The 56,350-nt window shown below is 61.2% G+C and carries 55 protein-coding genes and 1 pseudogene (2 of these 56 cut by a window edge); 33 read left to right on the forward strand and 23 right to left on the reverse strand.

Going from position 1 to position 56,350, the window contains the following annotated elements; all coding sequences use genetic code 11:
• From BLU85_RS01900 to BLU85_RS01945, 10 genes and pseudogenes are all read right to left on the reverse strand, one after another.
• Nucleotides 1–813, reverse strand: the 5' portion of a protein-coding gene (locus tag BLU85_RS01900; protein ID WP_256572823.1) for an ABC transporter substrate-binding protein. It extends 126 nt beyond the left edge of the window; the window shows 813 of its 939 coding nt (coding positions 1–813); its start codon is at nt 811–813; its stop codon lies off the left edge, out of view.
• A 15-nt stretch (nt 814–828) separates the two neighbouring features.
• Entirely contained in the window at nt 829–1,512 is a 684-nt protein-coding gene (locus BLU85_RS01905; protein WP_092197057.1) for an ABC transporter permease, read from the reverse strand.
• Nucleotides 1,512–2,141, reverse strand: a complete 630-nt coding sequence (locus BLU85_RS01910) for an ABC transporter permease (protein WP_092197060.1) — start codon at nt 2,139–2,141, stop codon at nt 1,512–1,514. The genes BLU85_RS01905 and BLU85_RS01910 overlap by 1 nt, the downstream gene beginning before the upstream one ends.
• Nucleotides 2,138–3,169: an ABC transporter ATP-binding protein gene (locus BLU85_RS01915; RefSeq protein WP_092197063.1), complete on the reverse strand. Its 1,032-nt coding sequence runs from the start codon at nt 3,167–3,169 to the stop codon at nt 2,138–2,140. The genes BLU85_RS01910 and BLU85_RS01915 overlap by 4 nt, the downstream gene beginning before the upstream one ends.
• Nucleotides 3,170–3,199: 30 nt before the next feature.
• The gene (locus tag BLU85_RS01920; RefSeq protein ID WP_092197066.1) at nt 3,200–4,144 is read right to left on the reverse strand and encodes a fatty acid desaturase; all 945 of its coding nucleotides are present in this window, start codon (nt 4,142–4,144) and stop codon (nt 3,200–3,202) included.
• Nucleotides 4,145–4,273: 129 nt separating this feature from the next.
• Nucleotides 4,274–4,423: a hypothetical protein gene (locus BLU85_RS31055; protein WP_158249658.1), complete on the reverse strand. Its 150-nt coding sequence runs from the start codon at nt 4,421–4,423 to the stop codon at nt 4,274–4,276.
• Nucleotides 4,424–4,615: 192 nt separating this feature from the next.
• Entirely contained in the window at nt 4,616–5,437 is an 822-nt protein-coding gene (locus BLU85_RS01930; RefSeq protein WP_256572816.1) for a DMT family transporter, read from the reverse strand.
• 59 nt (nt 5,438–5,496) lie between these two features.
• Complete coding sequence (locus tag BLU85_RS01935; protein ID WP_256326561.1) at nt 5,497–6,141, reverse strand: dimethylsulfonioproprionate lyase family protein; 645 nt, start codon at nt 6,139–6,141, stop codon at nt 5,497–5,499.
• A 187-nt stretch (nt 6,142–6,328) separates the two neighbouring features.
• Nucleotides 6,329–7,228 carry a glycine betaine ABC transporter substrate-binding protein gene (locus BLU85_RS01940; RefSeq protein ID WP_092197077.1) on the reverse strand — a complete coding sequence of 300 codons (900 nt, stop codon included), beginning with the start codon at nt 7,226–7,228 and terminating at the stop codon, nt 6,329–6,331.
• A gap of 202 nt (nt 7,229–7,430) precedes the next feature.
• Nucleotides 7,431–7,604, reverse strand: a pseudogene (locus tag BLU85_RS01945) (electron transfer flavoprotein subunit alpha/FixB family protein); the annotation flags it as partial.
• Nucleotides 7,605–7,828: 224 nt separating this feature from the next.
• On the opposite strand from BLU85_RS01945, the gene BLU85_RS01950 reads away from it, so the two are divergent.
• Entirely contained in the window at nt 7,829–9,865 is a 2,037-nt protein-coding gene (locus BLU85_RS01950) for an NADH:flavin oxidoreductase (protein WP_092197081.1), read from the forward strand.
• 386 nt (nt 9,866–10,251) lie between these two features.
• Here BLU85_RS01950 and BLU85_RS01955 read toward each other — a convergent pair whose 3' ends face one another.
• From BLU85_RS01955 to BLU85_RS01965, 3 genes are all read right to left on the reverse strand, one after another.
• Complete coding sequence (locus BLU85_RS01955; protein WP_092197084.1) at nt 10,252–10,968, reverse strand: alpha/beta hydrolase; 717 nt, start codon at nt 10,966–10,968, stop codon at nt 10,252–10,254.
• Nucleotides 10,969–11,033: 65 nt separating this feature from the next.
• Nucleotides 11,034–12,146, reverse strand: a complete 1,113-nt coding sequence (locus BLU85_RS01960) for a M14 family metallopeptidase (protein WP_092197087.1) — start codon at nt 12,144–12,146, stop codon at nt 11,034–11,036.
• A 38-nt stretch (nt 12,147–12,184) separates the two neighbouring features.
• Entirely contained in the window at nt 12,185–12,964 is a 780-nt protein-coding gene (locus tag BLU85_RS01965; protein WP_092197090.1) for an ABC transporter substrate-binding protein, read from the reverse strand.
• Nucleotides 12,965–13,893: 929 nt separating this feature from the next.
• Between BLU85_RS01965 and BLU85_RS01970 the strand changes: the two genes are divergently transcribed.
• Complete coding sequence (locus BLU85_RS01970) at nt 13,894–14,178, forward strand: fructose-bisphosphate aldolase (RefSeq protein ID WP_092197093.1); 285 nt, start codon at nt 13,894–13,896, stop codon at nt 14,176–14,178.
• 424 nt (nt 14,179–14,602) lie between these two features.
• Here the strand turns inward: BLU85_RS01970 and BLU85_RS01975 are convergent, their stop codons facing one another.
• Nucleotides 14,603–15,037, reverse strand: coding sequence for a rhodanese-like domain-containing protein (locus tag BLU85_RS01975; RefSeq protein WP_092197096.1), 435 nt, complete (start codon nt 15,035–15,037; stop codon nt 14,603–14,605).
• Nucleotides 15,038–15,140: 103 nt separating this feature from the next.
• On the opposite strand from BLU85_RS01975, the gene ftrA reads away from it, so the two are divergent.
• Nucleotides 15,141–16,100, forward strand: a complete 960-nt coding sequence (gene ftrA / locus BLU85_RS01980) for a transcriptional regulator FtrA (protein ID WP_092197099.1) — start codon at nt 15,141–15,143, stop codon at nt 16,098–16,100.
• 32 nt (nt 16,101–16,132) lie between these two features.
• Here the strand turns inward: ftrA and cobF are convergent, their stop codons facing one another.
• Both cobF and BLU85_RS01990 read right to left on the reverse strand, forming a co-directional pair.
• Entirely contained in the window at nt 16,133–16,891 is a 759-nt protein-coding gene (gene cobF / locus BLU85_RS01985; RefSeq protein WP_092197102.1) for a precorrin-6A synthase (deacetylating), read from the reverse strand.
• The gene (locus BLU85_RS01990) at nt 16,888–17,466 is read right to left on the reverse strand and encodes a histidine phosphatase family protein (protein WP_092197105.1); all 579 of its coding nucleotides are present in this window, start codon (nt 17,464–17,466) and stop codon (nt 16,888–16,890) included. Before BLU85_RS01990 ends, cobF begins: the two co-directional genes overlap by 4 nt.
• Nucleotides 17,467–17,767: 301 nt before the next feature.
• Here BLU85_RS01990 and BLU85_RS01995 point away from each other — a divergent pair, with 301 nt between their 5' ends.
• From BLU85_RS01995 to BLU85_RS02045, 11 genes are all read left to right on the forward strand, one after another.
• Nucleotides 17,768–18,622, forward strand: a complete 855-nt coding sequence (locus BLU85_RS01995; protein WP_092197109.1) for a MurR/RpiR family transcriptional regulator — start codon at nt 17,768–17,770, stop codon at nt 18,620–18,622.
• A gap of 2 nt (nt 18,623–18,624) precedes the next feature.
• On the forward strand, nt 18,625–19,269 hold the full coding sequence (locus BLU85_RS02000; RefSeq protein ID WP_092197112.1) for a cysteine hydrolase family protein: 645 nt from the start codon (nt 18,625–18,627) through the stop codon (nt 19,267–19,269).
• Nucleotides 19,266–20,618: a type I glutamate--ammonia ligase gene (locus BLU85_RS02005; RefSeq protein WP_092197115.1), complete on the forward strand. Its 1,353-nt coding sequence runs from the start codon at nt 19,266–19,268 to the stop codon at nt 20,616–20,618. The genes BLU85_RS02000 and BLU85_RS02005 overlap by 4 nt, the downstream gene beginning before the upstream one ends.
• A complete protein-coding gene (locus BLU85_RS02010; RefSeq protein ID WP_092197118.1) occupies nt 20,602–21,354 on the forward strand; it encodes an N-formylglutamate amidohydrolase in 753 nt (250 codons plus the stop codon). Before BLU85_RS02005 ends, BLU85_RS02010 begins: the two co-directional genes overlap by 17 nt.
• Before the next feature lie 71 nt (nt 21,355–21,425).
• Nucleotides 21,426–22,775 carry an APC family permease gene (locus BLU85_RS02015; protein WP_092197121.1) on the forward strand — a complete coding sequence of 450 codons (1,350 nt, stop codon included), beginning with the start codon at nt 21,426–21,428 and terminating at the stop codon, nt 22,773–22,775.
• Nucleotides 22,776–22,886: 111 nt separating this feature from the next.
• Nucleotides 22,887–23,903 (forward strand): arginine N-succinyltransferase, encoded by a 1,017-nt coding sequence (locus BLU85_RS02020; RefSeq protein ID WP_092197124.1) that lies wholly within the window; start codon nt 22,887–22,889, stop codon nt 23,901–23,903.
• A gap of 61 nt (nt 23,904–23,964) precedes the next feature.
• Nucleotides 23,965–24,999 carry an arginine N-succinyltransferase gene (gene astA, locus BLU85_RS02025; RefSeq protein ID WP_092197127.1) on the forward strand — a complete coding sequence of 345 codons (1,035 nt, stop codon included), beginning with the start codon at nt 23,965–23,967 and terminating at the stop codon, nt 24,997–24,999.
• A 217-nt stretch (nt 25,000–25,216) separates the two neighbouring features.
• Complete coding sequence (locus tag BLU85_RS02030) at nt 25,217–25,990, forward strand: hypothetical protein (protein WP_256572817.1); 774 nt, start codon at nt 25,217–25,219, stop codon at nt 25,988–25,990.
• Nucleotides 25,987–26,628 carry a cupin domain-containing protein gene (locus BLU85_RS02035; RefSeq protein WP_092197130.1) on the forward strand — a complete coding sequence of 214 codons (642 nt, stop codon included), beginning with the start codon at nt 25,987–25,989 and terminating at the stop codon, nt 26,626–26,628. The genes BLU85_RS02030 and BLU85_RS02035 overlap by 4 nt, the downstream gene beginning before the upstream one ends.
• Nucleotides 26,629–26,667: 39 nt before the next feature.
• Nucleotides 26,668–26,850: a hypothetical protein gene (locus BLU85_RS02040; protein WP_092197133.1), complete on the forward strand. Its 183-nt coding sequence runs from the start codon at nt 26,668–26,670 to the stop codon at nt 26,848–26,850.
• A 181-nt stretch (nt 26,851–27,031) separates the two neighbouring features.
• Nucleotides 27,032–27,901, forward strand: a complete 870-nt coding sequence (locus tag BLU85_RS02045) for an isocitrate lyase/PEP mutase family protein (RefSeq protein ID WP_092197136.1) — start codon at nt 27,032–27,034, stop codon at nt 27,899–27,901.
• Between the two features lie 218 nt (nt 27,902–28,119).
• On the opposite strand, the gene BLU85_RS02050 is transcribed toward BLU85_RS02045, so the two are convergent.
• Nucleotides 28,120–29,349 carry an acyl-CoA dehydrogenase gene (locus tag BLU85_RS02050; RefSeq protein ID WP_053120907.1) on the reverse strand — a complete coding sequence of 410 codons (1,230 nt, stop codon included), beginning with the start codon at nt 29,347–29,349 and terminating at the stop codon, nt 28,120–28,122.
• 177 nt (nt 29,350–29,526) lie between these two features.
• Here BLU85_RS02050 and BLU85_RS02055 point away from each other — a divergent pair, with 177 nt between their 5' ends.
• From BLU85_RS02055 to BLU85_RS02065, 3 genes are all read left to right on the forward strand, one after another.
• Nucleotides 29,527–30,456, forward strand: a complete 930-nt coding sequence (locus tag BLU85_RS02055; protein WP_060738293.1) for a LysR family transcriptional regulator — start codon at nt 29,527–29,529, stop codon at nt 30,454–30,456.
• Between the two features lie 187 nt (nt 30,457–30,643).
• A complete protein-coding gene (locus BLU85_RS02060; protein ID WP_072405324.1) occupies nt 30,644–31,045 on the forward strand; it encodes a MerR family transcriptional regulator in 402 nt (133 codons plus the stop codon).
• A gap of 157 nt (nt 31,046–31,202) precedes the next feature.
• Entirely contained in the window at nt 31,203–32,102 is a 900-nt protein-coding gene (locus BLU85_RS02065; RefSeq protein WP_092197140.1) for a hydroxymethylglutaryl-CoA lyase, read from the forward strand.
• Between the two features lie 653 nt (nt 32,103–32,755).
• Here BLU85_RS02065 and BLU85_RS02070 read toward each other — a convergent pair.
• Nucleotides 32,756–34,453, reverse strand: a complete 1,698-nt coding sequence (locus BLU85_RS02070) for an AMP-binding protein (protein WP_092197143.1) — start codon at nt 34,451–34,453, stop codon at nt 32,756–32,758.
• 196 nt (nt 34,454–34,649) lie between these two features.
• Here BLU85_RS02070 and BLU85_RS02075 point away from each other — a divergent pair, with 196 nt between their 5' ends.
• Genes BLU85_RS02075 through BLU85_RS02090 form a run of 4 tightly spaced genes read left to right on the forward strand, consistent with a single transcriptional unit; the run spans nt 34,650 to nt 40,213 of the window.
• Nucleotides 34,650–35,813: an isovaleryl-CoA dehydrogenase gene (locus BLU85_RS02075; protein ID WP_092197146.1), complete on the forward strand. Its 1,164-nt coding sequence runs from the start codon at nt 34,650–34,652 to the stop codon at nt 35,811–35,813.
• 11 nt (nt 35,814–35,824) lie between these two features.
• On the forward strand, nt 35,825–37,432 hold the full coding sequence (locus BLU85_RS02080) for a carboxyl transferase domain-containing protein (protein WP_092197149.1): 1,608 nt from the start codon (nt 35,825–35,827) through the stop codon (nt 37,430–37,432).
• Between the two features lie 13 nt (nt 37,433–37,445).
• Entirely contained in the window at nt 37,446–38,267 is an 822-nt protein-coding gene (locus BLU85_RS02085) for a gamma-carboxygeranoyl-CoA hydratase (protein WP_092197152.1), read from the forward strand.
• Nucleotides 38,264–40,213 carry an acetyl/propionyl/methylcrotonyl-CoA carboxylase subunit alpha gene (locus BLU85_RS02090; RefSeq protein WP_092197154.1) on the forward strand — a complete coding sequence of 650 codons (1,950 nt, stop codon included), beginning with the start codon at nt 38,264–38,266 and terminating at the stop codon, nt 40,211–40,213. Before BLU85_RS02085 ends, BLU85_RS02090 begins: the two co-directional genes overlap by 4 nt.
• Nucleotides 40,214–40,242: 29 nt before the next feature.
• Here the strand turns inward: BLU85_RS02090 and BLU85_RS02095 are convergent, their stop codons facing one another.
• Nucleotides 40,243–40,890 carry a LexA family protein gene (locus BLU85_RS02095; RefSeq protein WP_092197156.1) on the reverse strand — a complete coding sequence of 216 codons (648 nt, stop codon included), beginning with the start codon at nt 40,888–40,890 and terminating at the stop codon, nt 40,243–40,245.
• 130 nt (nt 40,891–41,020) lie between these two features.
• On the opposite strand from BLU85_RS02095, the gene BLU85_RS02100 reads away from it, so the two are divergent.
• A complete protein-coding gene (locus tag BLU85_RS02100) occupies nt 41,021–41,362 on the forward strand; it encodes a DUF6124 family protein (RefSeq protein ID WP_092197159.1) in 342 nt (113 codons plus the stop codon).
• A 495-nt stretch (nt 41,363–41,857) separates the two neighbouring features.
• Nucleotides 41,858–43,009: a M14 family metallopeptidase gene (locus tag BLU85_RS02105; protein WP_092197162.1), complete on the forward strand. Its 1,152-nt coding sequence runs from the start codon at nt 41,858–41,860 to the stop codon at nt 43,007–43,009.
• 201 nt (nt 43,010–43,210) lie between these two features.
• Here BLU85_RS02105 and BLU85_RS02110 read toward each other — a convergent pair whose 3' ends face one another.
• Nucleotides 43,211–43,747, reverse strand: coding sequence for a cytochrome b (locus BLU85_RS02110; protein WP_092197165.1), 537 nt, complete (start codon nt 43,745–43,747; stop codon nt 43,211–43,213).
• Complete coding sequence (locus BLU85_RS02115) at nt 43,744–44,826, reverse strand: catalase family peroxidase (RefSeq protein ID WP_092197168.1); 1,083 nt, start codon at nt 44,824–44,826, stop codon at nt 43,744–43,746. Before BLU85_RS02115 ends, BLU85_RS02110 begins: the two co-directional genes overlap by 4 nt.
• A gap of 167 nt (nt 44,827–44,993) precedes the next feature.
• Between BLU85_RS02115 and BLU85_RS02120 the strand changes: the two genes are divergently transcribed.
• Complete coding sequence (locus BLU85_RS02120; protein WP_092197171.1) at nt 44,994–45,500, forward strand: sigma-70 family RNA polymerase sigma factor; 507 nt, start codon at nt 44,994–44,996, stop codon at nt 45,498–45,500.
• Entirely contained in the window at nt 45,497–46,249 is a 753-nt protein-coding gene (locus BLU85_RS02125) for an anti-sigma factor family protein (RefSeq protein WP_092197174.1), read from the forward strand. The genes BLU85_RS02120 and BLU85_RS02125 overlap by 4 nt, the downstream gene beginning before the upstream one ends.
• Before the next feature lie 134 nt (nt 46,250–46,383).
• Here the strand turns inward: BLU85_RS02125 and BLU85_RS02130 are convergent, their stop codons facing one another.
• The gene (locus BLU85_RS02130) at nt 46,384–47,220 is read right to left on the reverse strand and encodes an IclR family transcriptional regulator (protein WP_092197177.1); all 837 of its coding nucleotides are present in this window, start codon (nt 47,218–47,220) and stop codon (nt 46,384–46,386) included.
• 247 nt (nt 47,221–47,467) lie between these two features.
• Here BLU85_RS02130 and BLU85_RS02135 point away from each other — a divergent pair, with 247 nt between their 5' ends.
• The 8 genes from BLU85_RS02135 (at nt 47,468) to BLU85_RS02170 (ending at nt 55,769) form a co-directional block, all read left to right on the forward strand.
• On the forward strand, nt 47,468–48,493 hold the full coding sequence (locus BLU85_RS02135) for an ABC transporter ATP-binding protein (protein ID WP_092197180.1): 1,026 nt from the start codon (nt 47,468–47,470) through the stop codon (nt 48,491–48,493).
• Nucleotides 48,490–49,359 (forward strand): ABC transporter permease, encoded by an 870-nt coding sequence (locus BLU85_RS02140; protein WP_092197184.1) that lies wholly within the window; start codon nt 48,490–48,492, stop codon nt 49,357–49,359. Before BLU85_RS02135 ends, BLU85_RS02140 begins: the two co-directional genes overlap by 4 nt.
• A gap of 6 nt (nt 49,360–49,365) precedes the next feature.
• Nucleotides 49,366–50,160 carry an ABC transporter permease gene (locus BLU85_RS02145; RefSeq protein WP_092197187.1) on the forward strand — a complete coding sequence of 265 codons (795 nt, stop codon included), beginning with the start codon at nt 49,366–49,368 and terminating at the stop codon, nt 50,158–50,160.
• A 7-nt stretch (nt 50,161–50,167) separates the two neighbouring features.
• A complete protein-coding gene (locus tag BLU85_RS02150) occupies nt 50,168–50,458 on the forward strand; it encodes a (2Fe-2S)-binding protein (protein ID WP_092197190.1) in 291 nt (96 codons plus the stop codon).
• A gap of 166 nt (nt 50,459–50,624) precedes the next feature.
• On the forward strand, nt 50,625–51,980 hold the full coding sequence (locus BLU85_RS02155) for an FAD/NAD(P)-dependent oxidoreductase (protein ID WP_092197193.1): 1,356 nt from the start codon (nt 50,625–50,627) through the stop codon (nt 51,978–51,980).
• Nucleotides 51,977–53,092, forward strand: a complete 1,116-nt coding sequence (locus BLU85_RS02160; RefSeq protein WP_092197196.1) for an NAD(P)/FAD-dependent oxidoreductase — start codon at nt 51,977–51,979, stop codon at nt 53,090–53,092. Before BLU85_RS02155 ends, BLU85_RS02160 begins: the two co-directional genes overlap by 4 nt.
• An 18-nt stretch (nt 53,093–53,110) precedes the next feature.
• Nucleotides 53,111–54,172 carry an ABC transporter substrate-binding protein gene (locus BLU85_RS02165; RefSeq protein WP_092197199.1) on the forward strand — a complete coding sequence of 354 codons (1,062 nt, stop codon included), beginning with the start codon at nt 53,111–53,113 and terminating at the stop codon, nt 54,170–54,172.
• Between the two features lie 271 nt (nt 54,173–54,443).
• Entirely contained in the window at nt 54,444–55,769 is a 1,326-nt protein-coding gene (locus BLU85_RS02170; protein WP_092197202.1) for a leucine-rich repeat-containing protein kinase family protein, read from the forward strand.
• Between the two features lie 202 nt (nt 55,770–55,971).
• Here BLU85_RS02170 and BLU85_RS02175 read toward each other — a convergent pair whose 3' ends face one another.
• A protein-coding gene (locus BLU85_RS02175) for a YebC/PmpR family DNA-binding transcriptional regulator (protein WP_003183149.1) crosses the window boundary here: on the reverse strand, nt 55,972–56,350 show its 3' portion. It continues 326 nt past the right edge of the window; the window shows 379 of its 705 coding nt (coding positions 327–705); the start codon falls outside the window, past its right edge; its stop codon occupies nt 55,972–55,974.

A 56,350-nucleotide genomic window follows, 5' to 3' on the forward strand; every position in this document is an offset into this window, starting at 1 on the left:
CTCGTTGAGCACCTGGGTGACTTCTGGGGTTAGCAACGCCTTGCGTCCCAGTGGCGTAATGTTTTGCAGGGGCTGTTGGTGCTTGTCGTCCTCGAGCACAACCCAAGGCTCTTTTGCCAGGATGCCTTGCGTGGAAACCACCGTGGCGACGTCGATAGCGCCCGAGTTCAGCGCCAGCCGCGACAAGGGCCCGCCCATGTCCAGCGATTTGACGCTCTTGAAGTTGATGCCGTAGACCGCCTTCAACCCGGGCAGGCCCAAGGCGGCAGTGGTGACTTCGGGAGGCCCGCCCAGCGTGAGTTCACCTGAGACGGGCGCCAGGTCGGACAAGGTGTGCAGGTTGTACTTTTCTGCGGTTTTCTGGGTGACGGCCCAAGCGGTAATAGAGCCCGCGGCCGACGGTTCAAGCAACTGGAGGCCCGCCGGCAACTTCTGTTGCAAGGCGCTGACAATCTCCTTTTGGCTGGTCAGGGCGCTCTTGTCGTCATAGAAACTCAACAGTGATCCTATGTACTCGGGTACAACGTCTATATCCCCGTTTTCCAGCGCCTTGGCGATGATCTGGCGGTTCCCCAGATTGAGCCGGGTCTTGACCTCAATCCCTTCCTTTTTCAAAGCGGACGCATAGATGTTTGCAAGAATCGTCTGCTCGGAAAAATTGGCCCCGCCTATGGTGATGGACTGGGCACTGGCAAATGCGCTGCCCACCAGCAAGCCTAACCCCAGCAACAATGAAACCGAGTGCGCTGAGCGAATCTTCGTACGTTGTTTGTTTTTCATTTGGATTTGCACCTCTGCAGAATTAATACGCACTTTCAAATGTCCTGATCATGTAGCGCTCAGTTCAACATTCCCCGCTCGCCATTTTCGAACCATGAGTGTTTCGATCATTGAACAAACCCACTCGCTGACAATCGCAAGTGCCGACACCACCAGTGCGCCGCCAATGATTTGAGGGATGTCATTGCGACCCAGCCCGTCAATGAGAAACCTGCCCAGCCCGCCAAACCCTGCATAGGCGGCGATGGTGGCCGTGGCAATAAGTTGCACCAGGGCTGATCGGAATCCAGAAAAGATCAGCGGAAAAGCCAACGGTAATTCCAGCTGGATAAACATCTGCCATCTGCGCATCCCCATGGATTTGGCAGCATGCTTCAGAGACGAATCCACCTGATCGATACCAACATAGGTATTGGTCAATATCGGCGGGATGCTCAGGGTGACCAAGGCGATAATTACCGTGCTGGTTTCATAGCCAATAACCATGATTGCAAGTATCACAATACCCAGGGAAGGCAATGCTCGCCCAATATTGAACAGCCCGATCGCCACCTGCGCGCCTTTGCGGTAGTTAGCCATGAGTACGCCGAGCGGCAACGCTATCGCACAAGCAATAGCCAGGCTCAAAGACACATAATAAATATGCTCCGCCAGCCGAGTCAGTATTCCGTCTTCGCCCAACCAGTGTTCAGGAAGAGAAAACCAGAGGTAGACATCTGCGATCCTATTCATTAGCGCACCCAAGGGACCAGCCATTTATTGATTGAATAGAACAGAAAATCAAAACATAACGCCAACATCACCGTCAGGACCAAACTGACCGCCACAGGCGTGGTGAAACTTTGAGCCAACCCGGTAATGAACAACTGCCCCAATCCGCCTTGACCAATTAACGCAGTAACCGTCACCAGCCCTACCAATGTCACCGCGGTCGTTCGTAGCCCTGCCAATAACGAAGGCAGCGCCAGGGGAAGTTCAACCCCCAGGAATCTCTGCATGCGCGTGTACCCTAGCGCACGGGCTTCTTCCAGCACGTCAGGAGGGTTACTCGCAAGGCCCGCCAAAGTGTTCTGTAACACAATCAGCAAGGCATACAGGCTCAAACCAATCACCGCCGTCGTCTTGGACAAACCGGTAAAGGGCATGATCAAAATGAACAGTGCCAGGGACGGAATGGTAAAAAGTATTCCGCTGACATAAATCATGGGCTGCGCCAACCCTGGCTTCCACAACGTCAAGAGCACCATTGCGCCCGCCAACAACATTCCTATAAACAGGCCCAGGGTCACCAGTTGGATATGATCGAATAACAGCTGACCGATCTGCTGCCAGTTTTCAACGATCCAGGACCAGTCAATCATTGCGCACTTCCAAAGCGGCGCTCATTGAGTGCGCTGTGAAAGCTGGCAATCGACAGGCAACCTTCGTAACCGCCCGCCTCGTCCACTCGAACAACCACACCGAGCGGAGCCGTTAGAATTTTAACCAGTGCGTGATGCAACGAGTCATTATTCGACACCGTGGTAAGTTCAGGAACAGGCAAGTCCGCTTCACTGACCCACTTCAGCGGATTGGACTTATCGTCCAGCAGAAGTTTGAATTCGCAATTGACTTCATCCACAGGAAGATCAGAAACTTTCATCAGCGACAGTCTTTTCAACAGCGGGTCCTTGCCGATGAAGTTCTTTACAAACTCGCTGGCAGGATGGGCAAGGATATTGTGAGGTGTATCGAACTGAGCAAGCTTTCCTTCGCCCTCGAAGATGGCAATGCGATCACCAATCTTGATGGCCTCTTCCATGTCATGGGTCACCAGGATAATGGTTTTATGCAAACGCCTCTGCAGCGCAACCAGTTCGTCCTGCAGTCGCTCGCGGATCACCGGATCAAGCGCGGCAAAGGGTTCGTCCATCAATACAACTGGTGGGTCCGAGGCCAATGCCCTCGCCAAGGCAACACGACTTTGCTGCCCGCCCGACAGTTGATTAGGGTACCTGTCCAGAAATTCCGGCTGAAGCCCGACCAGGGAAATGAGCTCGCTCACGCGCTGGCGGATCTTATGCTTGCTCCAACCCAAGAGCCGCGGCACAGCACCAATATTTTCCGCAACGGTTTGATGAGGAAACAAGGCTGAGCTTTGCATCATGAAACCGATGCCACGGCGAAGCGTCACGACGTCAAGCTCATCGGTCGCCACCCCATTGACACAGATGCGGCCACTGTCCTGAGTGTCCAGTCTATTGATCATTCGCAAAATGGTCGTTTTGCCACACCCACTTGGCCCGACAAATACGCAGATCTCCCCCTCCCGGACATGAAGCGTCAAATCGCTCACGGCCATTCTCGGGCTGCCTTTATGAGTTTTCTTGATGGCTTCAAAACGTATCATTTTCCGACGCCCAGATTAGCTTGAGTATTTTCAGTGCCTGGCAGGATGGCGAGGACAATCCACGGGATTGATCAGATGCCTCTGCAATAACTGGAAGTAGCCATGAATGACATAGCCATTGTTTCGCGCGATCCATTGTTCACGCCTGGCTCTATACACCCGGGGCAAGTAAAACCAGGGCAAACCGGGAAGATCGTGATGAACCAGGTGAAGATTGAGATTAAGAAAGAGCCAACTCAAAAGCCCTGAGGATTCATTGATCACCGTGCGGTGTTCTGGCAGCGTTGACGGCCGATGCTCGTAAAACGACCTGATCATTGCAATGGACAAGGCCGGCAGCGAAACTAAAAATACGTACTGCACAGCGCTGATGGCGCTGTATTGTTCAACCAATCCCAGCAACACCCCAACGCACAAGAGATGAATGAGCCACATCCGCCAACTGCTTCGTTCTGAATGCAAAAACCCATCGAGCGCGGTACTTGCAAGGGTCATCAATGCCAACGGCGCGCCGATGATCAAGCGCCCGCCCAAGGTCTTATTCACCCACAACAAGGTCTTCATATAACGGGGTGATTGCACCCAGGAACGGCTGGTGACATAACGACTTTCCGGATCTTGTCCGGGCACAGTCAGCACCTCATCGTTGTGATGGGCGAGATGCGTGTCCCGATAGATGTCGTAGGGATACCACACGGCAAACGGCAGAAACCCCAGGGCTTTATTTATGACAGGCCAACGCGTTGGGTGACCGTGAATAAGCTCATGTTGAATCGACATCCAGAGCACGACCAGTGGAACCAACAGGACAATGCTGATGAGTTGGCCAAGTGCCTGCCCATGAAAAACAACAAGCGCCCAAGCCAGATAAAAGCCGACCAGTAAAAGCCAGGTGGGCCATTCAGTCTGGCTGGTCAAGGTCCTGCTGAGCTTGACGATTTCAACTCGATGAGCTTCATCCAAATAATTGGGCATGGGGGTAAGTCGCGATAGGCTGCGCTGAACAGACGCCCACTCACTCACACTTCAAGCACCACCCGGGACCGGGTATTACCTGGAGATGACTGACTGGCGTTACGGTATGGAAGTGCCGACAGCGGTGCGTCACATGGCGTAGAGCAGAAACGCCAGGCCTTCGCTGATTGCGCTACAGGCTTCGCTGTTGGCCTGACAGGGGAGAGGTTTGCCGGTCACGAATGGAACGGCAATGGCGGCACAAGAACTGATGCGCAGAGTGCCGGACTGAGAAATCACTGCATGGGCCCCATCATGCGACAGAGCCTCAAGGCTGATTTGGAAGATTCGGGCGCCGGACATAGTCGTACCATAGAGTAGGGTTGAACATATCCGGCGGTCCGGTAGCGTCAACTTAACATGCCAACTAATTCGATCAAGGAATATATTCTATTATGCTTATTCCAAAATCGAATTAATTAAACAGGCTCCCTACCCTTTCGCCTTGATCGCATACAGCCCACCGGCAATCACCATGCACGCTCCCACGACGGTCCATGGGTCAGGCAGTTCGCCGAAGACGAACAGGCCGATGAATGTGGCGAACACCAACAGCGTGTAGTTGAACGGTTGAAGCGTACCTGCCGTTGCATACTTGAGCGCCTGGAGGAGCAGCAACTGCGCCACCATGCCGATCGTCGACAGCACGGCGATCAGGCCCCACTGTGCCGGATTCGGCGAAACCCACCCTGGCAAGCCAGAGAACGTGATGGCCAGGGCGCCGAAAAAGCCCATGTAGAGCATGTTCGTCGCGAACGAATCATCCCGGCTGATCCGGCGTGTCAGTACACTGAAGAGCGCGAATCCCAGGGCCGACAACAGCGGAATCAACGCCGCCAACTCGAAGACGCCGGTTCCCGGACGGAGGATCACCAGAGTCCCCAAGAACCCTATGACCGCAGCGATCCAGCGGCGGACGCCGATGAACTCACCCAGGAACGCACCTGCCAAGGCCAGCGTCATCAGCGGAAACACCGCATACAGGGCGTGCATCTCAGCCATGCCAAGGTAGCGCAGCCCCAATCCGAACAACGCGCTTTCGCCCACTCCCAGCAAGGCACGAATGACCTGCAAGACAGGATGATGGCTTCGACAGGCCGCTCCCAGGTGGCCGCGATAAAGGCCATAGCCGACAGCGAATGCCAGGAATACCCAGTAACGCACCATGACGAGCTGGGCGACGGGAAGGTCCTTGACCAGCACTTTGGTGATCCCGTCCTGGCTTGCAAAGAGCAGCATGGAAAGCAGGCACAAGAGGATTCCAAGTTGAGGCCGTGGGGCATCACCCACGGCGTGCATCGCCCGTGGCCGGCTCAAGCGCAGGGCTCATGGAGCAATCCCCACAGCGCCAGGAGTGGCGCTTGCGTTGATCTCATCGCATGGGTGCAGGACGGTGGGTTTATGACAATGCCCCCTGCCCCGGGCGTCCACCAGCCTACGTCCTCGCGATACCAGTCACCTGGGGACAACACCAGATAGAACTCAGCCGGAGGATGCTGGTGGAACGGATAACAGGTTTCAGGCGCCATGAGGGCCAAGCCCAGGGTCATGCCGGGGCAGTCGAACAATCCCCCTGGACCGGTGACCATGCCATGGCGATGCCGCTCCACGAACCGATCGTCCTGGCCGGCCTGGGCCTGACGATTGATCCAGGGAACATGGGGCACCAGCGCGCTCAATGCCTCCAATACCCCTGCCAGGTGTTCGGGGACGCTTGGCGCAGCGTCGAATGCCTGGGCCAAATAGGGCGCCAGGACTGTCGGTAACGCCCGGGGCGTTGCCGGCGGCTTCTTGAGGGACCACTCGGTCGGGCCCAGGGCGGCGGCATAGGCCTGTGTCGTCCCGGATGTACCGTCTCCCAGGTGGTTCGAGAGGATTTCATGCAGCGATCGCCGGAGCCACTGCGCGCTGCGGGTGACAGACGGATCCAACGACAAAGGCTCGCGGCGGGTGATCATCGTTTTCAACCTCATTCCTGAGTCAGACGCAGAAGAAGATGACAGGCTGCTCAATGTATCCCAGCGATACTGGAAGCGGGTCCCGGCATGTTCCAAGGGTAGCCCGAACGGTATCGATGACAGCCGACGCCCTTCACTTTGCGTCAAGGGCACCGAACTGCAAACACCTGTCAAGCAGCGGCGGCGATTACTGGCTGACGGTTGCCGAGGCGGTCTGACTGCCAAACATGGCCTCGAAGCGAGGTTTGTTGGCGGCGTAGTACTCGGCAACGACCTTGTCTGCCGAACTGTCGCGGGCGCTCGCCATCAGCTTCTCAAGGTCGGCCTTGGGAATCTTGAAGTTGGCGAAGAACCGGGCGACATCGGGATGTTCGGCGCTAAAGCCTTTGCGGGCAATCGCGTGAATCTGCTCGGCGCCGCCGAAAATCTGCTTCGGATCATCCAGGTAGCGCAGCGGCCACTTGGCGAACATCCAGTGGGGGCTCCAGGCGTTGATCAATGCCCATTTGTCACGTTTGAGGTTGCGATCCAGCTCGCTCAACATGCCAGACTCTGAAGAGGCGACCATCTTGTAGCCTTCGAGCTTGTATTCCTTGATGGCCTTTTCCGTGAGTTTGTATTGGCCGTTGCCCACTTCCGAGGTCAGGATCTTGCCGTCGAGCTTTTGCCGCACTTCAGGCTTGTTGAGGTCTTCGACAGTGGCGAGTTCGCTGGTGGGAATGGACGTTGGCACGGCCATTCCGATGCGACCTTCATACAGCACGCCGAGGTCTTCGAGCTTATCCTGGTATTTGTCATAGAACGCCTTGTGAGTGTTCGGCAGCCAGACCATCGGGATCAGGTCGATATTGCCGTTGGCCAAGGCCTGGAACTGAATGCCAATGTCGGCGAGCACCAATTTGACCGGTTGCTTCAAGTGGTCGCGCAATGCGGTATCCGCCAGCTTTACAGCGATTTCCGTATCCGACCAATTCACCCAACCGATACGGATGGGCGTGGGTTCCTCGGCATGGGCCATCAGGCTGCCGGCGGCCATCGCCAGGCCGGCAAGCCAGCCGATACGGGTTTTACTGGAAAACGTCATCATGGTGCATCTCCGCGTACTGTATTAATAGTTATTGGCAGGGCAGCAGAAGAATTCACGTTCCCTCATCAAAGCAGAGTGCCATTACACTCCTCAAGGGATTTTATGGTGTGCATGGATAAGTTCTGGTTATGCGAAAACCTTTCATGTATCCAGGTCGTCCGGCCCTCCTCCGCCCTTTGGCGGAACTTATTGATGTAAGCACTCACAATGCTTTTTCGAGCGCCGGCAAGGCCTCGAACAGATCCGCCCTCCACATGTAATCCGCCACCTGGGCAATCGGCGCTTCAGCGTCCTGGTTGATCGCAACGATGACCTTTGAACCACGCATGCCCGCCAAATGTTGAATGGCGCCACTGATACCCGCCGCGATGTAAAGCGGTTCCTGGCATAGCGCTTCGCACAGCCTCCTTGCACTTTGGATCGACGCGCGATGGCCGGCCGCACGAGCCGGACCACCCCTGTTTCGGCTGGATGGTAATCCTGGTTTTTACGTCGCGCAAGGAAAATGTACACATGTGTCCCAATCGTTGACACACATGAACATTCAACATACCGTTATGTCAAACCAAGCCTGATGTCCTGTTCCCGGAGCGCAACACCATGTCCAGCGATCCTCTGCTGCAGCCCTATAAGATCAAACACCTGACCCTCAAAAACCGGATCATGACCACCTCCCATGAGCCCGCTTATCCTGTCGACGGCATGCCGAAGGATCTGTACCGCGCCTATCACGTCGAACGCGCCAAGGCCGGCGTGGCGCTGACCATGACGGCGGGCTCCGCCGCCGTTTCCCGCGACAGCCCGCCGGTGTTCAACAACGTGCTGGCGTACAAGGACGAAGTGGTCAAATGGATGAAGGACATCACCGACGAGTGCCACGAACACGGCGCCGCGGTGATGATCCAACTGACCCACCTGGGGCGACGCACGCGCTGGGACAAGGCTGATTGGCTGCCGGTCGTCTCGCCGTCCCATCGCCGCGAAGCGTCCCACCGGGCCTTCCCGAAAAAACTGGAAGACTGGGACATCGACCGGATCATCAAGGATTACGTGGACGCCGCCGAACGCATGAAGGCCGCCGGTCTCGATGGCCTGGAACTGCAGGCCTACGGGCACCTCATGGATCAGTTCTGGTCACCGTTGACCAACGATCTCGACGGGCCCTACGGTGGTTCGCTGGAAAACCGGATGCGCTTCACTTTTGATGTGTTACGCGGCATCCGCCAGCGCTGTGGCGAGGACTTCCTGCTCGGGGTGCGCTACACCGGCGATGAGGACCTGCCCGGCGGCTTCGGTGCCAGCGACGGTCTCCAGATTTCCCACATGCTCAAGGACAGCGGGCTGGTGGATTTCCTCAACGTCGTGCGCGGGCACATCGACACCGATGCCGGCCTCACCGACGTGATCCCCATCCAGGGCATGCGCAACTCGCCGCACCTGGACTTTGCCGGCGAAATCCGCTCGGCCACCGGTTTCCCGACGTTCCATGCGGCCAAGATTCCGGACGTCGCCACGGCACGACATGCCATCGCCTCCGGCAAAGTGGACATGATCGGCATGACCCGCGCGCACATGACCGACCCGCACATCGTGCGCAAGATCATCGAGAAACGTGAAGAAGAGATCCGCCCCTGCGTCGGTGCCAACTATTGCCTGGACCGCATCTATCAGGGCGGCGCCGCGTACTGCATCCACAACGCCGCCACCGGCCGCGAAACCACCATGCCCCACGAAATACCCAAGGCGTCGGTCAAGCGCAAGGTGGTGGTGATCGGCACCGGCCCGGCGGGCCTGGAAGCGGCACGGGTAGCCGGCGAACGTGGCCACGACGTCACGGTGTTCGAAGTGGCGGATCAGCCCGGTGGGCAGATCCGCCTGACGGCGCAGAGCGAGCGGCGGCGCGAGATGATCAGCATCATCGATTGGCGCATGGCGCAATGCGAACGGCTGGGGGTGAGGTTCCAATTCAACACCTGGGCCGAAGCCGAGACCGTCATGGCCGAGGCGCCGGACGTGGTGATCGTCGCCACGGGCGGCTTGCCCCATACCGAAGTGCTCAAGCACGGCAATGAACTGGTGGTGTCGACCTGGGACATCATTTCCGGCGACGTCAAGCCCGGCCAGAACGTGCTGATATTCGACGACGCAGGCGACCACGCGGCGCTGCAAGCAGCCGAGGTCATCGCCAACAGCGGTGCGAAACTGGAGATTGTCACGCCGGACCGGTCGTTCGCGCCGGAGGTGATGGCGATGAACCTGGTGCCTTACATGCGCAGCCTGCAAGACCTGAACGTCACCTTCACAGTCACCTATCGGGTCGACTCCGTGGAGAAGCGCGACGGTCAATTGGTGGCCAACTTCGGCAGCGATTATGGTCAAGTGCACAAGCAGCGCGTGGTCGATCAGGTGGTGGTCAACCACGGCACCCTGCCCCTGGACGATTTGTACTTCGAACTGCGCCCGCACTCGAGCAATAACGGCGCGGTGGAACAGCACAATCTGATCGCCGGGAAAACCCAAAATATCGTGACCAACCCGGAGGGCCGTTTCCAGTTGTTCCGGATTGGCGACGCGGTATCGGCGCGTAATACCCATGCGGCTATCTACGATGCGCTGCGGCTGGTCAAGGACATTTGAAGTCACGGCCTTGATTTGAGGGTCAGGGCCACTTTCCCATTCAACAGGTCATGCTGTTGCGCTTGAGGCGTTCGATCACCTGTGATGAGAGAGCTCGCTCCCACAGAAATTGTGGATGTTCGTGAGCTTTGCATTCAGCGCAGGAGCAGTGTGGGAGCGAGCTTGCTCGCGATGGCGGCGGCACAATCAGCATTGATTCAAGCTGACCCACCGCTTTCGCGAGCAAGCTCGCTCCCACAGGGTTGTGGATGTTCAAAAGTTTTGCATTCAGCGCAGGAACATTGTGGGAGCGAGCTTGCTCGCGATGGCGCCGGCACACCTGGCATCGATGCCAGCTGACTCTCCCCTATCGCGAGCAAGCTCGCTCCCACGGGGATTTACAGTGATCAGGGATTGAGCCGCTCCAGCCAGGCCCGCAGGTCCTGCACCTCCAGGGCACTGATGCTGTGGCCGACGCCGGGGTAGGCATGGAATTCCGGTTCCAGCGCCAGGGTCTTGAGGAAGGTGTTGGCCTCGGTGCCATCGTGGTAGGGAATGATCGAGTCGGCCGTGCCATGGCCGATGAATACCGCCAGCGTCCGTCGTGACTCGTCGGGGGTCAGTTCCGCCTGCAGCACCGACAGGACCCGCCCGCCCATCGCGGCGATGCCGCCGACGGCTTCGGGGTGTCGCAAGGCCACTTCGTAGCTCATCATCGCGCCCTGGCTGAACCCCACCAGATAGACCTTGCTCGCGTCGGTCGAATACTTGGCCCGGGCCTTGTCGATGAACTCCAGCAGCATCTGGCCGCTGGCCTTCAGGTCGGAAGTGTCACCGTCGTAGGCGCCCTCGCCCTTTTTGGCGAACCATTGGTAACGGTCCTGCTCCATGCTCTTGGGCGCCCGCACCGAGAGGTAGTTGTAATCGCGCGGCAACTCGTCCTTGAGTGCGAACAGGTCCTGCTCGTTACTGCCGGAACCGTGCAGGAAGATCACCAGCGGTCGATTCCGAACCTGCTCATCGACTTGGGCCAAGTAGTTGAGCGGCAAGTCCGTGTGCAGCGAAGGTTGGGCCTGCAACCCGGACGAGACCAGCAACAGGAACAGGGCGAGCGCTTTGAACATCGATCTTCCTCCATCGTTTCGATAGCCGCACGGCAAGGCGCGTGCGGTGAGGTAGACAGCAGTTATCAGTCGTTGATCAATTTCCCCGTACGAATCGGTTCACGCCCAGCGACTTTTGCCTGCCAGATCCCCGGCTGCGTGTAGCGCCCGCGGTCCAGGGCAAACAGCACGCCACTGGTGCCGGCCCGCACGGTGGTGACCCGATCATTCAGCGGATCGACCACTTCGAACAGCGGATCGCCCCGCTCCACCCATTCGCCAGCCTCCCGCAGGAAACTCACCACACCATGGTGCGGCGCGAACAGGTATTGCGTGCCTTCGAACGGAAAGCCCTCGCAGCACTCGCTGGGGGCGGGCGGCCAGTCCCCAGCGATAAGTCCCTGCTCGGCGAGAAACCCGAGGATGGCTTCACAATTGGCCTGGGCCTGCTCCACACGGGTATCGCCCATGCTGCCCAACTCCAGCGTCGTCGCCAGGTTCGCCGCGGGGATCGCCGCCGCAGGAAAGGCCTTGGCCAGGCGCAACCAAGGCGAGGAGCAGGACTCATCGAACGAACTGCCGCCCGAATCCTCGCTCAGCAACGCCACACCGGCTTTCAAGCGTGCGGCCAGAGAACGCCACTGCGGCCACTGCTGTGGCAAGGCATACAAATGGATCGCCGCCTCGAAATCGCAATGCAGGTCCAAGGTGATGTCGGCGTCGCAGGCATGGCGCAGCAGCAGGCGATGCAGCGCTTCGAGTTGCGAAGGGGGTGGCGGCAAGTCATCGAGGACCTCGGCCATGACCTGGCGGATCAAGGTGATATTGGCGGCCGGGTCGTCCCCCAGGCGATCTCCGATGCGTTGCGCCACCGGTGCACTGAGCTCCACGAAGGACCGGTTGAAATTCTTGCCGCTGCCCAGTTCGAAACGCCCCATGTGGGCGCTTTGCAGGTGTTGATCCAGGCCGATGGGGTTGGCCACCGGCACCAGCTCGATCACACCCTTGAGCAACCCCTGGGCCTCAAGATCGTTGAGCCGCTGCTTCAGCTCCCAGGCGGTGCGCATGCCCGGCAGTTCATCGGCGTGCAGGCTGGCCTGGATGTAGGCCTTGCGCGGCCCATGGCCGTAGCGAAACACACTGAGCCGGCGCTCGGTGCCCAGGTGGCTCCATGGCAGGGTATGGTCGATACGTTGCATGAAATCTCCGAATGGCTAGGTGTAGCAGCGCCTACCGATTAATGCCCGTAGACGTCAAAGGCGAAGTATTTGTCCTGCACTTTCTTGTACGTGCCGTTGGCGCGGATTTCGGTGATGGCCGCGTTGAATTGATCGGCCAGGGCCTTATCACCCTTGCGCACCGCAATGCCGGCACCGCCGCCGAAGTATTTCGCATCTTCATAGGTCGGGCCGACGAAGGCGAAACCTTTGCCTGCGTCGGTTTTCAGGAAGCCTTCGTCGAGGTTCACCGAGTCGGCCAGCATGGCGTCGAGGCGGCCGGCGACCATGTCCAGGTTGGCTTCCTGTTGGGAGCTGTAGCGCACCAGGTCGATACCGGCGGGCACCAGCACTTCGGTGGCGAAACGGTCATGGGTGCTGGCGCGCAGCACACCGACTTTCTTGCCCTTGAGTTCGGTCAGCGGGTCCTTGACGTTGGCGCCTTCCTTCATCACGAAGCGCGCTGGGGTGTGGTAGTACTTGATGGTGAAATCGACATTTTTCTTGCGGTCGTCGGTGATGGTCATGGACGACAGGATCGCGTCGATCTTCTTCACTTTCAGCGCAGGGATCAGGCCATCGAACTCCTGCTCGACCCAGACGCACTTGACCTTCATCTGTTCACACAGCGCATCGCCGATATCGACATCGAAGCCAGCCAGCTTGCCGTCGGGGGTTTTCATCGAAAAAGGCGGGTAACCGGCTTCGATTCCGAGGCGGATCGGCTTGGCGTCTTCGGCCACGGCCGACAGGGACAACACGGACAGTGCCAGGGCACCGAACATGGCTAGCTTCTTCATTTTCGCTCCTGAGTGTGCAGGGGTTTTATTGGTCATTATTGGCAGATTCGTAGGCAGCGTCCGGTCAGTGAGGAACCGAAGTGGGCGGGAGTCTAGAGGGGTGCCCAGGAGGGGAATTGTGTAGAGGCGACAATTAGTTATAAAAATAGCTTGGTTTGTGTATATCCGTTGCTGCGGTAACGGCTACTTAGGGTTCCGCCCTGACGGCGGGTCACTTTCGAAAAGCCGGAATGCCGGCCCAGACGAAAGTAACCAAAAACGCTCTGCCCAGGTAAAAGGCCAAAGCGAGGCGACCTTATAGCTGACCTGTCTCTTTTGTCGTACTCCGATCCAACTGTGGGAGCGAGCTTGCTCGCGAAAGCGGAGGGCCAGTTTGCGGTGATGTTGGCTGTGCCTACGTCATCGTGAACAAGCTCGCTCCCACAAGTTTTTGACGCTCCGCGTTCCGTTTCTGAAATCAATTGCTCCCCCTGGCCTTCTGAAAATCTCGTAGGAATTCACTCACCGTGGCGAGGGAGCTTGCTCCCGCTGGGCTGCGAAGCAGCCCCCTCTTTTCCTCAGACCAACCCCATGCCCAGGGTTTACGGCGGCTGCGCCACCGAGCGGGAGCAAGCTTCCTCGCCACGGGGTTTGTGGGCGTCCTACAGGTCGGTTGTTGCCTCAAAAATCCCCTTCTATAGTCTGGTTCACCTGCTGGCTTTGGTCAGTGGGGAGGGTTTCGCAGCCCTAACAACGGATGAGACTTTGCACCGTCGAATGAAAACTCAGGCAAACTTGCCCGCGTTCATTTTATGGCGGTTGCGCGTGGGAGACCTTCGGGTCTGCCGGGTTTGGTCTCTTCCTCGGTCTGCGAACCCGCGCGCAACTGCCACCCGTTTGATTCGCAGCAAACAAGGTGGCAATCATTTTCCTTGATAGAGCCCAACCTTATGACGACAAATCAATCATCTAACCGCTTTACCCCGCTAACCCCCATCGCCACCACCCAACCCATCCTGTTCATCGACCGCACCGCCCCATTACCCGAACTCCATGCCTGCGTCAGCGAACGCCTGCACGCCACCCTCGACTACCTGACGCTGATGGCCTGCACCACACTGCGCGATTCGGCCGAGACCGACATCAACACCATCACCAACATCGCCCGGATCATGGTCCAGGATGTAGCGGATGTTTTTGGAGTGATTGAACAGCGCGGGCTCGAAGGGCAGTAAAGCTCCCCTAAGAAGCAAGCTTGCTCAATATCCTCATCGACAGTGAAATCGCCTTCGCGAGCAAGCTCGCTCCCACAGGGTGAACGCGTTCACTCTGAACCAGGTCGGCTATAAGGCCGCCTCGCGTTTGATTTTGATCTGAGGCGCCCCGTTAACCACGCTGGCCGAACGCAGGCATTGCGTAGTGGGCATCCCGGCATGGATGCCGGGATAGCCGCGCTGGGCCATGGATGGCCCTTCGCGGCGGGCCCACGGAGCAATGCCGGAGTGAGGGCACACCGAGCCAAAGCGAGGTGCCAAGTGGTGGGGCAAAGACCTTTTGGTTACTTTTGGGGCGTTTGCCAAAAGTGACCCGCCGTAAGGGCGGAACCCTAAGTGGCCGTTACCGCAGCAACGGATATACACACAAACTATAAAAACCAAGTCAGCAGTCACAACGAATAGCCTGATCCGCCACACGCTCCACCGAGCCGGTCAGGCGAAAGCCTTCATCGAGCCAGCCCATGACGCCGCCGATCATTTCCTTGACCGGGTAGCCCAAGGTTGCCAGGCGCACCGCCGCCTTGTTCGCGCCATTGCAATGGGGGCCGGCGCAATACACCACGAACAGGGTGGTCTTGGCATAGGCGGCCAATGCCTGGGCGGTGAGCGTGCGGGTTGGCAGGTTGATCGCCCCGGGTACGTGGCCGCGTTCGTAAGCCAGCGGTCCGCGTACATCCACCAGCACAAAGTCGACATTGCCGGCCTGTTGGCTGGCGTGAACATCGGAACAATCCGTTTCGAATGACAGGCGACGGCTGAAATGCTGTAGGGCGATATCGGAAGGGGCGGCAGGCACTTCGCGAACCAGGCTGGTCATGGGGGTGTACTCCAAGGGTAGATAAAGGCGTGAAGAGACTTTATCCCCCCCCGGCTTGCGGCTACAGTGGCGTACAAGACACTCTGTGGGAATTTTCCGACAAATGCAGCCTCTACCAGGTCTGGTCGCGATCCTCGCCTACGACGGCCTATGCACCTTTGAATTCGGCGTTGCCGTCGAGATCTTCGGATTGGAGCGGCCGGAATTCGATTTCCCCTGGTACGAGCATCGGATCGTCGCGGTCGATGACGGCCCGATGCGCGCCATGGGTGGCTTCCAGGTATTGGCCGATGGCGGCATGGAACTGCTCGAAACCGCCCGGACCATTGTCGTGCCAGGCTGGCGCAGCCGCAGCGAGCCACCTTCCGAGGCGTTGCTCGATGCACTACGCCGGGCCCACGCCCGTGGGGCGCGCCTGCTTTCGATCTGCTCCGGGGCCTTCGTACTGGCCGCCGCCGGGCTGCTCGATGGCTTGGGCGCCACGACTCACTGGCGCTACACCGACGAACTGGCCGAGAGCTTTCCCGCCGTCCGGGTCGACCCGGATGTGCTGTACGTGGACTCGGGACAGGTCATCACTTCGGCGGGCAGCGCCGCCGGCATCGATGCCTGCCTGCACCTGGTGGCACGGGATTATGGCGTCCAGGTCGCCAACACCGTGGCGCGCCGGTTGGTGATGTCACCGCAACGTACGGGCGGCCAGGCGCAGTTCATTCCCTCACCGGTCAGCCGTACGCCACGCAGCGACCTGTCGAGCGTCATGCAATGGGCCCGCGAGCGCCTGCACGCCCCCCTCGGTGTGCGCGAACTGGCCAGCCAGGCGGCCATGAGCGAACGCACCTTCCTGCGCCACTTCACCCAGGCCTGCGGCATGTCGCCCAAGGCCTGGCTGCAACACGAACGCCTGGCCCGGGCCCGCGAGCTGCTGGAAAGCACCGGCGACAACACCGACATTATCGCGCAACTGTGTGGCTACCGCTCGGTGGAGAGCTTTCGCGTGGCGTTTCGCAGCGTCGTGGGGTTGGCGCCGTCGGTGTATCGGGAGCGGTTTGGGCGGGGCTAAAAAGCCGGGGTTATGAAATCCTGTAGCAAGCCTCATTGAGGCTTACGCAACAAATACGTATCCATGATCCACCCATTGGCTTTTCGCGCGGCCTTGCGGGTGCGTTCGATGTCATCGGCCACATCCCCCAGCCGGCCGGCGATCAGGATTTCATCCGGCGTCCCCACATAGGCGCCCCAGTAAATCTGCGTATCGGGATCGCTCACCTGGCGATAGGCATCCTCGGCATCGAGCATCACCACCACGCTCGCCGCGTCGCCCATCTGCCCCGCCGCCAAGCGGCGTCCGGTGGTGATTTCCAGCGCACCACCAATGCTGTTCAACGGCACTTTGTGCCGGGCGGCCAGGGCCTGGACACTGGTGATGCCGGGGATCACCTCGAATTCGAAGGCGCAACGGCCCTCGTCGAGAATAGCCTGCAGGATGCGCACGGTACTGTCGTACAACGCCGGATCGCCCCACACCAGAAAACCGCCATGCTGCCCGTCGGACAGTTCTTCATCGATCAACCGTTCGAAGGTGGCCTGTTTCGCACGGTTCAGCGCTTCGACGCTGTCCGTGTAGCCCAGGTCGCCGCGTTGACGTTCCGGGCTGCAGGTTTCGACGAAACGGCAGGTGCGATCCACGATGTGGCGTCGACAGATTTCGCGCCGCAGGTCCAACAGTTTGTCCTTGGCCGGGCCCTTGTCCATGAGGAAGACCACGTCCAAACGGTTCAAGGCTTTCACGGCCTGCATCGTCAGGTGATCCGGATCGCCGGCCCCAATGCCAATGACTGACAACCTCTTCATCGCGGCGACTCCTGGTCAGGTTCCTGGGTGCGCAAGCGCCATACGCCGTTGAAACGCAATTCCAGGGTGGACAACGGTTCAATGTCGATTCGATTGAAGGTGGCGGCCGGGCAGCCCAGGACGTTCATCAAGGCTGCGCGGATCACGAAGGGGTGGGTGACGGCCAGCAGATGCCCCGCTCGGGTTTCCAGGCTGGCCAGCCAATCCCCGACACGGCGACATAAGCGAGCGACGGATTCACCGCCATGGGGGGCCGCCTCGGCATCGTCGAGCCAGGTTTGCAGGGCCTGCGGTTCCACCTTGAGCAATTCATCGATGGATAACCCGCGCCAGCGTCCCAGATCGCAATCGGCCAGGGCCGGGTCCACCCGGGACTCGTCGCCGAACAACGCGGCCGTCTGGCGAGTGCGCAGTTCCGGCCCGCACAGCAGTTGCCGGACGTTTCGATAGCCATGCTCGACCTGCCCGCGTCGCCTCAGCCAGTCGGCGTCCAGCGCCTCGTCCACGCTGAAGCGCGCCTGTTTCTGGGCAATGGTGCGGGCGTGGCAGATCAACGTCAGGCGAGTGGCTTGCACACTGGATTCTCGGGTAATCGAACGGGTCGCATGGACGGGATATTCCCGGGTTTAGCTGTACAGCACCTTATACGAAATCAAATAAGTGAGACAAAAAGGCGTTATGTCCGACATGTCCAAGATGAAACGGCCGACATACTCATTCCACCTGGCCGAGACCAACTCCTACAAGGTTTTCGCACAACTTTGGAGCATTTTAAACGGAACGTAAAAACCGCTGGACATGTAGCACCAGCTACATAAATACTGTTTTCAGGAGTTATGAAAGAAATTCAACATTACATCCAGGCAAGGAGCACGGATGCCGCCCCTCAGAGACCTGATCACCGATCCCGGCCTGGTGTTGACGCCGTCGGAACGCAAGGTCGTCCGTGCCCTGCTCGATCACTACCCACGCAACGGCCTCGGGCCGATGTCACGCCTGGCGGACCATGCTGGCGTCAGCGACCCGACCATCGTACGGCTGGTGAAAAAACTCGGGTTTGGCGGTTATGCCGAATTCCAGGATGCGCTGCTCAGTGACATGGACCATCGCCTGCGCTCCCCTCGCACGCTGCTGCGACCCCGGGCCAAATTGCAGCAAGGCGATACCTGGAGCCAGTACCTGGCCGCCAGCCAACGCAACCTCGTCGACACCCAGGCCCTGACCCAACCCGAAGACGTGCGCATTCTCGTACAGTGGTTGCTCGACAGTCGCCACCAGGTGCATTGTTTCGGCGGGCGCTTCAGCAGCTTCCTGGCCCACTACCTGCTCAACCATTTGCGATTGCTGCGCGCCGGCTGCTTTGCCCTGGAAGACAACGCCCAACTGCCTGACCGCCTGTTCGACGTGCAGCGCCAGGACGTGGTGCTGATTTTCGATTACCGTCGCTACCAGGCCCAGGCCCTGCGCGTGGCCAGCGCGGCCAAGGCGCGGCACGCCCGGGTCGTCCTGTTCAGCGACGTCTATGCTTCGCCGTTGCGCGAGCTGGCCGACCTGATCATCAGCGCCCCGGTGGAATCGGCTTCGGCCTTCGACAGCCTGGTGCCGGCGCTGGCCCAGGTCGAAGCCCTGATCGCCTGCCTGACCCTGCAATGCCCCGAGCTGGCCGAACGCCTGGAAGGCATCGACGCCCTGCGCACCGAGTTCAACACGCACCTGCTGGAGGAAAAATAAGGATGTTCTCGCTCCCCCACCGCTCGCCCCGGGATTTGCCGTTCACCCACCAGCACACGGCCCTGCTGTTGGTGGACATGCAACGCGCCTGGCTGGAACCGCAATTCGATGCCCACCTGCACAGCCCCGAGGCCGGGTATTTCCTCCAGCGGGCCCGCCAGCAGGTCATTCCCAACCAGCAGCGCTTGCTCGAGGCGATGCGCGCGGCACAGCACAACGTGTTGCACACCCACATCGAAAGCCTCACCGCCGATGGCCGCGACCGCTCCCTGGATCACAAGCTGTCGGACATGCACCTGCCCAAGGGCAGCCCCGAGGCGCAAATCATTGCCGAACTGGCGCCGCAGGAAAACGAAATCGTGCTGCCCAAGACCTCCTCCGGGGTGTTCAATTCCACCAACATCGATTACGTGCTGCGCAACCTGCAGACCCGGCACCTGATCGTCGCCGGAATCGTCACCGACCAGTGCGTCGACATGGCCGTGCGTGACGCCGCCGACCGCGGTTACCTGGTCACGCTGGTGGAAGACGCCTGCGCGACCTACACAGAACAACGGCACCTGGCATGCCTGAACGCGATCAAGGGCTATTGCTGGATCACCGACACCGACACCGTACTCGCTCGCTTGCAGGAGATGCAGCCATGAGCCGTCTCGATGCCGCTGCCCTCCTCGCACCGCTGCCGGTCACGACCCTGGTGACCACCGACCTGATCGGCGTGACCCGCGGGCGCTCGTTCCCCAGCGATGAGTTGCCCCACTACGTCATCGCCGGTTGCGGCTGGGTGCCGGCCAACAGCGCGTTGACGCCCCAGGATGTCATCGCCTCGACCAACCCCTGGGGTGCCTATGGCGACCTGCGGCTGGTACCGGACCTGTCCAGCCGGGTGACCGTCAACAATGGCCCCGACGCCCAGGCACCGGCCCTGGACTTCGTCCATTGCGATATCCGGGAGACCGACGGCCGGCCCTGGAGCGCCTGCCCGCGCACGCTGCTGCAGGACGAAGTGGAGCGTTATCGCAGCGAACTGGGCCTGCAGGTTTTCGCCGCGTTCGAACATGAATTCAACCTGTCTGCCACGCCTGCGCAGCCTGATCGCCTGGCCTTCAGCCTCCAGGCCCAGCGCCAGCAGGCCGGATTCGCCGGGTGGCTGCTCAGTGCCCTGCGGGCCGGCGGCGTCGAGCCGGAAATGTTCCTGCCGGAATACGGCAAGCAGCAATACGAGATCACCTGCCGCCCGACCCTGGGCGTAGCCGCCGCCGATCGGGCGGTGAACGTACGGGAAATCACCCGCGAGATCGCCCGGCAGATGGGCCTGGACGTGAGTTTCGCCCCCAAGACCTCGGAAAATGCCGTGTGCAACGGCGTGCATCTGCATCTGAGCCTGCAAGACCTGAGCGCAGACCCGGTGCTGCATGACGCCTCCAGCAGCAATGGCTTGTCCAGCCTCGGCCAGCATTGGGCCGCGGGTGTGCTGCATTATCTGCCGGCGCTGTGCGCGCTGACCGCGCCGACGCCGTTGTCCTACGCACGCCTGCAACCTCATCATTGGAGCGCATCCTATGCATGCCTGGGACAGCGCAACCGCGAAGCGGCGCTGCGCATCTGCCCGACCGTGAGCCTGGGTGGCAAGCCGCTGGCGAACCAGTACAACCTGGAGTTCCGCGCCATGGACGCCACCGCCTCACCGCACCTGGCGATGGCCGCGCTGTTGATTGCCGGGCGGCTGGGCATCCAGCACCGATTGGCATTGAACGCTGTCACCGATGAAATACCCGATGAGCTGGATGAAACACAACGTCGCGCCCGTGGCATTATCGCCCTGCCGACAACCCTGGCCCAGGCACTGGACTGCCTGCGCCACAGCGGGGCACTGCTCGAGGCCCTGCCCGGCCCGCTGGTCGAAACCTATTTCGCCTTGAAGGCCCAGGAGCAGGCCTTGACCCAGGCGCTCTCACCTGCCGAGCGTTGCGAGCACTATGCGCGAATCTATTGAATGTGCTGAATCAGGCCTCTACACCAGGCCGGCCTATCGACTGATCCGGGAGGAATCCGACCACCCGGTGCTGCTGGTGTGCGAACACGCCAGCCGTTTCATTCCCGTGGCGCTCAACGACCTGGGCCTGGATGAAACCGCGTCCCAGGAGCATATCGCCTGGGACATCGGCGCGCTGCTGCTGGCCGAACGCCTGTCCGAAACCCTCGGTGCGACCTTGCTGTCGGCCAATTACTCACGGCTGTTGATCGACCTCAACCGCCCGCTGCACGTGCCGGACAGCATTCCGGCCCAGAGCGAGATCTACCAGGTCCCGGGCAACCACGACCTGGACGAGGCCACGCGCGAGTATCGCCAGCAGTGCCTGTTCCATCCCTTTCATGATCGCTTGCGGGCACTGATCGACCGACGCCTGGCCGCCAACCGGCCGGTGCGCGTGGTGGGCATCCACAGTTTCACCCCGGTGTTCTATGGCCAGCCACGCGCCCTGGAAGCCGGCGTGCTGTTCGGCGAAGCCAAGGAGTACGCCCAGCGCATCGTCGACGGACTGAGCCGGCATTCGCTGCGGGCAGCGGGCAACCAGCCCTACAAGATCAACCCCCTGACCGACATGACGGTCCCGGTGCACGGCGATGGCCGCGGCCTGGATTCGGTGCTGATCGAAGTGCGCAACGACCAGTTGCGCAGCCCAGAAGGGGTACGGACCTGGAGCGCCTACCTGGCGCCCCTGCTGTAGCGGCAGCGGCAAGTTACCAGCGACAGACAGCAAGCAAGCGCAACCCACACAGCTGAAAAGGAAAACGGCTCATGAGCATTGAGGCATTTGGCTACAAGCAGGAATTGAAACGCGGCCTGTCGCTGACAGACCTGGTGGTATACGGGATGATTTTCATGATCCCCATCGCACCGTTCGGCGTGTATGGCTACGTCAACGCCGAAGCCCCAGGGATGGTACCGCTGGCGTACATCATCGGCATGGTGGCGATGCTGTTTACCGCCTTGAGCTACGGCAGCATGGCCCGGGCCTTTCCGGTGGCAGGTTCGGTCTATTCCTACGCGCAACGAGGCCTTAACCCACACGTCGGGTTCATCGCTGGCTGGCTGATGCTGCTGGACTACCTGCTGATCCCGCCGCTGCTCTATGTCTACGCCGCCATGGCGCTGAACCATTTGTACCCGGACATTCCCAAGGTCGGTTTCATCCTGGCATTCCTGGTGAGCGCGACCTTCGTCAACCTGCGGGGTATCACGTTCACCGCGCGGATGAACATCATTTTCCTGCTGGCACAGTTGGTGGTGCTGGGGATTTTCCTGTTCTACGCCTGGAATGCCCTGCACGGTGGGACCGGACATGGCCAATTGACCCTGGCGCCGCTGTACAGCCCGGAACACTTCAACTTCGCCCTGCTGATGCAAGCCGTGTCCATCGCGGTCCTGTCGTTCCTGGGCTTCGACGCCATTTCCACCCTGGCCGAAGAAATCAAGGGCGACCCGGGCCGCAGCGTCGGCAAGGCCGCCTTGGTGACCTTGCTGGTGATGGGGGCGATTTTCGTGGTGCAGACCTGGATCGCCACCGATCTGGCAGCCGGCATGGGCTTCAAGTCCGCCGATACCGCCTTCTATGAAATCGCCGAATTGGCGGCCGGCGGTTGGCTGGCCACCTTGACCGCAGTGGCCACCGCCCTGGCCTGGGGTGTAGCGGTGGCGATCACCTCCCAGGCAGCGGTGTCGCGCCTGTTGTTCGGCATGGCCCGGGACGGCCAGTTGCCCAAGGTGCTGGCCAAGGTCCATCCGAAACACAACACCCCCTACATGAGTATCTACCTGGTGGCGGTGCTGTCGTTGCTGATCTGCTACCTGTTCATCAACGCCGTGGACACCCTGACCTCCCTGGTCAACTTCGGCGCCCTGAGCGGCTTCATGTTGCTGCACATCACCGTCATCAACCATTACTGGCGCCGCCAGCGGTCCGGCCAATTGATTCGTCACTTGATCTGCCCACTGGTCGGCTTCGTGATCGTCGCGGCCATCATGTACAACATGGGCGTGGCCGCGCAGAAACTCGGCCTGATCTGGATCGCCGCGGGTGTGGTCTATTTGTGCCTGCTCAACAAATTCGGCAGTCGTACCGCCCTGCCCGATCCGGCGGGTCAATGAGAAATGGCGGTCGAAGGGTTCGGCCAGCCATGGTTGTAACGCGTGGACATCGACAGTGATCGTCAAGCCCGGTGCCGGTCACCGGGTTCTCTGGGAACAGGAGTGCAATCCATGCTGGCCTTACGTCCAGTTCAATTAGCCGATCTGCCGCAACTGCAACGACTGGCCCGTGACAGCCTGGTGGGCGTCACGTCGCTGCCGGACGATACCCGGCGGCTGGAGGAAAAAATCCTCGACTCGTGCGCCTCGTTCGCAGCCGAGGCGCACGGGCCGGGGGCAGAGAATTACTTTTTCGTCTTGCAGGACCTGGAATCCGGGCGCCTGGTCGGTTGTTCGGAAATCCTCTCCAGCACCGGTTGCAACGAACCGTTCTACAGCCTGCGCAACCGCCCGTTTTCCAGCGAATCCCGGGAGTTGAACATCCAGCACGGCGTACCTGCGTTGTCGCTGTGCCAGGACCTCAACGGGCAAACACTGCTGCGTGGCTTCCACATCGATGCCGAACGGGTGCGCACGCCGGAATCAGAGCTGCTGTCCCGGGCCCGGCTGTTGTTCATCGCCGCCCACCCCCAGCGTTTTGCCGAATCGGTCATCACCGAAATCGTCGGTTTCAGCAGCGAAGACGGCCAGTCGCCCTTCTGGGACGCCATCGGCCAGCACTTCTTCGACCTGCCCTACGTCGAAGCCGAACGGTTGTGTGGCTTGCAAAGCCGGACCTTCCTCGCCGAGCTGATGCCGCAGTACCCGATCTACGTGCCCATGCTGCCGCCCGCAGCCCAGGCCTGCATCGGCCGGGTGCATCCCGACGGCCAGGAAGCCTTCGACATCCTCGAGCGCGAGGGTTTCGAGACCAACAGCTACGTCGACCTCTTCGACGGCGGGCCGACCTTGCATGCCCGTATCGCCAATATCCGTTCCATCGCCCACAGTCGCACCACTACGGCCTGGCAGAACTCGCAGATTGATGCACGGGGCCTGTACCTGGTGAGCAACGAGCACCTAGGCAACTACCGGGCCATCGTCGCCGAGCTGGACGTCGGCGCCGACGGCCCGGTGGCCCTGTCGCCCGCCATGCTGACGGCCCTGGACATCCGGGATGGCGCGCGGATCCGGGTGATTGCCCTATGAACCTCACGCGATGCCATGGCCTGCACCGACGTTTGGACCGACACGATGAAGGAGCTGCATCATGATTGTCCGTCCGGTGGCCATCACCGATCTGCCTGCCTTGCTGGACCTGGCCCGTTGCGCGGGCCCGGGGTTTACCAGCCTGCCGGCCAACGAAGAGCGCCTGGCCCACCGCATTCGCTGGGCCCAGCGGACCTTCGCCGGCCAAGTCGAACGTGCCGACGCCGACTACCTGTTCGTGCTCGAAGACGATGACCGGCAGGTGGTAGGTATCAGCGCCCTGACCGGGGCGGTGGGGCTGCGTGAGCCCTGGTACAACTATCGGGTCGGGGTCACGGTCAGCTCGGCGCCGGAGTTGGGAATCCAGCGGCAGATCCCTACGCTGTTTCTCAACAACGAGATGTCCGGGCAATCGGAAATCTGCTCGTTGTTCCTGCACCCCGAGCAACGCCACGGGTACAACGGGCGCCTGCTGTCCCTGGCGCGTCTGCTGTTCGTGGCCGAGTTTTCCCAGCTGTTCGGCGAAAAACTTATTGCCGAGCTGCGGGGCCATGCCGACGAACAAGGCTGTTCGCCGTTCTGGGACAGCCTGGGACGGCATTTTTTCCAGAAGGATTTCAGCTACGCCGACCAGTTGTCCGGGATGGGCAACAAGTCGTTCATCGCCGAGCTGATGCCGCGCCAGCCGCTGTACACCTGCCTGCTCACCGAACAGGCCCAGGCAGTGATCGGCAAGGCTCACCCGAACACCGAACCAGCCCTGAAGATCCTCAATGCCGAAGGTTTCAGCCATAGGGGATACATCGACATTTTCGACGGCGGCCCGGTGATCGAAGCGCCGGTGTCGAAAATCCGCAGCGTACGCGACAGCCAGGCGCTGACCCTGGCCATTGGCACTCCGGACGAACAAGCACCGGTCTGGCTGATCCACAACCGGCGCCTGGAAAACTGCCGCGTCACCAGCGCACGCGCACGCCTGCATGGCAACAGCCTTCTCGTCGATCGCCTCACCGCCAAACGCCTGCAAGTGCAACCGGGTGATACGGTGCGCGCCGTGGCGCTGCTCAGGCAGGGGCAGCAGGCCGTGGCGGCATAACCTTTCTCGCGCCTCGTAAACCAATGTCCGATCACCGCCGCCCCGGCGGCCGGTCTTATCGTCCTGCCAAAAGCGTAGCGTTACCGAGTTGCCCGTGCTGCCGCTTTAACAACTCAAGTATTGCTTATCGGCAATACTTCCCCACAATTCCATAATTGCCTCCACCCCCTCCCAAAACCATACTTGTGCCCATCGCCCTGCTTTAACGAACCCGCTCATGATCAAGACTCTGATTTCCAAGTACCTGCCGCCTGAAGAGATCGCAGCACAAATAAAAACATTGGACATGACCGCGCAAATCAACCAATTAATTGCCGAGCTGAACAGCCAGCCAACCTTTGCCGATGCCCGTTCTCGACGTGCAGCCATCATGAATATTACCAACTTGCACACGGCCACCATCACGTTGCATTGCACGAACATTGGCAATATCAGCATCAAGGCTCTGACATCCATCGGTGTCTCTTCGCAAGTGTATTCAATACCCGGCCAGAGTATTCTGTTTGCCGTTGATCGACCCTTCGAGGTACAGCGATATACCCTCAAGGGGCCTCGGCTTGAAAAGGCCGACACCGTACGCATAGATAAAAACAACCCGCTGGTGATCGACGGCAGCCAGACACTCTTTGACTATTGCCGCCCTGCGCAAACGAACACCGGGCTGATAGGCAGGGTCAATCTGCCGGACAGGAGCGCAGACATCGGCGTATTCGATCGTGCTTCGTTACGCAAGGTCGCCTGGCTGCCCCATGACGACAGCGCCGCCCGCTACCTGGTGAGCCTGGAACTGCTCGAAACGGTTCAAGACCCCGAACGCCGCCGCGTCGCCGGGGAGCTGGTCTACCACTATCACCCGGCCTTGGCGTGGAAAGCCTTCCAGATGCTCTACCGGGCCAATCCCCAGGACGCCTTGAGCTACATCCCGTTGCTGAAAAAACACCGGGATTCGCGCCTGGACAACTTGCTCCAACCGTTCGAGCAGGCGGCATGAAGCTGGAAGCCTTTGTCGAACGGTTGAAAAACCATGACCTGCGACGAGATAAACCCCGGATTATCGAAGACCTGCGGCAGTTGGCCAAGAATCGCACTTTGTTGAGCGATCATCTGCATGCCACGATCCAACGAGACGGCTTTGATACACGCAGCCGCCTCTATAACGCCTATGGGTTTGTCCTGCACCGCAATGACTCGTTCAGCCTTCGCTTGAATTTCTGGGCACCGGCAGCAACGGCTGATGAAAAAGAAACTTTCATCTATAACCTGAACCACAGTCACGACTTCGAGATTTATGCCGTCGGCTACAGCGGTGACGGTTATACCACTATCACCCGCGAGATACTCGACGACCTACCGTTGGAAAAGAATAAGAGACCGCGCCTGGGTAAAGAGCGACGACTAAAACTTGCACCCGGCGAAGTGCTGTACATGCCAGCACTCAAAGAAATCCATAGACAGATCCCGCCGATGTCGATGTCGGCGTCATTGAGCCTGCTCGTTCACCCGCAACATTGGCTCAAACTCGATGAAGCCTGGTGTTTCGATAAAAACTACCGACCACTTTACCCGGGTGTAGCGACGCAAGAAATCGCGTTATTCACAGACACATTGTCATTACTCAACACCGGATAGTCGTTTCGTTGTCCGGCATTTAAAAAGAAGGAAAATGCCATGAATGACCTGATGCAAGACTGGGATGAAACGCCCTTGTTGCGAGCCAGCACCCAGGTGATCGACACCGCAACGCAGTTGATCAACGAAACCCACTGCACAATCCCCGGGTTCCCCACTCGCTTCAACGTTGCAAACATCCACGAGATCAAGCAACTGTGGAGCATGCCAACCTCGGACTGAGCGACCCACCAAGGATGCTTTCGCTGGCCGCAGACCGACCGGGTTTGCGGCCTTTCCCATGCAGCGAAAACATCGCCCATGCACATTCGTCATCATCTTTGCGCTTGCCACGTGATAGCCTTTGGATCTTTCGGCGTTGACACTTTTGCTCAAGCCTTTCCATTCCATTGGTGGAACTCATATGTCCAGGCTTTCCCATCAAGATTTGCGTCGTAACTTTCGTCAACTGCTGGCTTCCAAGACCTGCTACCACACCGCCTCGGTGTTTGACCCGATGTCGGCGCGCATCGCCGCCGACCTGGGTTTTGAAGTAGGCATCCTGGGAGGCTCGGTCGCGTCGTTGCAAGTATTGGGCGCGCCGGACTTCGCCCTGATCACCCTCAGCGAATTTGCCGAACAGGCCACCCGTATCGGTCGCGTGGCCCAGTTACCGGTCATTGCCGACGCCGATCATGGCTACGGCAATGCCCTGAACGTGATGCGCACCATCATCGAACTGGAACGGGCCGGCGTCGCGGCGCTGACCATCGAAGACACCTTGCTGCCGGCCCAGTTCGGACGTAAATCCACCGACCTGATCGGCGTAGCCGAAGGCGTCGGCAAGATTCGGGCAGCGCTGGAGGCACGCGTCGATCCGGAAATGGCGATCATCGCCCGGACCAACGCCGGGATCTTGCCGGTTCAGGAAATCATCAGCCGGACCCAGCAATATGAGCGTGCCGGGGCCGACGGGATTTGCATGGTGGGCGTGCAGGACTTCGATCATCTGGAAAAAATCAGTGAAAACCTGAAGGTGCCGTTGATGCTTGTCACCTACGGCAATCCGCTGCTGCGCGACGACAAGCGCCTGGCGGACCTGGGCGTACGCGTGACCATCGATGGCCATGGCGCCTACTTCGCCGCGATCAAGGCCACCTACGACAGCCTTCGCGAACAACGGCAGATCTTCACCCAGGCGTCGGACCTCAGCGCCACCGAACTGACCCACACCTACACCCAGCCCGAGGACTACATCCGTTGGGCCGAGGAGTACATGAGCGTCAAGGAGTAAGAAGGCTCACTGTCCTGGGGGCCACCATCGCGAGCAAGCTCGCTCCCACAGTGGGTTTGCGGTGCGACATCTATCTCGGGCACACCCCACACTCCCCTGTGGGAGCGAGCTTGCTCGCGATAGCGGTGGTCCAGCTTGCAATGTGCCAACGCCATCACGAGCAGACCCACAGTGGGTTGGTAGTAAGCGCGATGGCGTTGCCAGGGTGAAACAGGCCTTCAACGGCCGCTACGCAACATCTCCTTGGGCACGTACTTGCCGATCTCGAACTTGCCGATAGCCGCGCGGTGGACTTCATCCGGGCCGTCGGCCAGGCGCAGGGTGCGCTGCATGGCGTACATGTAGGCCAGCGGGAAATCGTTGGAAACCCCCGCGCCACCGTGGATCTGGATCGCCCGGTCGATGACCTTCAAGGCCACGTTCGGCGCGACGACCTTGATCTGGGCGATTTCACTTTTCGCCACCTTGTTGCCCACCGTGTCCATCATGTATGCCGCCTTCAACGTCAGCAGGCGCGCCATGTCGATCTCCATCCGCGAGTCGGCGATCTTATCGATGTTACCGCCCAGGCGCGCCAACGGCTGGCCGAAGGCGGTGCGGCTGACGGCACGTTTGCACATCAATTCCAAGGCGCGTTCGGCCATGCCGATGGAACGCATGCAATGGTGAATCCGGCCTGGACCGAGTCGACCCTGGGCTATTTCAAAACCGCGGCCTTCGCCCAGCAGGACGTTTTCGTATGGCACCCGCACGTTATCGAACAGCACTTCGGCATGCCCGTGAGGCGCATCGTCGTAGCCAAACACCGGCAACGGCCGGACGATCTTGACCCCGGGGGTGTCCACCGGGACCAGGATCATCGAGTGCTGGGCATGGCGCGGCGCATCGGGGTTGCTCAGGCCCATGAAGATCAGGATCTTGCAGCGCGGGTCGCAGGCACCCGAGGTCCACCATTTCTTGCCGTTGATCACCCACTGGTCGCCGTCACGCTCGGCGCGGGCAGCCATGTTGGTGGCGTCCGAAGAGGCCACGTCCGGCTCCGTCATGGCGAAGGCCGAACGAATCTCGCCGCGCAACAGCGGCTCGAGCCAGCGTTGCTTCTGTTCTTCGTTGGCGTAGCGCACCAGCACTTCCATGTTGCCGGTGTCCGGCGCCGAGCAGTTGAACGGCTCCGGCCCCAGCAGCGAGCGCCCCATGATCTCTGCCAGCGGCGCATATTCCAGATTGGTCAGGCCGGCGCCCAGCTCGGACTCCGGCAGGAACAGGTTCCACAGGCCTTCTGCCTTGGCCTTGGCCTTGAGCTCTTCCATGATGGCCGTGGGTTGCCAGCGGTCGCCCTCGGCCACTTGTCGTTCGAACACCGCTTCGGCCGGGTAGACGTAGGCGTCCATGAACGCCGTGACGCGTTCACGCAGTTCCTGAACCTTGGGGGAATAGGCAAAATCCATGAGCAGCACCTTCTTGGCAGAGGTTGTTTTAGGTCATGAAATCGATGCTAGTTCAGCTACGAAAATTTACCTAACCTATTCTCGGCGTGTATTAACATTCATCACCGATATATGTTTCACTGATTCGCATCGCCACCCGGCACCTCACAACAAGCCCAAGAACAAGAGTGCAGCGCCATGAATCTGAGCAAGGTCGACCTCAACCTTTTCATTGTCTTCGATGCGATCTACACCGAAGCCAACCTGACCCGCGCCGGGCAGATCGTCGGCATCACTCAGCCAGCCGTGTCCAATGCCCTGGCGCGTCTGCGCGAGACCTTCAACGACCCGCTCTTCGTGCGCACCGCCCAAGGGATGGTGCCGACGCCCATGGCCCAGAACATCATCGGCCCGGTGCGCAATGCCTTGTCGCTGCTGCGGGTGTCGGTGCAGGAAAGCCGGATATTCAACCCGCTGCAGGCCGTCAAGACCTACCGCATCAGCATGACCGACCTCACCGAAGGCGTGATCCTGCCGCTGCTGTTCCAGCGCCTGCGCCGCCTGGCGCCGACCGTGGCGATCGAGAGCTTCCTGTCCAAGCGCCGTGAAACCACCAAGGAACTGGCCGCTGGCCGCCTCGACTTCGCCGTGGACGCGCCGCTCAACACCGACCCACAGGTACGCCACGTCAAGTTGATGGAAGATCGCTACGTGTGCGCCATGCGCAAGGGCCATCCGCTGGCGGGCAAGGAAAAGATCACCCTCGATGATTACCTGGCCCAGACCCACGTGCACATTTCCAGCCGCCGCAACGGGCTGGGGTACGTCGACCTGGCCCTCGGCAAGATGGGCATCCAGCGCAAGATCGCCCTGCGTTCCCAGCATTACCTGATGGCCTCCCAGGTGCTGCAGCAGACCGACATGGTCATGACCGTCCCCGAGCGCTTTGCACGGCGTCACGATTTGCATGCCTTCCTGCTCCCGGTCAACGACGTGCCACCGGTGGAGACCCACCTCTACTGGCACGAAAGCACCGACCAGGACCCGGCCAACCGCTGGATGCGCGAGCAGATGATCGAGCTGTGCCAACAGGTGACGGCCCATGAGAAGAAGCTCGATAAGGTTTAAGAGATCGAAACGGTGGGAGCGAGCTTGCTCGCGATAGCGGTAGACCGGCCAATATCCATGGTGACTGATCCGACGCCATCGCGAGCAAGCTCGCTCCCACAGGTTTTGTGTGCAGAACCTCATTGCTTGACGCGAACGTCAACCTGCCTTTAGCTTAACGCCAGCCCCTTTCGTTTCGAGCGCTTCCATGAGCAGCCAGACCTACAGCATCTCCGACCTCGCCCGCGAATTGGATATCACCACCCGGGCCATCCGTTTCTATGAAGAACAAGGCCTGTTGAGCCCGGAGCGACGGGGCCAGGAGCGCATTTATTCGCCGCGGGACAAGGTCAGCCTGAAACTGATCCTGCGCGGCAAGCGCATTGGCTTTTCCCTGGCCGAGTGCCGCGAGTTGATCGAACTCTACGACCCCTCCAGCGGCAATCAGAAACAGTTGCACAGCATGCTGGCGAAAATCGCCGAGCGCCGGGAACAGCTCGAACAGCAATTGCTGGACATCGAACAGATGAAGCTGGAACTCGACACCGCCGAAGAACGCTGTATCCAGGCGTTGGAGCAGACGATCGAGGGCGAGGAAATCGTCCAGTAACACAACCTGCCCCTGTGGGAGCGAGCCTGCTCGCGATAGCGATACAACGGACAACATCGATGTTGACTGACATACCGCTATCGCGAGCAGGCTCGCTCCCACAAGGGATACATCATCGGTCTCGACATCATTGGCAACTCACTACAGGTCAATCCCCATGTCCCTCCCCTCCTTTGTACGCTTGATCGAAGTCGGCCCCCGCGACGGACTGCAGAACGAAGCACAACCCATCAGCGTCGCCGACAAGGTGCGCCTGGTGGATGCCCTGAGCGCCGCCGGCCTGGGCTATATAGAGGTCGGCAGTTTCGTCTCGCCCAAGTGGGTGCCGCAAATGGCCGGGTCCGCCGAGGTGTTCGCGCAGATCCAGCGCAAGCCCGGTGTGACCTATGCCGCCCTGGCGCCGAACCTGCGGGGGTTTGAAGATGCGCTGGCGGCGGGCGTGAAAGAGGTGGCGGTGTTCGCCGCCGCGTCCGAAGCGTTTTCCCAGCGCAACATCAACTGCTCCATCAAGGACAGCCTGGAGCGCTTCGCGCCGATCATGGCGGCCGCAAAACAGCACGGTGTCAGTGTGCGCGGCTACGTGTCCTGCGTGCTGGGTTGCCCCTATGAAGGGGCGGTCAAGCCTGAGCAGGTGGCGTGGGTCGCCCGGGAGCTGTATGCGATGGGCTGCTACGAGGTTTCCCTGGGCGACACCATCGGCACAGGTACCGCTGGCGCCACACGCAGGCTATTCGAAGTGGTAGGCGCCGAAGTGCCCCGGGACAAACTCGCTGGACACTTCCACGATACCTACGGCCAGGCCATGGCCAATGTCTACGCCAGCCTGCTGGAAGGCATCGCGGTGTTCGACAGCTCCATCGCCGGCCTTGGCGGTTGCCCGTACGCCAAGGGCGCCAGCGGTAACGTCGCCACCGAAGACGTGCTGTACCTGCTCGATGGGTTGGGTATCGAAACCGGTGTCGACCTGGACGCACTGATCGCCGCGGGCCGACAGATTTGTGATGTGCTCGGCCGCCCGACGGGTTCGCGCGTGGCCAAGGCCCGCAACGCACACTGAGGTGTTACCGCCGGCTTTGTAACAGGGGCGAAACGAGTAACACGGAAACAATTTGTCAGGTTTTGTCGGTCAGACTTTTCAGGCAAAAACCACAAGCATTTGATTTATATAGACTTTTAAAAGTTGGCACGCCACCTGCTATATCTCTTGCATAACAAGAATAAAAAAACGCAGCAAACCCAATAAAAACAAGACGAAACGACTCTGACATAACAAAAACAACACGGCAGAGACGCAGCTAACAGATTTTTTTGGAGAAGATGTGCTTTTCAGGGTGCTTCCAGGAGCAACCCGCAACCGGGCAGAGAACAATAAAACTACCTTCAGGTAGCTCCCGAATCGGTTGGATCGCCAGGCGAAAAAGCAGATCAGCGCTCAAAAAAATACGTTTGCTCTTGATCCCGGATGGGGATCGCCAAAAACAGCGGTAAAGGGCCACGGCTACCAAAAACAACAACAGGCCGCCCCTCAATAATAAAAAAGAGCACGCGACGACAAAATTAAAGGGGAGCTTCGGCTCCCCTTTGTGCTTTCCCGGATTTCACATTTCCCCCTGTGGGAGCGAGCTTGCTCGCGATGACGGCGACACAGCCAACCTATCTGTCAACTATCCCACCGCCATCGCGAGCAAGCTCGCTCCCACAGTATTGGGGTTAGCTTTGCTTACCGCGCAGTTCTTCGATACTGATCTCGCGCATGCGAAATTTCTGGACCTTGCCGGTCACGGTCATTGGAAACTCTTCGACGAATTTGAAATGACGCGGCGTCTTGAAGTGGGCGATGCGCTCCTTGCACCAGCCTTGCAGCTCTTGCTCAGTGGCGCTGTGGCCAGGATGAAACTTGATCCACGCCACGACTTCTTCGCCATAGCGTGGACACGGGATGCCGATCACTTGCACGTCCGCCACCGCCGGGTGGGTGAAGAAGAACTCCTCCAGCTCACGGGGGTAAATATTCTCCCCACCACGGATGATCATGTCCTTGTTGCGCCCGACGATGCAGACGTAGCCCTGCTCATCCATGGTCGCCAAGTCGCCGGTGTGCATCCAGCCATCCGGGTCGATGGCATCGGCGGTGCCCTTGGGGTTGTTCCAGTAGCCGAGCATCACGCTGTAGCCACGGGTACACAATTCACCGACAGCGCCACGCGGGACGAGATTGCCCGCCTCATCGATAATCTTGCTTTCCAGCTGCGGCTGGGTGCGGCCGACGGTGGTTACACGCAACTCCAGTTCGTCTGAAGGACCGGTCTGCAACGACACCGGGCTGGTTTCCGTCATGCCGTAGGCAATCTGCACTTCGGCCATGTGCATTTCGTTGATGACCCGTCGCATCACTTCGATGGGACAGGTGGCCCCGGCCATGATGCCCGTGCGCAGGCTGGACAGGTCGTAGTCGCCTCGCTGCGGCTGGTCCAGCAGGGCGATGAACATCGTGGGCACGCCATACAATGCAGTGGCTTTTTCCTCGGCCACAGCCTTGAGCGTCAGCAATGGGTCGAAGGCATCGTTGGGGTAGATCATGGTGCTGCCATGGGTCATGCAGCCCAGGTTACCCATGACCATGCCGAAGCAATGGTAGAGCGGCACCGGGATCACCAGCCGGTCGCCAGCCGTCAGGCCCAGGCTTTCACCAACCATATACCCGTTGTTGAGAATGTTGTGATGGCTGAGGGTTGCGCCTTTGGGAAAGCCCGTGGTGCCGGAGGTGTACTGGATATTCACCGGCTGATCGAAGTGCAGGCTGGATTGACGCTCGGCCAGTTGTCCAGGCGTTACCGCCGCGCCCAGGGCGGCCAGTTGCGACCAGGGCAGGAAGCCTGAGGGTGGCCGGGGATCGAGGCTGATCACGCCGCGCAACTCCGGCAGGCGCTCGCTCTGCATCTGGCCGATCGGTTGCTCCGCCAGCTCCGGTGCCAACGCTTGCAGCATGGCGTGATAATCAGAGGCCTTGAACGCGCCGGCGCACACCAGCCATTGGCATCCTGATTGTTTGAGCACGTACTCGAGTTCGGAAACGCGATAAGCCGGATTGATGTTGACCAGAATCACGCCGAGCTTCGCACTGGCGAACTGGCTGATACACCACTGGGCGCAATTGAGCGCCCACACACCGAGGCGATCGCCGGTTTTCAAGCCTAGCGCCAACAAGGCTCGGGCATGCAGATCGACGGCCTCGGCCAGTTGTTGCCAGGTATAGCGCAGCGATTGATGGCGAACCACCAACGCCTCGCCCTCCGGATAACGGGCCACCGTCTGGTCGAAAACCTCGCCGATGGTTTGGGCCAGCAAGGCCTTGGCTGCGGAACCACGGGTGTAGCTGAGCTGCGAACGCAAACCGGGTTGATCCATAACGCCCCCTCTTGTCTTTATTAGTGGGTGTAGCGGTAACCTGATGCAACAACATGCCTTTCTGGGCACTTACTCTGGACCAAGTTGACGTTAACGTAAAGGTCGATTGACAGCCTGTCGCCACACGCTTACGTTAACGTAAAGGTGAGAGCCACTCCTCGCTCTCCGCACCCGATAAAAAAGCCAAAGGTGTCCCATGAGCTACCCTTCCCTGAACTTTGCCCTCGGCGAAACCATCGACATGTTGCGCGACCAGGTGCAGGCCTTCGTCAAGGCCGAGCTGGCCCCCCGGGCAGCGCAGATCGATATCGACAACCTGTTTCCCGCCGACATGTGGCGCAAGTTCGGTGACATGGGCCTGCTGGGCATCACCGTACCGGAAGAATACGGCGGCGCTGGCCTGGGCTATCTGGCCCACGTGGTGGCGATGGAGGAAATCAGCCGCGGCTCGGCCTCGGTCGCCCTCTCCTACGGCGCCCACTCCAACCTCTGCGTGAACCAGATCAACCGCAACGGCAATCACGAACAGAAAACCAAGTACCTGCCCAGGCTGATCAGCGGCGAACACGTCGGCGCCTTGGCGATGAGCGAACCGAACGCCGGCTCCGACGTGGTTTCGATGAAACTGCGAGCCGACAAGCGTGGCGACCGTTACGTGCTCAACGGCAGCAAGACCTGGATCACCAACGGTCCCGATGCCAACACCTATGTGATCTATGCCAAGACCGACCTGGAAAAGGGGCCTCACGGCATCACCGCCTTCATCGTCGAGCGCGACTGGAAAGGCTTCAGCCGCAGCAATAAATTCGACAAGCTCGGCATGCGCGGTTCCAACACGTGCGAGCTGTTTTTCGATGACGTCGAGGTGCCGGAAGAAAACATCCTCGGCGCGCTCAACGGTGGCGTGAAAGTCCTGATGAGCGGCCTCGACTACGAGCGCGTGGTGCTATCCGGCGGCCCGACCGGGATCATGCAGGCCTGCATGGACCTGATCGTGCCCTACATCCATGACCGCAAACAGTTCGGCCAGAGCATCGGCGAATTCCAGCTGATCCAGGGCAAGGTCGCGGACATGTACACCCAGCTCAACGCCAGCCGCGCCTACCTGTATGCGGTGGCCCAGGCTTGCGAGCGCGGTGAAACCACCCGCAAGGACGCCGCCGGGGTGATCCTCTATAGCGCCGAACGCGCCACGCAAATGGCCCTCGACGCCATCCAGATCCTGGGGGGCAATGGCTACATCAATGAATTCCCCGCTGGTCGTCTGCTGCGTGACGCCAAGCTGTACGAAATCGGTGCTGGCACCAGTGAGATTCGTCGGATGTTGATCGGCCGCGAACTGTTCAACGAAACCCGCTAACGGAGCTGACCATGGCCACGCTGCACACTCAGCTCAACCCGCGTTCGCCGGAGTTCATCGCCAACCGCGAGGCGATGCTCGGGCACGTCGAGGCCCTGCGCGCCCTGCTCGCGCAAATCCGCCAGGGCGGCGGCCTCAAGGCCCAGGAGCGGCACACCTCACGGGGCAAGTTGCTCCCCCGTGAACGCATCAACCGGCTGCTGGACCCGGGCTCGCCGTTTCTGGAAATCAGCCCATTGGCGGCCCACGAAGTCTATGGCGAAGACGTGCCGGCGGCCGGCGTGATTGCCGGCATCGGCCGCGTGGAAGGCGTCGAATGCATGATTGTCGCCAACGACGCGACGGTCAAAGGTGGCTCCTACTACCCATTGACGGTGAAAAAACACCTGCGCGCCCAGACCATCGCCCAGCAGAATCGCTTGCCGTGCATTTACCTGGTGGATTCCGGCGGCGCCAACCTGCCGCGCCAGGATGAAGTGTTCCCGGACCGCGAGCACTTCGGCCGGATCTTCTTCAACCAGGCCAACATGAGCGCCCAGGGCATCCCGCAGATCGCCGTGGTGATGGGTTCCTGCACCGCCGGTGGCGCCTATGTACCGGCCATGGCGGACGAGGCGATCATGGTCCGCCAGCAGGCGACGATTTTCCTCGCCGGCCCACCCTTGGTGAAGGCCGCCACCGGCGAGGTGGTCAGTGCCGAAGACCTGGGCGGTGCCGATGTGCACTGCAAGATCTCCGGCGTGGCGGATCACTATGCCGACAGCGACGAACATGCCCTGGCCCTGGCCCGCCGCAGCGTGGCCAACCTCAACTGGCGCAAACTCGGTGAGCTGCAGCAACGCCAGCCCATCGCCCCGCTGTATTCGAGTGACGAGCTGTACGGTGTGGTGTCGGCCGACGCCAAGCAGCCGTTCGATGTGCGGGAGGTGATCGCGCGCCTGGTGGACGGTTCGGTGTTCGATGAGTTCAAGGCGCTGTTCGGCACGACCCTGGTGTGTGGTTTCGCTCATTTGCATGGCTACCCGGTCGCGATCCTGGCCAACAATGGCATTCTCTTCGCCGAGGCCGCGCAGAAAGGCGCGCACTTCATCGAGCTGGCCTGCCAACGCGGCATCCCGCTGCTGTTCCTGCAGAACATCACCGGCTTCATGGTCGGGCAGAAATACGAAGCCGGCGGTATCGCCAAGCACGGCGCCAAACTGGTCACCGCCGTGGCTTGCGCGCGAGTGCCGAAATTCACGGTCATCATCGGTGGCAGCTTTGGTGCGGGCAACTACGGCATGTGCGGCCGCGCCTATGACCCACGATTCCTGTGGATGTGGCCAAACGCGCGGATCGGCGTGATGGGTGCGGAGCAGGCGGCCGGCGTACTCGTGCAGGTCAAGCGTGAACAGGCCGAACGCAGTGGCCACCCCTTCAGTGCCGAGCAGGAAGCCGAGATCAAGCAACCGATCCTCGATCAGTACGAAGAACAGGGGCACCCCTATTACTCCAGCGCACGGCTGTGGGACGACGGCGTCATCGACCCGGCCCAGACCCGCGATGTACTGGGCCTGGCCTTGTCCGCGTCACTGAACGCGCCTATCGAACCGAGCCGCTTCGGCGTGTTCCGGATGTAAACGAGGAATGCCCATGGACAATTTCAACACCCTCGAACTGCACACCGACCTACGGGGCGTTGCCACCCTGTGGCTCAGCCGCGAGTCGAAAAACAACGCGTTCAACGCCGAAATGATCCGCGAACTGATCCTCGCCCTGGACCACGTCAGCAGCGATCCTAACCTGCGCTTCCTGCTGATCCGCGGTCGTGGCAAGCATTTCAGCGCCGGCGCCGACCTGGCCTGGATGCAGCAATCGGCCGAGCTCGACTACCACACCAACCTCGATGACGCCCGGGAACTGGCAGAGCTGATGTACAACCTCGCCAAACTGAAAATTCCTACGCTGGCCGTCGTTCAGGGTGCGGCGTTTGGCGGCGCGCTGGGGCTTATCAGTGCTTGCGACATGGCCATTGGCGCCGATGAAGCACAGTTCTGCCTGTCGGAAGTGCGCATTGGCCTGGCGCCGGCGGTGATCAGCCCGTTCGTGGTGCAAGCCATCGGCGAGCGGGCGGCGCGTCGTTATGCCCTGACGGCTGAACGCTTCGACGGGCAACGTGCGAAAGAAATCGGTTTGCTGTCGGAAAGTTACCCGGCCGAGACCCTGGACCAGCGGGTCGAACAGTGGATCGACAACCTGTTGCTCAACAGTCCGGCCGCCATGCGCGCCAGCAAGGAACTGCTGCGTGAAGTCGGCAACGGCGCCCTTACCCCGGCGCTGCGGCGCTACACCGAAAACGCCATCGCCCGCATCCGTGTCAGCCCGGAGGGCCAGGAAGGCCTGCGCGCCTTCCTGCAAAAACGTGCGCCGAACTGGCAAGCCGAGTCGAATAATCACAAGGAGCCGCGTCGATGAGCGCCCCTGCCCTCACCACGTTGCTGGTGGCCAACCGTGGCGAAATCGCCTGCCGCGTCATGCGCACCGCCAAGGCCATGGGCCTGACCACCGTTGCCGTACACAGCGCCACCGACCGTGACGCCCGCCACAGCCGTGAAGCCGACATTCGCGTCGACCTGGGCGGCAGCAAGGCCGCCGACAGTTACCTGCAAATCGACAAACTGATCGCCGCAGCGAAAGCCAGCGGCGCCCAAGCCATCCACCCCGGTTATGGCTTTCTGTCCGAGAACGCCGGGTTCGCCCGGGCGATTGAAAACGCCGGGCTGATCTTCCTCGGTCCGCCGGCTTCGGCCATCGACGCCATGGGCAGCAAATCGGCGGCCAAGACGCTGATGGAAACCGCCGGCGTGCCCCTGGTGCCCGGTTATCACGGCGAAGCCCAGGACCTGGAGACCTTTCGCGATGCCGCCGAGCGCATCGGCTACCCGGTGTTGCTCAAGGCCACCGCCGGCGGTGGCGGCAAGGGCATGAAAGTCGTCGAGGATGTCAGCCAACTGGCCGAAGCCCTGGCCTCGGCCCAGCGCGAAGCACAGTCCTCGTTCGGCGATTCACGGATGCTGGTGGAAAAATACCTGCTCAAGCCGCGCCATGTGGAGATCCAGGTCTTTGCCGATCAACACGGCAACTGCCTGTACCTCAACGAGCGCGATTGCTCGATCCAACGCCGCCACCAGAAAGTCGTGGAAGAAGCCCCCGCCCCCGGCCTGACGCCGCAACTGCGCCGGGCGATGGGGGAAGCCGCCGTGCGCGCGGCCCAGGCGATCGGTTATGTCGGGGCCGGTACGGTGGAGTTCCTGCTGGATGCCCGGGGCGAGTTTTTCTTCATGGAAATGAACACTCGGTTGCAGGTCGAGCATCCGGTCACCGAGGCGATCACCGGGCTCGACCTGGTGGCCTGGCAGATCCGCGTCGCCCAAGGCGAGCCATTGCCCATCACTCAAGCGCAAGTGCCGCTGCTCGGTCACGCCATCGAAGTGCGGCTGTATGCCGAAGACCCGGCCAACGATTTCCTGCCGGCCACCGGGCGGCTGGCGTTGTATCGCGAGTCGGCCGACGGGCCGGGGCGGCGGGTCGACAGCGGGGTTGAAGAAGGCGATGAAATCTCGCCGTTCTACGACCCGATGCTCGGCAAGCTGATTGCCTGGGGTGAAGACCGTGAGCAGGCGCGCCTGCGGCTGTTGAGCATGCTCGATGAATTTGTCATTGGCGGGCTGAAAACCAATATCGGGTTTCTGCGCCGAATCGTCGCCCATCCCGCTTTCGCGGCGGCAGAGCTGGACACCGGATTTATCCCACGTTACCAGGCGCAATTACTGCCAGAGCCCGGCGAATTGGATGACGCGTTCTGGTTCGCCGCCGCCCAAGGGGTCGCCTTGAGCCTGTCACCGCACGTACGCGGCGATGACGCCGGCTCACCGTGGGCCAGCCCCACCGGGATGCGCCTGGGGTTGCCGAGGGAAACCACCCTGCACCTGAGCTGTGAAGGTCAGGATCGTGCGCTGACGCTGGACGTCACAGCCCACTGCGCGGAACTCGAGGGTGAGCGACTGACGATCGAGCACCACGGTGTGCGCCGCTACCATCGGGCCATTCGCCAGGTCGACAGCCTGTACCTGCAATGGGAAGGTGACTTGCATCGGATCGACCTGTACGACCCGCTGGCCGCCGCCGACGCCAGCCACAGCCATCAAGGCGGCCTGGCCGCGCCCATGAACGGCAGCATCGTGCGGGTCTTGGTGAGTGTCGGCCAGACGGTGGAAGCCGGGGCTCAACTGGTGGTACTGGAGGCCATGAAAATGGAGCACAGCATTCGTGCGCCCAAGGCCGGCGTGATCAAGGCGCTGTATTGCCAGGAAGGCGAAATGGTCAGCGAGGGCAGTGCCCTGGTGGCGTTCGAAGAATAGGTATCGGCCCGCTCCCAGGGCCGATCCAGTCAGAACCTGATGGTGGCCTGCACCACCACACCGATGATGCGGCATTGCTCGGTGTACAGGTTTTTCGGGTAAGTCGGATTGAGCGGAACCAGGTAACGCTGCCCGCTCTCTTCGATCAGTTTGCGAAAGGTCGCGTCACTGCTACCGGGCAGGCAGGCGACCACCAGTTTGCCGGGCACCGCCTCGATGGCCGGATCCACCAGGATCGACATGCCCTCGGGAATGCTCAACCCACTGGGTGCGGTCATCGCATCGCCCACCACCACCAGCCAGAATGCATCGCCCAAGGCGTGGTAGTCCGTCAGTTCGTAGCGCGCCTGGCTGTAGGCGCCGGGATCGCCTTCGCGAACCTCGCCAACCTCGTGCCACTCACTGACCGGGTAACGGAAGTACGGATTGTACTTCTGCGCCAGGGCCATGCCTTCTTCTGTGGAGGTGTCCGGCTCGCGGATCACCATGGCCACTTCCAGAAACTCCAGCCCCAGCTCCCGCAAGACCCGGTTCATGTCGTCGACACTGGGCTGCCGGCGCTTGGTCAGCCAATGGCCGACGCCGCCCTGGGACATTCCCAACCGCTCTGCGAGCACCACTTGCGTGATGCGCAGCTCCTTCATCTTGGCCTTGACCAACTCTATCCATTTATCCATGTGCGGCACGATACGTGGGTGGCTCCGACCCGCAAAACACAAATTGTAGTATTTAAATTGTCGTCACAATTACGGTAAGTACTATTCTGGATTCAGGCGTTCAGTCCCTCACACGGAGATTTTCATCACCATGGAAACACCCAATACAGACCAGCCCAGCAGCCCTTTCGACGGCAAGTTCCCTTCACTGCAGGATTGCCCGGCGGCCAAACGCGCCCTCGATTACTACTTGAAACCAGGTGTTTCGCCAGCCCAGGCAGAACATCGCTTTTTCGAGGTCAGCCACAGCGTCAGCGCGGAAGAAGCCCTGGTCCATGCGTGCGACCTGCTGCGCTGTGCAGCGGCGACCGCCCATGAGTCGGCCAACCAGTTGAATGGTTCGAGCCGTGACCTGGCATTTTCGGTGGTACACATGATCGATCTGGTCAAGGTGATGCTTGACCGATCCCTGGATGGCTACCCTACTCGCTAGCGGTAACCCTTGGGAATGTCGTCGCGAACGCGGACGACGAGAAAATTTTTTCCAATCGATGCGATAAAATCATTTGACTTGCAAATGATAATGATTATTATTGCATCAGCTGGTCGCGAGATCAGTCGATAGGCCAGAAGACCTTAGGTCGGACTTCTGGAATATCTCCTCATCAGGCTAATCACGGTTTTTGACCCGGCTTTTTGCCGGGTCTTTTTTTGCCGATTTTTCGGCTTATGTCTTCAGGCTAATGAAGTCTTTTGGGGTGCTGCCAATTCGTTGGCGGCGATGATAGCAAATGAATATCCGTTTACAAGCGTCACCCCACCACACGGCCGAAAACTATCGACATCCAGCACTTGAGAATCAATTGCAGACTCTCTAAGCTGGCTCAGCGTCCAGGGAGGACGCCCCCTCGTTTACGTGACGTAAATCGTCCCGGTTTCCCCTTTCTTGCGTGTAAAGTAACGGCCATGAAAATCCTTTCCAGGAATCGTGACCGTGGCTAAATCTTCCTTTGATATCAGCGCCAATTTCGACAGCGGCAACATCGAAGTCGTCGACATCAGCAACCCGTTGCAGTCGTTACTCAAGATCAGGCCCGACACCCGCAGCGCCCATTTCCAGTGGTTCCACTTCAAGGCCAGCGGCTTGCACGTCGGCCAGGAGTACTCCTTCCGCCTGCTCAACGCCAGTCAATCGTCTTACAACAAGGCCTGGACGGGCTACCAGACCGTCGCCTCCTACGATCACGTCAATTGGTTCCGCATTCCGACCCAGTTTGAAGGCGACGCCCTGCGCTTTCATCTGGAAGCCGAACAACCCCACGCCTGGTTCGCCTACTTCGAACCCTACAGCCGTGGCCGTCATGACTGGTTGATCGAACAAGCGCAGCACAAGGCCAGCACCGAGCTATTGGCCGTTGGTAAAAGCGTGGAAGGCCGTGACATTCAATTGCTGCGCAAGGGCAGCGGTGCCGAAGGCCGGCGCAAAATCTGGATCATCGCCCAACAACACCCCGGCGAGCACATGGCCGAGTGGTTCATGGAAGGCGTGATCGAACGCCTCCAGCAGCATGACGATGGGCAACTGAACCGGTTGCTCGCCAAGGCCGACCTGTACCTGGTGCCAAACATGAACCCGGACGGCGCGTTCCACGGTCATCTGCGGACCAACGCCATGGGGCAGGACCTCAACCGCGCCTGGCAGAACGCCAGTCCGGAAATCAGCCCCGAAGTCTTTTTCGTACAGCAACAAATGGAAAAGTACGGCGTCGATCTGTTCCTCGACGCTCACGGCGATGAGGAAATTCCCCATGTCTTCACCGCCGGTTGCGAAGGCAACCCGGGCTACACGCCGCGCATCGCCGAACTCGAAGCGCGCTTTCGCAGCCATCTCAAGCACCAGACCAAAGACTTCCAGACCGCTCACGGCTACACCCGCGACGAACCGGGCCAGGCCAACATGACCCTGGCTTGTAACGCGGTCGGGCAAAAATATGACTGCCTGTCCCTGACCCTGGAAATGCCATTCAAGGACCATGACGACCACCCGAACCCGATCACCGGCTGGTCCGGCAAACGTTCGATGCAGCTGGGCAAGGATGTGTTGAGCACCATCGAAGCCATGGTTGACGAATTGCGCTGATCCAACGACCTGATCAACCCTATCCAAAGTGGACACGCTGGGTGGGAGCAAGCTTTGCCCCCACCCTCATCTAAGTCCCCTGAATCCCTGTGGGAGCGAGCCCGCTCGCGATAGCGGCGGGTCAGCTTGCAGAGATGTTGGCTGTGCTGCCGTCATCGCGAGCAAGCTCGCTCCCACAGTATTTTGAGTCGTTCACCCACTTCAGCCCTTGCCGCGCAACATACTGTCCAACACCTCATCCCGGCGCACCCACGCGTGAAACAGCGCCGCCGCCAGATGCACCAGCACAGTCAGGAACAACAAATAAGCCAGGTACCCGTGGGCCTTGCGCACCAGTGCGAATGTCTGGGCGTGGGCGGGCAGGATCGAGGGCAGTTGCAGCCAGTTACCGAGCATCACCGGATCCCCCGCCGCCGAAATCATACCCCAGCCCAACAGTGGTAAAACCAGCATCAAGGCGTACAACAGCACATGGGAGGCGTTTGCCGCCAGCACCTGCCAACCCGGCAGATCGGCCGGCAGCGGCGGTTGGCGGGTAGTAAAACGCACCACCAGGCGCACGATCACCAACAGCAAAATCGCGATGCCCAATGGTTTGTGCAACTGCAGCAGCCATTCATGGCGTGCGGACACCGAAGCGACCATGCCGGCGCCGATAAACAGCATGGCGATGATCATCAATGCCATCAGCCAGTGCAGCAGCCGAGCCAGCGGTACGAAGTGACGAGGGGCGCTCATGGGCGGGACTCCTGAGTGGTGGGCAATTGGCTTACTTCGCTGGTACGCCGCAGATAGGAGCTGGCATAAGCAGCGGAACGCGCGACCAACAGCGGATCGTCAGACCCTTCGATCCCGTGGGGCAGGATCAGCGGGTCATAATTGATGTCGCGGCATTCGCCGTTGTCCTGCGCCTGGGTGCGCTCCAGCACCAGCGTGCCGGCGTTGAGCACCTTGCGGTCAGCGGGCCAGGCCTTGCTGGCGTCGTTCACCGGGTCCCCCGGGTTGGCCAAGGTGATGTTCAGTTGCCAGCGCAACGGCCCGGCGGCGAGACGCTTCGCCAAGTCTTGCTCGAGAAAGTCGGCGCCCTGGGGTGGCGTCGCATCGGCAGCGTCCTGGCTCAGCGGTACCACGCCCCAGCGCACGGCCTGGCGCTGCCCGGCGGGGTTGACCAGATAGAAGGCGTTGATGCCGTTGTAGGTTTCGGTGGCATAGCTGGCCGACGGCTTGGCGGTCTTGATCCATTGCAGGAACGGCGCGGCTTCGGGATGCGCGGCAAAAAACGCCGGTACGGCCGCGGGATTCGGTTTTCCTGTGGCAGGGTCCGGCGACTGGGCTTGCTGGAGTTGGTAGAAGGCTTCGGGAGTGCCCACCGGAAACACGGGCATGCTGTTCATGCCGGTGCGCCATTGCTGGCCGTTGGCCTGGGTGAAACGCAACGCCAGGCTGCGAATCGGCACACTGCCGTCCGGTGCATAAGGGTTGCCGCTGGGCAAGGCGAAACGCCCAACCACGGGCGTTTGCGGCAGCGAGAACACCTGGGCGCTGGAATAGGCGCTGGCCTCGCCCGAGCTTTGGAAATAACCCGCGACGCAGGCCCCTTTCGAGTGGTTGCGTCGAAAGCCCGGGTGAACGCCGTTGTTTTTTTCCAAGACATTGACCAGTGCATCAGGTGTCAGACGCTGTGGGTCAAGGCTGCCATTGACGTAGGCAAACAGCCCGGCCAGCGCCGCAACAATCACGGCAATGCCGCTCAGGCGCAGTGTCAGGGCGGCGCCACTCAAGGGCGGCCGGCTCGCCGAGGGTGAAGGATCAACCATGAGAAAGCTCCAGGGCTCGAGGCCATTTGTTGGAAAGGATCTGTCAGACGAAGGCCTGGCAGGTTTATTCCCACGCCTCGTATTTATTTTTCCTGCACTGGAATAATCTCGTTCGCGGATCGTCTTTCCAGTCCCGGCGCAGTGACTGCCTACAGAAACCACCTTCCATGAATGCACTCGACGAACAGTTGCGCGAACTCATCCCCAGGCTACGGCGCTTTGCCGTGTCGCTGACGCGCAACCCGAGCAACGCCGACGACTTGGTGCAGATGTGCCTGGAGCGGGCGTTGTCCAAATGGCACGACAAGCGCCCGGACGGCGATCTGCGGGCCTGGCTGTTTTCGATCCTGTATCGGCAGTTTCTCGATGGCCATCGCCGCTCCCGCCGGTACGCGCGCATGCTGGAGTTTTTCACCGGCCGCGACGATGCCCACCCCTCAGCCGAGCGCAGCGTGATCGCACAGTCGTCTTTGCAGGCTTTCGATCAGCTCACCACGGAACAGCGTGCGCTGTTGTTGTGGGTGTCGGTGGAAGGCTTGAGCTACCAGCAAGTCGCCGACATCCTCGGCGTGCCGACCGGCACGGTGATGTCCCGCCTGTCCCGCGCCCGCCAGGCCCTGCGCCAACTCAGCGATGGCGAAATCACCCGCCCCACCCTGCGGATACTCAAATGATCAGCATGCCCCCCAGCGACAGCGACCTGCACGCCTACGTCGATCGTCAACTGAGCGAGGCCGACCGGCGCCTGGTGGAGACCTACCTGGTCAACCAGCCCGAAGTCGCCGCCCGCGTCCGGGCCTGGCAACAGGACGCGCAGCACCTGCGCACGGCCCTGAGCGGAACCTTGCGACAACCGCCCAACCCGGACCTCGACCCGGCCATGATTCGCCAGCGCCTGAAACACCGCGCCCATCGCCACCTGGCCAGCGCCGCGGTGTTGCTGCTGGCTGTCAGCGTGGGTGGCTTCGGTGGCTGGCAGGCGCGGCAAATGACCCTGCTCAGCGCCGCAGCGCCCATGGCCGATGCCCTCCAGGCGTACCGGTTGATTGCCCAGCAGGGCATCCTTCCAGCCGATTACCAGACCGGCGACGAGCAGCACATGCAAGATTGGCTCGACCGCTACTTCACTCAGGCCGACCGGCTGCCCGACCTGTCCAGCGCCGGTTTCAAACCGGTCAGCGGGCGTTTGCTCAGCACCGAGCAAGGCGCGGCGGCGATGGTGGTCTATCAGGACTCCAGCGGTCAGAAAATCAGCTTCTACGTGCGCCCGCCCGGCCCGAAAAACTTCCTGCTGCCCCGGGGCAGTCGCCGCGACGGCGAGTTGCAAGCCGAATACTGGTCCGGGCCGGGCTACAACTATGCGATGGTCATACCGAGTGACACGCCGACGATGCAAAGACTTAAGCAGACATTGGACTTCTGATCCGCGCAAATCCCTGTGGGAGCGAGCTTGCTCGCGATAGCGGTGTGTCAGTCAACATCATTGCTAACTGAACGGCCGCCATCGCGAGCAAGCTCGCTCCCACAAAGGGATCCGCGGTGATCTTGAGGCAGTGTTCAGCCCTGCCCAAACACCTGCGAAGGCCTGCGCAGCAGCGGGTCGAACGGGTTGATTCGCGGCCCGATCAGGGCCGCCTCGCGCTTGAGCATGTCCACCACCGTCGGCAGGCGATCGGGCCCCAGCCGGTCACTCACGGTTGCCACGCTCAAGGCGGCCACGGCCCGGCCATCACGGTCCAGGATCGGCACGGCCACCCCGGCCATGCCTTGCAATACGCCGGTGTTGCGCCCGGCGTAGCCCAGCGCGCGCACGTTCTCCACTTCCGAACGCAGGAAGACTTCGTCGTACAGATGGAAATCCTTGAGCCGTGGCAGGTTGTATTGAATCACCGTGTCGCGCTCCTCTTGCGGCAGGAACGCCAGGATCGCCAGGCTGCCCTGCCCCACGCCCAACGCCACGCGGCCACCAATGTCACCGGTGAACGTGCGGATCGGAAACGGTCCCTCGCTGCGGTCCAGACAGATGGCATCGAAGCCACTGCGGGCGAGCAGAAACAGCGAGTCCCCCAAGGACGCCGACAACCGCAGCATGGCCGGGCGCACCAGGTCGCGCAGGTTGCCGGTATTGCCGGCGCGGGCCGCCAGGGCGAAGAACTCCAGGCTCAGCCGATAGCGTTTGCTGCGGGCATCCTGCTCGACCATGCCCTCTTCCATCAGGCTGCGCAGCAAGCGATGCGTGGTGGGCTGGGACAGGCCGATGCGCTGGGCCAATTGCGTCACTCGCTCGCCGCCTTCGGCGGTGTCACCCAAGCTGCGCAACACGGCAAACAGCCTGGAGACCGCTCCGACACCGACTTCGTTCTTCTCATTATTCCGATCAGTGGAATTAACCATGCAATTTCTCACTATTAAATTTATTCACTGAATAAAACTAAAAATAGTCTTCACCTCAGTGAAATAGTCCATTGAGCCCATCCTATTCTTCGTCCTACTCTTCGTCCAGACAGGGGCGATTCGAACAACAGCGGCAGCCGACTCGAGGTCGAGCGCCAACGCACCCCAGCAGCACCCTTTCGTATCTGCCCATACAAAAAAGCGCGCCCTTGCGGCGACGCATAACAATCCCAGGTGGAGCGCAGCGATGGCTTTTGTGCAACTTGAAAGACTTGGCAAACGCTACGGCGACATCGACGCCGTGGTCGCCACCAACCTGTCGGTGGAAAAAGGCGAGTTTGTCTCGCTACTGGGGCCTTCCGGCTGCGGCAAGACCACCACCCTGCAAATGATTGCCGGCTTCGTCGAAGTCAGCAGCGGGCGCATCCTGCTGGACGGTCGCGACATTACCCACGCCAAGCCCGCCAGCCGTGGTCTGGGGGTGGTGTTCCAGAGCTACGCGCTGTTCCCCCACATGACCGTCAGGGACAACGTGGCCTTCGGCCTGCGCATGCGCAAAGTGGCCAACGCCGAACTGCAAAAACGGGTGGACCGGGTGTTGAAACTGGTCCGCCTGGACCACCACGCCGACCGCTACCCACGAGAACTCTCGGGCGGTCAGCGCCAACGCGTGGCACTGGCCCGGGCTTTGGTGATCGAACCGCCGGTGCTGCTGCTCGACGAGCCGCTGTCCAACCTCGACGCCAACCTGCGCGAAGAGATGCAATACGAAATTCGCCGCATCCAGCACGAAGTCGGAATCACCACACTGATGGTGACCCACGACCAGTCCGAAGCCTTGTCGATCAGTGACCGGGTCGTGGTGATGCAGGCCGGGCGCATCACCCAGATCGACGCGCCGTACACCCTTTACGAGCACCCGCGCACCGAGTTCATTTCCAGCTTCGTCGGCAAAGCCAACCTGCTGCCCGGCATGCGGGACAGTGCGGGCGTCGTTCAAGCCTGCGGCCAGGCCGATGGCGAGCTGACCCTGAGCCTGCGCCCGGAAAAAATCGACCTGTGCGAGGCCGGTTCAGGGCGACTGCAAGGCACCCTCGTCAGCCGTTTCTTCCTGGGCAGCCAATGGCTGTACGGCGTGTCCACCAGCCTGGGGGAACTCTGCGTGGTGCGCCGCAACGACGGCTCGGCGCCCTTGGTCGAAGGCACGGCGGTGGGCCTGGACTGGGATCCGGCACTGCTGCGGGTGCTGAGCGTGGACGAGGTGTCGGCATGAAGCTGATCGATGCGATGCGCCGTGGTCGGCAAGGCTACCTGATGTCGGCACCGGCCCTGGCCTTGTACCTGGGCTTGCTGGTGATTCCCTTGGGCTTGACCGTGGTCCTGTCGTTCAACGTCTTCGACTACAGTTCGGGCATCGACGGCAACGCCTACACCCTCGCGCACTACACCAGCCTGCTGGGTGATCCGTACTTCTACGAGATCTTTTTGCGCACATTCTGGATCAGCGCCCTGACCACTGTTTTGTGCGTGCTGATCGGCGTGCCCGAGGCGTACATCCTCAGCCGCATGGGCGCGCCGTGGCGCTCGATTTTCCTGATCCTGATTCTCACGCCGCTGCTGATTTCGGTGGTGGTGCGGGCCTTCGGCTGGAGCCTGTTGCTCGGCGCCGACGGCCTGGTCAACCAGGCCCTGCAAGCCTTCGGCGGTGCGCCGATGAAGCTGCTCTATACACCGTTCGCCGTGGTCATCGCCCTGGTCCACGTGATGCTGCCGTTCATGATCATTCCAGTCTGGACCTCGTTGCAGAAACTCGACCCGGCCGCCGAACAGGCCGCGCTGTCCCTGGGGGCGAGCCAGTTCACGGTGATCCGCAAAGTAGTGTTGCCGCAAATCATGCCCGGCGTATTGTCCGGCACCCTCATTGTGTTCGGCCTCGCCGCCAGCTCCTTCGCGATCCCCGGCCTGCTCGGCGGACGGCGCTTGAAGATGGTCGCCACGTTGATCTACGACCAGTACCTGTCGGAGCTGAACTGGCCGATGGGCGCAGCCATCGCCGTCGCGCTGCTGCTGCTCAACCTGCTGATCATGCTGTCGTGGAACCGGATGATCGAAGGCCGCTACAAGAAGTCATTGGGATAATTCGTCATGTCCAGAAACGGTCCTTTCGCGCTGCTGTTCCACACCTTGGTGGTGGTCTTCATGCTTGCGCCACTGATGGTGGTCTGCCTCGTCGCCTTCACCCCGGAAAACACCCTGAGCCTGCCGACCACCGAGTTTTCCCTGCGCTGGTTTCGCGCGGTGTTCGAACGCGCGGATTTTGTCGACGCGTTCTACAACAGCTTGGTCCTGGCGTTCTGCGCGGCCTCCCTGGCGACGTTGATTGCAGTGCCGGCGGCCCTGGCGATCACCCGGCTCGCGTTCCCGGGGCGGGATTTCTTCAACGGCCTGTTCCTGTCGCCGATCATCATTCCACACCTGGTGCTGGGGGTCGCCTTGCTGCGCCTGTTTGCGCTGATGGGCGTGAACGGCAGCTTCGCCTGGTTGATCTTCGCTCATGTGCTGGTGATCACGCCGTATGTGCTGCGCCTGGTGCTGGCCTCGGCCATCGGCCTGGACCGCAGTGCCGAACAGGCCGCGCAATCGTTGGGGGCCGGGCGCTTCACGCTATTCCGGCAAATCACCTTGCCAATGATCCTGCCGGGGGTCGCCGGGGGCTGGCTGCTGGCATTCATCAACAGTTTCGATGAAGTCACGCTGTCGATCTTCGTCACCTCGCCGGCCACGCAAACCTTGCCGGTGCGCATGTACGTGTACGCCACCGAATCCATCGATCCGATGATGGCGGCGGTGTCGGCGCTGGTCATCGGGCTCACCGCGCTGACCATGATTCTGCTCGACCGGGTCTATGGCCTGGATCGGGTCCTGGTAGGCAAACAATGAGGGTGTCATGGCACTGCTGAAACGACTGGCCGAAGGCGACCGCCCGGCCCTGGACTTCACCCTCGACGGCCAGCCCGCCACCGGGCTGCTGGGGGACACGCTGCTGACCGCCGTGCTGACCTGCGGCGAACACCTGCGCGGCAGTGACTTCAGCGCCGAGCCCCGGGCCGGCTTCTGCCTGATGGGCGCCTGCCAGGACTGCTGGGTGCGCCTGGGCGACGGCCGCCGCGTGCGCGCCTGCTCGACCCTGCTGGAAGCCGGGCAGCACATCAGCCGCGAACCGGGGCGCCAGGTATGAACACTGTCGACAGGCATGGCCTCATCGCGAGCAAGCTCGCTCCCACAGGGGGACTGCGGCGTGCACAAAACCAATATCCACGACAGATCCCATGTGGGAGCGAGCTTGCTCGCGATGACGGCTCCGACAACCCCACGAATCCCCCGGCCCTGCCCGTGAGGTGGCGATGAAACCGATAGCCATCATCGGCGCCGGCCCGGCCGGTATTCGCGCCGCGCAAACCCTGGTCGCCCATGGCCTGTACCCGGTCCTGCTGGATGAAGCCGCCCGCGGTGGCGGACAGATCTATCGGCGCCAACCGGCCAACTTCAAGCGCTCGCCCGCCAAGCTCTATGGCTTCGAAGCGCACAAGGCCAGCGCCCTCCACCAGACCCTCGACGAGTTGCGCGAACAGCTCGATTACCGTCCCGACACCCTGGTGTGGAACGCCGAAGCCGGCATGCTGGACACTTTGCATGAAGGTCGCGCCGATCGTCTTGAATACGCCAGCGTGATCGTCGCCACCGGCGCCACCGACCGGGTCCTGCCCGTGCCGGGATGGACCCTGCCCGGGGTCTACAGCCTGGGCGCGGCGCAGATCGCGCTGAAATTCCAGGGGTGCGCCATCGGCGAACGAGTGGTGTTCGCCGGCAGCGGTCCCTTGTTGTATCTGGTGGCGTATCAGTACGCCAAGGCCGGCGCCAACGTGGTCGCGGTGCTCGACAGTTCGCCCTTCAGCGCCCAGGCCCGCGCCCTGCCCGGCCTGCTGGTGCAACCGGCCACCCTCGCCAAGGGGCTCTACTACCGCGCCTGGCTGACCGCCCACGGCATCAGTGTGCACCAAGGCGCGAATCTGTCGTGTATCAGCGGCGAACGCCGGGTCCAGTCACTAAAATGGCGCAACGCAAAAGGCGAGCGAACTCTCGACTGCGACGCGGTGGCCTTCGCCCACGGCTTGCGCAGCGAAACTCAACTGGCAGATCTGCTGGGCTGCGAGTTTTCCTGGAGCGCCCTCAACCGCGCCTGGCTACCACTGCGGGACCACGCTGGGCGCAGTAGTGTGCCCGGGGTTTATCTGGCGGGTGACGGTGCCGGAATCATGGGCGCCGACGCCGCCGAGATGGCCGGTGAACGCGCGGCCCTGGCCTTACTTGAAGACATCGGTTACTTGATCGACCCGCAGCGTTGCACGCAACTGGAAGAAGCCCTCGAGCGCATCGGCCGATTCCGGGAAGGCCTGGAGCGCGCCTTTGCCTTTCCTGAACACTGGGCCGCCGACGCTGCCGATCACCTGATGATCTGCCGCTGCGAAGAAGTCAGCGCGGGCGATATCCGCCGGGTGGTGGGCGAAGGCCATTGGGAGATCAACCGGGTCAAGGCCCATTGCCGGGTCGGCATGGGTCGCTGCCAGGGGCGGATGTGCGGTGCCGCTGCCGCAGAAATCATTGCCTGCGAAAGTGGCCGCGCCGTCGCCAGCATCGGCCGCTTGCGAGCCCAGGCACCGATCAAGCCCGTGCCGTTCGGCCTGGAGGTCGAGCCATGATCGAAGTGGATGCAGTGATCATTGGGGGCGGTATCGTCGGCGCCTCGGCCGCGTTGTTCCTGAGCCAGGCCGGACGCCAGGTGGCGTTGCTGGAACGAGACTTCTGCGGCTCGCACTCCAGCGGCGTGAACTACGGCGGTGTGCGCCGCCAGGGCCGCCCCCTGTCGCAACTGCCCCTGTCGCAACGGGCCCATGAAATCTGGCACCAATTGCCCCGGTTGATCGGCATCGACGGCGAATACCAGCGCAGCGGTCATCTGAAGCTGGCCCGCAGCGCTGAAGACCTACAAGCGCTGCACGACTACGCCATCGCCAGCCAAGGCTTCGGCCTGGATTTGCAACTGCTCGATCGCACGGCCCTGCGCGCGCGTTTTCCGTGGGTCGGCGCCGTCGCGGTGGGGGCGTCGCTGTGCCCGGATGACGGCCATGCCAATCCACGCCTGGTATCCCCCGCCTTCGCCCAGGCCGCTCGCCGCCAGGGTGCGCAAGTCCATGAACAGTGCACCGTCGGCACCGTGGCGCACGACGGCCAACGCTTTGTCGTACACACCGCAACGGGCCTGACATTCCACGCGCCCTGGCTGCTGAACTGCGCCGGAGCCTGGGCCAGCCAGTTCGCCGCGCAATTCGGCGAAGCGGTGCCGATGCACACCGGACACCCGGCGATGCTGGTCACCGAACCCTTGCCCCTGGTCATGGACGCCAGCACCGGCGTCGAGGGCGGCGGTATCTACGCCCGCCAGGTCTCGCGCGGCAATTGCGTGCTGGGAGGCGGCCAAGGCTTTGCCCTGGATGCCGCTCGCGCCCGGCCCGGCCAGAACGCCGTGCTGGAAATCCTGCGCCAGGCCGTCGAGCTCTACCCGTTTTTGGAAGGCGCCCAGGCGATTCGCACCTGGAGCGGCACCGAAGGTTACCTGCCCGATCGCCAACCGGTGATCGGCCACAGCAGCACCCAGCCCGGTCTATTGCACGCGTTCGGCTTTGCCGGCGCGGGCTTCCAGATCGGCCCGGCGGTGGGCCAGGCGCTCACCGAGATCATCTGCAGCGGGGCTTCGACCACGCCGCTGGATGCGTTTTCCATCACCCGGTTTCACTCCATCTCCGTTGCTTGATAGAGGAAGGTCGTGCCAATGAATAACGTCAAACGCAGTGCACTGTTCGGTTTCTGCTCGCTGGCTTCCGCTTGCCTGGGCGCCCTGTTCCCGGTCACCCAGGCGTTGGCCGAGCCGACGCTTTACCTGGGCATGAACGGCGGCACCATGGAGCGGCTCTACGCCGATAAAGTCTTGCCGGCATTCGAGAAAGCCAACAATGTCAAAGTGGTCATCGTGCCCGGTACTTCCGCCGACATCCTGGCGAAAGTCCAGGCCAGCAAAGGCAACCCGCAGATGCACGTGATGTTCCTCGATGACGGCATCATGTACCGCGCCATCGCCATGGGGCTGTGCGACAAGCTCGAGGACAACCCGACCCTGGCGCAGATCCCGGCCAAGGGGCGTATCAAAGATCAGGCCGTGGCCGTCAGCCTCGGGGTGACGGGGCTGGCCTACAACACCCGGCTGTTCAAGGAAAAAGGCTGGGATACACCCACTTCATGGATGGACCTGGCCGATCCGCGCTTCAAGGACAAAGTGGTGTTCCAGTCGATGGCCTCGTCCACCTTCGGCCTGCACGGCTTTTTGATGTTCAACCGGATCCAGGGCGGCAGCGAAACCGACGTCGAGCCAGGTTTCAAGGCGTGGCCGAACACGGTGGGACGCAACGTGCTGGAGTACATCCCGAGCTCGGCGAAGATATCCGAAATGCTACAGACCGATGAAGCCGCGCTGTTCCCACTGACACCGACCCAGGTGACCGCGCTGAAACTCAAGGGCATGCCCGTCGAATATGCCCAGCCGAAGGAAGGCGCCGTGGTCCTCAACGTCGCCGAATGCACCATTGCGCAAAACACCCAGCCGGAACTGGCGCAAAAGCTCGCCGCTTTCCTGCTGACCCCGCAAGCCCAGGCCATTGCCCTGGAAGAAGGCGACCAGATCCCTTCCAATCCCAACACCCCGACCACCGACAAGACCCGTGGCCAGGTGGAGGCGATGAAGCGCTACCTGGAAACAGCGATTGCCGTGGATTGGGACCAGGTCAACGAGCAACGCCCGGCCTGGAACGCCCGTTGGAACCGCAGTATCGAGCGCTAGAGGGAATTTTGCAGTTATCATGCGGCATCTCACAATCAGTTGAACCGATGACCTGTGGCGAGGCAGCCTGCTCCCGCTGGGTTCTGTAGGAGCTGGCGGAGCCTGCGATCTTTTGATCTTTCACCTGGGACTCAAGCGCCAGGGGAAAGATCGCAGCCTCGTTGCACTCGACAGCTCCTACATAGCTCCTACAGCGCCGCCCAGCGGGAGCAAGCTCCCTCGCCACAGGTGTGTCCGCGTTTTTTCTTCTTGACCGACAGCGAACCCTGCCATGCACACCCTCGCCCAACTACGCGCCGGCCAACTCTCGGGCATCACCCGGCTGGACCTGGCCTGCGGCTTGACGCAGTTTCCCCGGGAAATCTTCGAGCTGGCCGATTCCCTCGAGATCCTCAACCTCAGCGGCAATCAGTTGGACACGCTGCCCGACGACCTGCATCGGCTGCCTCGCCTGCGCGTGCTGTTCTGTTCCGACAACCGCTTCACTGAACTGCCCGAATGCCTGGGCCGTTGCAGCGCGTTGACCATGGTCGGTTTCAAGGCCAACCGCATCACCCGCGTCACGGGCGCCGCGTTGCCACCAGGGCTGCGCTGGCTGATCCTGACCGACAACGACATCAGCCACTTGCCGGATGAGCTGGGCCAATGCCCGCACCTGCAAAAACTGATGCTGGCCGGCAACCGTTTGCAGCAGTTACCGGCGAGCCTGGGCCAGTGTCATCGCCTGGAACTGCTGCGCATCGCCGCCAACCAACTGACCGAGCTGCCGCCATGGTTGCTGGAGCTGCCGAGCCTCAGTTGGCTGGCCTACGCCGGCAACCCCCTGGAAACCCAGGCCGATGCCGCAGCCTTGAACACCACGACGCTCATCGACTGGTCGCAACTGACGCTGCAACGACCACTGGGTGAAGGTGCCTCCGGAGTGATTCACCAAGCGCTCTGGCAGGCGCCCGGCCAGATGGCGCGAAACGTCGCGGTGAAGCTGTACAAAGGCCAGATGACCAGCGACGGCTCCCCCCTGCATGAAATGCATGCCTGCATCACAGCCGGTCGACACCCAAACCTGATTGACGTGTCGGGCCAGGTCGCCGGGCACCCCGAGCAACAGGCCGGGCTGGTCATGGCACTGATCGAGCCCAGCTATCGCAACCTCGCCGGGCTGCCGAGCCTGGCGTCATGCACCCGCGACGTGTATGCCGATGAACTGCGCCTGAACGCCCCGGTGGCCTTGCGCATCGCCCACGGCATCGCCTCGGTGGCGGCGCACCTGCACCGCCAGGGCATTACCCATGGGGATCTGTACGGGCACAATATCCTGTGCAATGACCAGGGCGATTGCTTGCTGGGGGACTTTGGCGCGGCGTCGTTCCACGCCACGGCCGACACCGTGCAAACCCGCGCACTGCAACGCATCGAGGTACGGGCCTTCGGGATCTTGCTGGGGGAATTGCTGGCGCGGATCGAACCGACGCCCAGTGCGCAGGATCTTGCATGGCTGCTGGATTTGGAGGCGCGCTGCTGTCAGCCGGAGGTGCTGGCACGGCCGGGGTTCGATGAGATTGAAGGCTTACTGCGCGAGTTCAAACACAGCGGTTGAGCCAGCAGCACCAACCTGTCAAGCACACCATCTATTGTGGCGAGGGGATTTATCCCCGCTGGGCTGCGCAGCAGCCCCCTAAATCCTGCAGAGTCAGGCAGACATACTCAAGTCGTCTGGTTTTAGGGCCGCTTCGCGGCCCAGCGGGGATAAATCCCCTCGCCACATGTCCATCATGTCCCTGACCCAAACAGCGTGGTGCTTAACCCGCCAACCCGACAAACATGTCCTGCACGTCGTCATGGTTGTCGAGGCCTTCGAGGAAGGCTTCGACTTCAGCCATCTGCTCGTCGGTCAAGCCGCTGACCGGGTTCTTCGGCTGGTAGCCCAGCTTGGCCGACAACACGGTGAAGCCCTGCTCCGGCAAAGCCTTCTGCACAGCATCGAGGTCGGCAGGATCGGTGAGGAACAACGTCGCGCCGTCTTCGCCCGGCTCGAAATCCTGGGCACCGGCCTCGATGGCGGCCATCTCCGGATCGGCGTCCGGGCTGTCCGGAGCGGCTTCGATCATGCCGACGTGGTTGAAGTCCCACGCCACCGAACCCGAGGCGCCCAGTTGGCCCTTGCGGAACGCGACGCGA

This window comes from Pseudomonas sp. NFACC14 (assembly GCF_900106885.1).
Taxonomy (GTDB): Bacteria; Pseudomonadota; Gammaproteobacteria; order Pseudomonadales; family Pseudomonadaceae; genus Aquipseudomonas; species Aquipseudomonas fluorescens_AA.

Excerpts from the sequence above, each read along its gene's own strand:
- BLU85_RS01905 (WP_092197057.1), bottom strand. The coding sequence starts at position 1,512 with ATGAATAGGATCGCAGATGTCTACCTCTGGTTTTCTCTTCCTGAACAC.
- BLU85_RS01910 (WP_092197060.1), bottom strand. The coding sequence starts at position 2,141 with ATGATTGACTGGTCCTGGATCGTTGAAAACTGGCAGCAGATCGGTCAG.
- BLU85_RS01915 (WP_092197063.1), bottom strand. The coding sequence starts at position 3,169 with ATGATACGTTTTGAAGCCATCAAGAAAACTCATAAAGGCAGCCCGAGA.
- BLU85_RS01920 (WP_092197066.1), bottom strand. The coding sequence starts at position 4,144 with ATGCCCAATTATTTGGATGAAGCTCATCGAGTTGAAATCGTCAAGCTC.
- BLU85_RS01935 (WP_256326561.1), bottom strand. The coding sequence starts at position 6,141 with ATGATCACCCGCCGCGAGCCTTTGTCGTTGGATCCGTCTGTCACCCGC.
- BLU85_RS01940 (WP_092197077.1), bottom strand. The coding sequence starts at position 7,228 with ATGATGACGTTTTCCAGTAAAACCCGTATCGGCTGGCTTGCCGGCCTG.
- BLU85_RS01950 (WP_092197081.1), top strand. The coding sequence starts at position 7,829 with ATGTCCAGCGATCCTCTGCTGCAGCCCTATAAGATCAAACACCTGACC.
- BLU85_RS01955 (WP_092197084.1), bottom strand. The coding sequence starts at position 10,968 with ATGTTCAAAGCGCTCGCCCTGTTCCTGTTGCTGGTCTCGTCCGGGTTG.
- BLU85_RS01960 (WP_092197087.1), bottom strand. The coding sequence starts at position 12,146 with ATGCAACGTATCGACCATACCCTGCCATGGAGCCACCTGGGCACCGAG.
- BLU85_RS01965 (WP_092197090.1), bottom strand. The coding sequence starts at position 12,964 with ATGAAGAAGCTAGCCATGTTCGGTGCCCTGGCACTGTCCGTGTTGTCC.
- BLU85_RS01970 (WP_092197093.1), top strand. The coding sequence starts at position 13,894 with ATGACGACAAATCAATCATCTAACCGCTTTACCCCGCTAACCCCCATC.
- BLU85_RS01975 (WP_092197096.1), bottom strand. The coding sequence starts at position 15,037 with ATGACCAGCCTGGTTCGCGAAGTGCCTGCCGCCCCTTCCGATATCGCC.
- ftrA (WP_092197099.1), top strand. The coding sequence starts at position 15,141 with ATGCAGCCTCTACCAGGTCTGGTCGCGATCCTCGCCTACGACGGCCTA.
- cobF (WP_092197102.1), bottom strand. The coding sequence starts at position 16,891 with ATGAAGAGGTTGTCAGTCATTGGCATTGGGGCCGGCGATCCGGATCAC.
- BLU85_RS01995 (WP_092197109.1), top strand. The coding sequence starts at position 17,768 with ATGCCGCCCCTCAGAGACCTGATCACCGATCCCGGCCTGGTGTTGACG.
- BLU85_RS02000 (WP_092197112.1), top strand. The coding sequence starts at position 18,625 with ATGTTCTCGCTCCCCCACCGCTCGCCCCGGGATTTGCCGTTCACCCAC.
- BLU85_RS02005 (WP_092197115.1), top strand. The coding sequence starts at position 19,266 with ATGAGCCGTCTCGATGCCGCTGCCCTCCTCGCACCGCTGCCGGTCACG.
- BLU85_RS02010 (WP_092197118.1), top strand. The coding sequence starts at position 20,602 with ATGCGCGAATCTATTGAATGTGCTGAATCAGGCCTCTACACCAGGCCG.
- BLU85_RS02015 (WP_092197121.1), top strand. The coding sequence starts at position 21,426 with ATGAGCATTGAGGCATTTGGCTACAAGCAGGAATTGAAACGCGGCCTG.
- BLU85_RS02020 (WP_092197124.1), top strand. The coding sequence starts at position 22,887 with ATGCTGGCCTTACGTCCAGTTCAATTAGCCGATCTGCCGCAACTGCAA.
- astA (WP_092197127.1), top strand. The coding sequence starts at position 23,965 with ATGATTGTCCGTCCGGTGGCCATCACCGATCTGCCTGCCTTGCTGGAC.
- BLU85_RS02030 (WP_256572817.1), top strand. The coding sequence starts at position 25,217 with ATGATCAAGACTCTGATTTCCAAGTACCTGCCGCCTGAAGAGATCGCA.
- BLU85_RS02035 (WP_092197130.1), top strand. The coding sequence starts at position 25,987 with ATGAAGCTGGAAGCCTTTGTCGAACGGTTGAAAAACCATGACCTGCGA.
- BLU85_RS02040 (WP_092197133.1), top strand. The coding sequence starts at position 26,668 with ATGAATGACCTGATGCAAGACTGGGATGAAACGCCCTTGTTGCGAGCC.
- BLU85_RS02045 (WP_092197136.1), top strand. The coding sequence starts at position 27,032 with ATGTCCAGGCTTTCCCATCAAGATTTGCGTCGTAACTTTCGTCAACTG.
- BLU85_RS02050 (WP_053120907.1), bottom strand. The coding sequence starts at position 29,349 with ATGGATTTTGCCTATTCCCCCAAGGTTCAGGAACTGCGTGAACGCGTC.
- BLU85_RS02055 (WP_060738293.1), top strand. The coding sequence starts at position 29,527 with ATGAATCTGAGCAAGGTCGACCTCAACCTTTTCATTGTCTTCGATGCG.
- BLU85_RS02060 (WP_072405324.1), top strand. The coding sequence starts at position 30,644 with ATGAGCAGCCAGACCTACAGCATCTCCGACCTCGCCCGCGAATTGGAT.
- BLU85_RS02065 (WP_092197140.1), top strand. The coding sequence starts at position 31,203 with ATGTCCCTCCCCTCCTTTGTACGCTTGATCGAAGTCGGCCCCCGCGAC.
- BLU85_RS02070 (WP_092197143.1), bottom strand. The coding sequence starts at position 34,453 with ATGGATCAACCCGGTTTGCGTTCGCAGCTCAGCTACACCCGTGGTTCC.
- BLU85_RS02075 (WP_092197146.1), top strand. The coding sequence starts at position 34,650 with ATGAGCTACCCTTCCCTGAACTTTGCCCTCGGCGAAACCATCGACATG.
- BLU85_RS02080 (WP_092197149.1), top strand. The coding sequence starts at position 35,825 with ATGGCCACGCTGCACACTCAGCTCAACCCGCGTTCGCCGGAGTTCATC.
- BLU85_RS02085 (WP_092197152.1), top strand. The coding sequence starts at position 37,446 with ATGGACAATTTCAACACCCTCGAACTGCACACCGACCTACGGGGCGTT.
- BLU85_RS02090 (WP_092197154.1), top strand. The coding sequence starts at position 38,264 with ATGAGCGCCCCTGCCCTCACCACGTTGCTGGTGGCCAACCGTGGCGAA.
- BLU85_RS02095 (WP_092197156.1), bottom strand. The coding sequence starts at position 40,890 with ATGGATAAATGGATAGAGTTGGTCAAGGCCAAGATGAAGGAGCTGCGC.
- BLU85_RS02100 (WP_092197159.1), top strand. The coding sequence starts at position 41,021 with ATGGAAACACCCAATACAGACCAGCCCAGCAGCCCTTTCGACGGCAAG.
- BLU85_RS02110 (WP_092197165.1), bottom strand. The coding sequence starts at position 43,747 with ATGAGCGCCCCTCGTCACTTCGTACCGCTGGCTCGGCTGCTGCACTGG.
- BLU85_RS02115 (WP_092197168.1), bottom strand. The coding sequence starts at position 44,826 with ATGGTTGATCCTTCACCCTCGGCGAGCCGGCCGCCCTTGAGTGGCGCC.
- BLU85_RS02120 (WP_092197171.1), top strand. The coding sequence starts at position 44,994 with ATGAATGCACTCGACGAACAGTTGCGCGAACTCATCCCCAGGCTACGG.
- BLU85_RS02125 (WP_092197174.1), top strand. The coding sequence starts at position 45,497 with ATGATCAGCATGCCCCCCAGCGACAGCGACCTGCACGCCTACGTCGAT.
- BLU85_RS02130 (WP_092197177.1), bottom strand. The coding sequence starts at position 47,220 with ATGGTTAATTCCACTGATCGGAATAATGAGAAGAACGAAGTCGGTGTC.
- BLU85_RS02135 (WP_092197180.1), top strand. The coding sequence starts at position 47,468 with ATGGCTTTTGTGCAACTTGAAAGACTTGGCAAACGCTACGGCGACATC.
- BLU85_RS02140 (WP_092197184.1), top strand. The coding sequence starts at position 48,490 with ATGAAGCTGATCGATGCGATGCGCCGTGGTCGGCAAGGCTACCTGATG.
- BLU85_RS02145 (WP_092197187.1), top strand. The coding sequence starts at position 49,366 with ATGTCCAGAAACGGTCCTTTCGCGCTGCTGTTCCACACCTTGGTGGTG.
- BLU85_RS02150 (WP_092197190.1), top strand. The coding sequence starts at position 50,168 with ATGGCACTGCTGAAACGACTGGCCGAAGGCGACCGCCCGGCCCTGGAC.
- BLU85_RS02155 (WP_092197193.1), top strand. The coding sequence starts at position 50,625 with ATGAAACCGATAGCCATCATCGGCGCCGGCCCGGCCGGTATTCGCGCC.
- BLU85_RS02160 (WP_092197196.1), top strand. The coding sequence starts at position 51,977 with ATGATCGAAGTGGATGCAGTGATCATTGGGGGCGGTATCGTCGGCGCC.
- BLU85_RS02165 (WP_092197199.1), top strand. The coding sequence starts at position 53,111 with ATGAATAACGTCAAACGCAGTGCACTGTTCGGTTTCTGCTCGCTGGCT.
- BLU85_RS02170 (WP_092197202.1), top strand. The coding sequence starts at position 54,444 with ATGCACACCCTCGCCCAACTACGCGCCGGCCAACTCTCGGGCATCACC.